The sequence below is a fragment of the Desulfosalsimonas sp. genome (genome assembly GCF_055149105.1).
In genome coordinates this window covers 1-57,671 of the sequence record NZ_JBSRLA010000019.1, presented here as the reverse complement: position 1 = coordinate 57,671, position 57,671 = coordinate 1, and the positions used below count along the sequence as shown (strand labels likewise).

General features: G+C 55.7%; 52 protein-coding genes and 1 tRNA gene (1 of these 53 running past the window's edge). 25 read left to right on the top strand and 28 right to left on the bottom strand.

The annotated features are described in order from the left end of the window. Both ACTCIA_RS06675 and ACTCIA_RS06670 read left to right on the top strand, forming a co-directional pair. Nucleotides 1-35 carry the 3' portion of a LysE family translocator gene (locus tag ACTCIA_RS06675; protein WP_463001025.1) on the top strand. The gene continues 595 nt to the left of window position 1, outside the view, so only the last 35 of its 630 coding nucleotides appear in the window; its start codon lies beyond the left edge, outside the window; its stop codon occupies nt 33-35. A 43-nt stretch (nt 36-78) separates the two neighbouring features. Further along, on the top strand, nt 79-237 hold the full coding sequence (locus ACTCIA_RS06670; protein ID WP_410268500.1) for a rubredoxin: 159 nt from the start codon (nt 79-81) through the stop codon (nt 235-237). A 15-nt stretch (nt 238-252) separates the two neighbouring features. On the opposite strand, the gene typA is transcribed toward ACTCIA_RS06670, so the two are convergent. Beyond that, entirely contained in the window at nt 253-2,082 is a 1,830-nt protein-coding gene (typA, locus tag ACTCIA_RS06665) for a translational GTPase TypA (protein WP_463001024.1), read from the bottom strand. Nucleotides 2,083-2,836: 754 nt separating this feature from the next. Between typA and dapF the strand changes: the two genes are divergently transcribed. The 17 genes from dapF to ACTCIA_RS06580 all read left to right on the top strand — a co-directional run bounded on the left by dapF (nt 2,837) and on the right by ACTCIA_RS06580 (nt 21,136). Continuing rightward, nucleotides 2,837-3,697, top strand: coding sequence for a diaminopimelate epimerase (gene dapF / locus ACTCIA_RS06660; RefSeq protein WP_463001023.1), 861 nt, complete (start codon nt 2,837-2,839; stop codon nt 3,695-3,697). A 159-nt stretch (nt 3,698-3,856) separates the two neighbouring features. Then, the gene (locus tag ACTCIA_RS06655) at nt 3,857-5,092 is read left to right on the top strand and encodes a molybdopterin molybdotransferase MoeA (protein WP_463001022.1); all 1,236 of its coding nucleotides are present in this window, start codon (nt 3,857-3,859) and stop codon (nt 5,090-5,092) included. A gap of 38 nt (nt 5,093-5,130) precedes the next feature. Next, nucleotides 5,131-7,071, top strand: coding sequence for a molybdopterin biosynthesis protein (locus tag ACTCIA_RS06650; protein WP_463001021.1), 1,941 nt, complete (start codon nt 5,131-5,133; stop codon nt 7,069-7,071). Nucleotides 7,072-7,087: 16 nt separating this feature from the next. Then, the gene (locus ACTCIA_RS06645) at nt 7,088-7,501 is read left to right on the top strand and encodes an archease (protein ID WP_463001020.1); all 414 of its coding nucleotides are present in this window, start codon (nt 7,088-7,090) and stop codon (nt 7,499-7,501) included. A gap of 12 nt (nt 7,502-7,513) precedes the next feature. Then, nucleotides 7,514-8,947, top strand: a complete 1,434-nt coding sequence (locus ACTCIA_RS06640) for an RtcB family protein (RefSeq protein ID WP_463001019.1) — start codon at nt 7,514-7,516, stop codon at nt 8,945-8,947. A gap of 198 nt (nt 8,948-9,145) precedes the next feature. Beyond that, a complete protein-coding gene (locus tag ACTCIA_RS06635; RefSeq protein WP_463001018.1) occupies nt 9,146-10,504 on the top strand; it encodes a phosphomannomutase/phosphoglucomutase in 1,359 nt (452 codons plus the stop codon). A gap of 169 nt (nt 10,505-10,673) precedes the next feature. Continuing rightward, entirely contained in the window at nt 10,674-12,254 is a 1,581-nt protein-coding gene (serA, locus tag ACTCIA_RS06630; protein ID WP_463001017.1) for a phosphoglycerate dehydrogenase, read from the top strand. Nucleotides 12,255-12,277: 23 nt separating this feature from the next. Further along, nucleotides 12,278-12,580 (top strand): DUF1844 domain-containing protein, encoded by a 303-nt coding sequence (locus ACTCIA_RS06625; RefSeq protein ID WP_463001016.1) that lies wholly within the window; start codon nt 12,278-12,280, stop codon nt 12,578-12,580. 57 nt (nt 12,581-12,637) lie between these two features. After that, on the top strand, nt 12,638-14,107 hold the full coding sequence (locus ACTCIA_RS06620; RefSeq protein ID WP_463001015.1) for a Do family serine endopeptidase: 1,470 nt from the start codon (nt 12,638-12,640) through the stop codon (nt 14,105-14,107). Between the two features lie 9 nt (nt 14,108-14,116). After that, entirely contained in the window at nt 14,117-14,974 is an 858-nt protein-coding gene (locus ACTCIA_RS06615; protein ID WP_463001014.1) for a 4-(cytidine 5'-diphospho)-2-C-methyl-D-erythritol kinase, read from the top strand. 40 nt (nt 14,975-15,014) lie between these two features. Further along, nucleotides 15,015-15,089 (top strand) — tRNA-Gln (locus ACTCIA_RS06610). Between the two features lie 53 nt (nt 15,090-15,142). Next, nucleotides 15,143-16,087 (top strand): ribose-phosphate diphosphokinase, encoded by a 945-nt coding sequence (locus tag ACTCIA_RS06605; protein WP_463001013.1) that lies wholly within the window; start codon nt 15,143-15,145, stop codon nt 16,085-16,087. Nucleotides 16,088-16,127: 40 nt separating this feature from the next. Then, nucleotides 16,128-16,799: a 50S ribosomal protein L25/general stress protein Ctc gene (locus ACTCIA_RS06600; protein WP_463001012.1), complete on the top strand. Its 672-nt coding sequence runs from the start codon at nt 16,128-16,130 to the stop codon at nt 16,797-16,799. A gap of 2 nt (nt 16,800-16,801) precedes the next feature. Next, complete coding sequence (gene pth, locus ACTCIA_RS06595; RefSeq protein WP_463001011.1) at nt 16,802-17,386, top strand: aminoacyl-tRNA hydrolase; 585 nt, start codon at nt 16,802-16,804, stop codon at nt 17,384-17,386. Nucleotides 17,387-17,426: 40 nt separating this feature from the next. Continuing rightward, nucleotides 17,427-19,448 carry a sodium-translocating pyrophosphatase gene (locus ACTCIA_RS06590; protein ID WP_463001010.1) on the top strand — a complete coding sequence of 674 codons (2,022 nt, stop codon included), beginning with the start codon at nt 17,427-17,429 and terminating at the stop codon, nt 19,446-19,448. A gap of 135 nt (nt 19,449-19,583) precedes the next feature. Beyond that, nucleotides 19,584-20,135 carry a CarD family transcriptional regulator gene (locus tag ACTCIA_RS06585; protein WP_463001009.1) on the top strand — a complete coding sequence of 184 codons (552 nt, stop codon included), beginning with the start codon at nt 19,584-19,586 and terminating at the stop codon, nt 20,133-20,135. Then, a complete protein-coding gene (locus ACTCIA_RS06580; protein WP_463001008.1) occupies nt 20,132-21,136 on the top strand; it encodes an RluA family pseudouridine synthase in 1,005 nt (334 codons plus the stop codon). Before ACTCIA_RS06585 ends, ACTCIA_RS06580 begins: the two co-directional genes overlap by 4 nt. A gap of 14 nt (nt 21,137-21,150) precedes the next feature. Here ACTCIA_RS06580 and ACTCIA_RS06575 read toward each other — a convergent pair whose 3' ends face one another. The 23 genes from ACTCIA_RS06575 to mraZ form a co-directional block, all read right to left on the bottom strand. Beyond that, nucleotides 21,151-21,750 (bottom strand): hypothetical protein, encoded by a 600-nt coding sequence (locus tag ACTCIA_RS06575; protein ID WP_463001007.1) that lies wholly within the window; start codon nt 21,748-21,750, stop codon nt 21,151-21,153. 205 nt (nt 21,751-21,955) lie between these two features. Further along, a complete protein-coding gene (locus tag ACTCIA_RS06570) occupies nt 21,956-24,037 on the bottom strand; it encodes an FAD-dependent oxidoreductase (RefSeq protein ID WP_463001006.1) in 2,082 nt (693 codons plus the stop codon). A 65-nt stretch (nt 24,038-24,102) separates the two neighbouring features. Next, complete coding sequence (rsxA, locus tag ACTCIA_RS06565) at nt 24,103-24,678, bottom strand: electron transport complex subunit RsxA (RefSeq protein WP_463001005.1); 576 nt, start codon at nt 24,676-24,678, stop codon at nt 24,103-24,105. Between the two features lie 109 nt (nt 24,679-24,787). Continuing rightward, nucleotides 24,788-25,381 (bottom strand): electron transport complex subunit RsxE, encoded by a 594-nt coding sequence (gene rsxE, locus ACTCIA_RS06560; RefSeq protein ID WP_463001004.1) that lies wholly within the window; start codon nt 25,379-25,381, stop codon nt 24,788-24,790. Between the two features lie 13 nt (nt 25,382-25,394). After that, nucleotides 25,395-25,988 (bottom strand): RnfABCDGE type electron transport complex subunit G, encoded by a 594-nt coding sequence (gene rnfG, locus ACTCIA_RS06555; protein ID WP_463001003.1) that lies wholly within the window; start codon nt 25,986-25,988, stop codon nt 25,395-25,397. Then, the gene (locus ACTCIA_RS06550; RefSeq protein ID WP_463001002.1) at nt 25,981-26,949 is read right to left on the bottom strand and encodes an RnfABCDGE type electron transport complex subunit D; all 969 of its coding nucleotides are present in this window, start codon (nt 26,947-26,949) and stop codon (nt 25,981-25,983) included. The genes rnfG and ACTCIA_RS06550 overlap by 8 nt, the downstream gene beginning before the upstream one ends. Beyond that, nucleotides 26,942-28,216: a 4Fe-4S dicluster domain-containing protein gene (locus ACTCIA_RS06545; RefSeq protein WP_463001001.1), complete on the bottom strand. Its 1,275-nt coding sequence runs from the start codon at nt 28,214-28,216 to the stop codon at nt 26,942-26,944. Before ACTCIA_RS06545 ends, ACTCIA_RS06550 begins: the two co-directional genes overlap by 8 nt. A gap of 66 nt (nt 28,217-28,282) precedes the next feature. Next, nucleotides 28,283-28,915 (bottom strand): cytochrome c3 family protein, encoded by a 633-nt coding sequence (locus ACTCIA_RS06540; protein ID WP_463001000.1) that lies wholly within the window; start codon nt 28,913-28,915, stop codon nt 28,283-28,285. A gap of 203 nt (nt 28,916-29,118) precedes the next feature. Then, a complete protein-coding gene (gene ftsZ, locus ACTCIA_RS06535; protein ID WP_463000999.1) occupies nt 29,119-30,345 on the bottom strand; it encodes a cell division protein FtsZ in 1,227 nt (408 codons plus the stop codon). Nucleotides 30,346-30,424: 79 nt separating this feature from the next. After that, nucleotides 30,425-31,651, bottom strand: coding sequence for a cell division protein FtsA (gene ftsA / locus ACTCIA_RS06530; protein WP_463000998.1), 1,227 nt, complete (start codon nt 31,649-31,651; stop codon nt 30,425-30,427). Between the two features lies 1 nt (nt 31,652). Beyond that, nucleotides 31,653-32,528: a cell division protein FtsQ/DivIB gene (locus ACTCIA_RS06525; protein WP_463000997.1), complete on the bottom strand. Its 876-nt coding sequence runs from the start codon at nt 32,526-32,528 to the stop codon at nt 31,653-31,655. 6 nt (nt 32,529-32,534) lie between these two features. Beyond that, the gene (gene murB, locus ACTCIA_RS06520) at nt 32,535-33,482 is read right to left on the bottom strand and encodes a UDP-N-acetylmuramate dehydrogenase (RefSeq protein ID WP_463000996.1); all 948 of its coding nucleotides are present in this window, start codon (nt 33,480-33,482) and stop codon (nt 32,535-32,537) included. Nucleotides 33,483-33,491: 9 nt separating this feature from the next. Further along, nucleotides 33,492-34,880 (bottom strand): UDP-N-acetylmuramate--L-alanine ligase, encoded by a 1,389-nt coding sequence (gene murC / locus ACTCIA_RS06515; RefSeq protein ID WP_463000995.1) that lies wholly within the window; start codon nt 34,878-34,880, stop codon nt 33,492-33,494. Continuing rightward, complete coding sequence (gene murG / locus ACTCIA_RS06510; RefSeq protein ID WP_463000994.1) at nt 34,880-36,079, bottom strand: undecaprenyldiphospho-muramoylpentapeptide beta-N-acetylglucosaminyltransferase; 1,200 nt, start codon at nt 36,077-36,079, stop codon at nt 34,880-34,882. Before murG ends, murC begins: the two co-directional genes overlap by 1 nt. Continuing rightward, entirely contained in the window at nt 36,076-37,200 is a 1,125-nt protein-coding gene (gene ftsW / locus ACTCIA_RS06505; RefSeq protein ID WP_463000993.1) for a putative lipid II flippase FtsW, read from the bottom strand. Before ftsW ends, murG begins: the two co-directional genes overlap by 4 nt. Next, nucleotides 37,175-38,560, bottom strand: a complete 1,386-nt coding sequence (murD, locus tag ACTCIA_RS06500; protein WP_463000992.1) for a UDP-N-acetylmuramoyl-L-alanine--D-glutamate ligase — start codon at nt 38,558-38,560, stop codon at nt 37,175-37,177. The genes ftsW and murD overlap by 26 nt, the downstream gene beginning before the upstream one ends. A 21-nt stretch (nt 38,561-38,581) precedes the next feature. Next, the gene (gene mraY, locus ACTCIA_RS06495) at nt 38,582-39,661 is read right to left on the bottom strand and encodes a phospho-N-acetylmuramoyl-pentapeptide-transferase (RefSeq protein ID WP_463000991.1); all 1,080 of its coding nucleotides are present in this window, start codon (nt 39,659-39,661) and stop codon (nt 38,582-38,584) included. A 5-nt stretch (nt 39,662-39,666) separates the two neighbouring features. Then, nucleotides 39,667-41,100 carry a UDP-N-acetylmuramoyl-tripeptide--D-alanyl-D-alanine ligase gene (locus tag ACTCIA_RS06490; RefSeq protein WP_463000990.1) on the bottom strand — a complete coding sequence of 478 codons (1,434 nt, stop codon included), beginning with the start codon at nt 41,098-41,100 and terminating at the stop codon, nt 39,667-39,669. After that, complete coding sequence (locus ACTCIA_RS06485) at nt 41,072-42,613, bottom strand: UDP-N-acetylmuramoyl-L-alanyl-D-glutamate--2,6-diaminopimelate ligase (RefSeq protein WP_463000989.1); 1,542 nt, start codon at nt 42,611-42,613, stop codon at nt 41,072-41,074. Before ACTCIA_RS06485 ends, ACTCIA_RS06490 begins: the two co-directional genes overlap by 29 nt. After that, nucleotides 42,610-44,364: a peptidoglycan D,D-transpeptidase FtsI family protein gene (locus tag ACTCIA_RS06480; RefSeq protein ID WP_463000988.1), complete on the bottom strand. Its 1,755-nt coding sequence runs from the start codon at nt 44,362-44,364 to the stop codon at nt 42,610-42,612. Before ACTCIA_RS06480 ends, ACTCIA_RS06485 begins: the two co-directional genes overlap by 4 nt. Further along, complete coding sequence (locus ACTCIA_RS06475) at nt 44,361-44,663, bottom strand: hypothetical protein (RefSeq protein ID WP_463000987.1); 303 nt, start codon at nt 44,661-44,663, stop codon at nt 44,361-44,363. The genes ACTCIA_RS06480 and ACTCIA_RS06475 overlap by 4 nt, the downstream gene beginning before the upstream one ends. A gap of 34 nt (nt 44,664-44,697) precedes the next feature. Then, nucleotides 44,698-45,639, bottom strand: a complete 942-nt coding sequence (gene rsmH, locus ACTCIA_RS06470; RefSeq protein WP_463000986.1) for a 16S rRNA (cytosine(1402)-N(4))-methyltransferase RsmH — start codon at nt 45,637-45,639, stop codon at nt 44,698-44,700. A 3-nt stretch (nt 45,640-45,642) separates the two neighbouring features. After that, on the bottom strand, nt 45,643-46,101 hold the full coding sequence (gene mraZ, locus ACTCIA_RS06465; RefSeq protein ID WP_463000985.1) for a division/cell wall cluster transcriptional repressor MraZ: 459 nt from the start codon (nt 46,099-46,101) through the stop codon (nt 45,643-45,645). 299 nt (nt 46,102-46,400) lie between these two features. Here mraZ and ACTCIA_RS06460 point away from each other — a divergent pair, with 299 nt between their 5' ends. Beyond that, nucleotides 46,401-47,030, top strand: coding sequence for a cytidylate kinase-like family protein (locus ACTCIA_RS06460; RefSeq protein ID WP_463000984.1), 630 nt, complete (start codon nt 46,401-46,403; stop codon nt 47,028-47,030). Nucleotides 47,031-47,039: 9 nt separating this feature from the next. Next, complete coding sequence (locus ACTCIA_RS06455) at nt 47,040-48,458, top strand: NAD(P)/FAD-dependent oxidoreductase (RefSeq protein WP_463000983.1); 1,419 nt, start codon at nt 47,040-47,042, stop codon at nt 48,456-48,458. Nucleotides 48,459-48,676: 218 nt separating this feature from the next. On the opposite strand, the gene ACTCIA_RS06450 is transcribed toward ACTCIA_RS06455, so the two are convergent. Beyond that, entirely contained in the window at nt 48,677-50,230 is a 1,554-nt protein-coding gene (locus ACTCIA_RS06450) for an MBL fold metallo-hydrolase RNA specificity domain-containing protein (RefSeq protein ID WP_463000982.1), read from the bottom strand. A gap of 278 nt (nt 50,231-50,508) precedes the next feature. On the opposite strand from ACTCIA_RS06450, the gene ACTCIA_RS06445 reads away from it, so the two are divergent. The 4 genes from ACTCIA_RS06445 (at nt 50,509) to ACTCIA_RS06430 (ending at nt 55,525) form a co-directional block, all read left to right on the top strand. After that, nucleotides 50,509-51,447, top strand: coding sequence for a hypothetical protein (locus tag ACTCIA_RS06445; protein WP_463000981.1), 939 nt, complete (start codon nt 50,509-50,511; stop codon nt 51,445-51,447). A 775-nt stretch (nt 51,448-52,222) separates the two neighbouring features. Beyond that, nucleotides 52,223-53,863, top strand: coding sequence for a BCCT family transporter (locus ACTCIA_RS06440; protein WP_463000980.1), 1,641 nt, complete (start codon nt 52,223-52,225; stop codon nt 53,861-53,863). A 29-nt stretch (nt 53,864-53,892) separates the two neighbouring features. Continuing rightward, nucleotides 53,893-54,840, top strand: coding sequence for a glycine betaine ABC transporter substrate-binding protein (locus ACTCIA_RS06435; RefSeq protein ID WP_463000979.1), 948 nt, complete (start codon nt 53,893-53,895; stop codon nt 54,838-54,840). 7 nt (nt 54,841-54,847) lie between these two features. Further along, the gene (locus ACTCIA_RS06430; protein WP_463000978.1) at nt 54,848-55,525 is read left to right on the top strand and encodes a S1 family peptidase; all 678 of its coding nucleotides are present in this window, start codon (nt 54,848-54,850) and stop codon (nt 55,523-55,525) included. On the opposite strand, the gene ACTCIA_RS06425 is transcribed toward ACTCIA_RS06430, so the two are convergent. The 3 genes from ACTCIA_RS06425 to ACTCIA_RS06415 form a co-directional block, all read right to left on the bottom strand. After that, nucleotides 55,518-56,543: a J domain-containing protein gene (locus ACTCIA_RS06425; RefSeq protein ID WP_463000977.1), complete on the bottom strand. Its 1,026-nt coding sequence runs from the start codon at nt 56,541-56,543 to the stop codon at nt 55,518-55,520. The genes ACTCIA_RS06430 and ACTCIA_RS06425 overlap by 8 nt on opposite strands. A 51-nt stretch (nt 56,544-56,594) precedes the next feature. Continuing rightward, nucleotides 56,595-57,185, bottom strand: a complete 591-nt coding sequence (locus ACTCIA_RS06420; protein ID WP_463000976.1) for a hypothetical protein — start codon at nt 57,183-57,185, stop codon at nt 56,595-56,597. 253 nt (nt 57,186-57,438) lie between these two features. Further along, nucleotides 57,439-57,671: hypothetical protein (locus tag ACTCIA_RS06415; RefSeq protein ID WP_463000975.1), on the bottom strand; the 233-nt coding region annotated here is incomplete at its 5' end.

The window sequence follows — 57,671 nt, the reverse complement described above, 5'->3', positions numbered from 1 at the left end:
CCCTTGCCTTGAAACTGATCACCACCCACCGGTAAGCATTTGCGCAAGCCGGCACATGACCATCAGGAGAATCAAACAATGGATAAATATGAATGCCCGTGCGGATATGTCTATGACCCGGCAGAGGGGGATCCTGAAAACGGTGTTTTGGCGGGAACAGCTTTTGACGATCTGCCGGATCAATGGGTATGTCCCAAGTGCGGGGCGGAAAAAGAGTTTTTCGAAAAACTTGATTAACTTCCCCCGGCCCTGTCAGGCGCTTCTGCAAAGGCGCTGGCGCCGTTTGTGCGCAGCAAGGACATCCTTTCGGATCCGTATTGACTTGGGCGTGATTTCAACGAGTTCATCGGCGCGGATAAAATCGATGGCCCGCTCCACGGTCATGGGCTTGACCGGGGCGAGCACCAGAGACTCGTCCTTTCCGGAAGCGCGCATGTTGGTGAGCTTTTTTTCCTTGCACGGATTGACGTTGACATCCATTTCCCGGCTGTGTTCGCCGATCACCATACCTTCGTAGAACGCATCTCCGGGACGGATAAACAACTCGCCCCTGGGCTCCAGGTGAAACAGGGCATAAGTGACCGCAGTGCCCGGCCGGTCGGCCACAAGAGAGCCGGTCAGACGGGTGGGGAAATCGCCCCGGAAAGCTTCCCATCCGGCAAAATTGGCATTCATGATCCCGGTGCCCCGGGTGTCTGTGAGAAAGGTGTCCCTGTAACCGATCAGCGCCCTTGCCGGCACTGAAAACGCCATTCGTACCTGCCCGGAACCGGTGTGTTCCAGGTGCACCATTTTGCCCTTGCGCGCGGATAGTTTTTCCGTGACCACGCCCAGATAGGCTTCACTGCAGTCCACATAAAGATGCTCAACAGGTTCGAGCTTCTGGCCGTTTTCATGTTTGGTGATGACCTCGGGCCGGCCCACGCAGAACTCAAAACCCTCGCGCCGCATGGTTTCAATCAAAATGGCCAGCTGAAACTCCCCGCGGCCCATGACCACGAACCGGTCCCGCTCCCCGGTGTCTTTCAAATCAATGGCCACGTTTAAAAGCGTTTCCTTTACAAGCCGCTGGCGGATTTTGGCAGACTGCACATATTTGCCCTCCCGGCCGGAAAAGGGTGAGTCGCTGGGCATAAACACCATGGAAATGGTGGGTTCGTCCACGTGCACCCGGGGCAGGGCCTCGGGCTGGTCGCCGGCACAGAGGGTATCGCCGATGGCCACGTCCTCGATTCCCGACAAAATCACAATATCGCCCGCCCGGGCCGAATCCACCGGGCACAGGGCAGCGCCTTTATACACCTGCAGCCGGGAGACCTTCAGGGGCACCCGCGTGGCGGAATTTTTGACACACACCAGATGATCGCCGGCCCTTACCTCGCCGTTTGTCACCCGGCCCACGGCCAGCCGGCCCAGGTAATCGCTGTAGCCCAGGTCGGCCACAAGCATCTGGAAGGGTTTTTCCCGGTCGCAGGCCGGAGGCGGCACATGGCTGACAATGGTATCAAACAGGACATGCAGGTTATCGGCATCTTCATCCAGGCGCTGTTTGACAATCCCGTCTCTTCCCACAGCATAAAAATAAGGAAAATCAAGCTGCCGGTCATCAGCCCCCAGGTCAATGAAAAGATCATAGATTTCATTTAGCACTGCATCGGGCCGGGCATCCTTGCGATCAATCTTGTTGATCAGGACAATGACGGAAAGGCCGGCCTCAAGGGTTTTTCTCAAAACAAACCGGGTCTGGGGCAAGGGCCCCTCTGAGGCGTCCACGAGCAGGAGCGCAGCATCTGCCATAATCAGGGCCCGTTCCACCTCCCCGCCGAAATCCGCATGCCCCGGGGTGTCGATCATGTTGATGCGCACGCCCTGCCACATCACCGAACAGTTCTTGGCGGCAATGGTAATGCCCCGCTCCCGCTCCAGGTCCATGTTGTCCATGATGCGCTCATCGGTCTCCTGGCCGTCGCGAAACAATCCGCTTTGCCGGAACATGGCATCCACAAGGGTTGTCTTGCCATGATCCACGTGTGCAATAATGGCAATGTTTCTGATTTGATTTTCAGTGTTGGTATCTGACAATTGGGGCCTTTCTTCGAATTTTATGCAAAATTGACCGCCCGGCCGGCAATTATGCGCCGGGCAAGGGGCAATATAGACATCTTTTGGATAAACACAAGGATTTTCTCTGTGACAGAAAAAACCCGGTGCTCAAAAACTCGACAGAAACCCGAAAAGCCTCGAAGTAACTTCAAAAAACTGGCTGTTCGTGCTTGATGCTACAATTTTCGCATGATGCCGGCCCGGTGGCGGTTTGCTCCCTGACCGCTTGCGCGCTCAATGCGACTCGCAAACCACCCCCGGGCCGGCATCATGGCCGACTGTGTGCAAAGTTTCACACCAAGGGAGTCGGAAGCAACACCAACAAGTCTTAAAAAGCGTTGTTTTCATGCCCGGTCCCGTGGGCTGGCCCGACAAGAACCCTTCCAGGGAAGCCCAAGGGCGGGGTCGGCTTTTGAAGCGACATTGAGCGTTTTTGCATAAAGATTTCAAACTGTTTGAGCAAGGCAGGGCGCGTTTGTAAATTTTAGGCAAAGGCATTTGATCAATCCGCAAAAACGGTCAGGAGCGAAAAAGCCGACGCCGACCGCAGGGCTTCCTTCCTGACAAACAGCGGACGCGGTAAAAAGCTTTTTACGAAACCATCAATTTCTGAAACACTTTTATCTGGTGTCAATTTTCTTGTTTGCCGGAGCAGGGGCTGATAAGATATATAGGTTTAAATAGTTTTCAGGCAATTTTGTGGCGTGCAACAAACTGTCAGGGAAATAAAGCTATGGAATTTTACAAATATCACGGACTGGGAAACGACTATATTGTCATTGAACCCGGACAGGCCGAAAACGATCTTGAGGCCGGGGCCATCCGCCGCATCTGCCACCGCCAGTGCGGGCTCGGGGCTGACGGAATTCTGCTGGGCCCGTTTTTTGAGGATAACGGGGCCTTCGGGGTCCGCATTTTCAACCCGGACGGCAGTGAGGCGGAAAAAAGCGGAAACGGCCTGCGCATTTTCGCCCGATATCTTTATGACCGGGATCGGGTGGCGGACAAGCCCTTTGCCATCAACACCTTGGGCGGACCGGTCACAGCGCAGGTCAGTGACGCCGGACACATGATTTCAGTGGAAATGGGACAGGTGAGCTTTACCAGCACCCAGATCCCGGTCACCGGGGATCAGCGGGAAGTCATCAATGAATCCATGGTCATCGCCGGCCAGACCCTCAAATTTTGCGCCGCCACCATCGGAAACCCCCATTGCGTAATTGTCAGCGACGAAATTTCCGTGGAACAAACCCGCCGGCTGGGACCGGTGATCGAAACCCATGAGATGTTTCCCAACCGCACAAATGTCCAGTTTGCAAAAATCCTGGACCGCGCCAACCTGGCCATTGAAATCTGGGAGCGGGGCGCGGGCTACACCCTTGCCTCGGGCTCCAGTGCTTCAGCGGCCGCGGCCGTGGCCCGCCGGCTGGGATTGTGTGATGCTGAAATCACCGTTCACATGCCCGGCGGACAACTACAGATCCGCATGGATGACCATTATCATGTCCATATGAGCGGCCCTGTGGTCCGGGTCGCCCGGGGAGAAATCCACCGGGAAGTCCTGGACCAGCCGGCCATTTCCGATCTTTTTTAATCATTTGTCATCTTTGATGGAATCGTAAAAAGTCTCAAATCGGAGATAACCGCCAACCAATAAACAAATAACTTATTGATTTTACTTAACACTTAAAACTTAACGCTGCCTGTAAAAAAGACTTTTTACAGGCTCATCATCTTTGCCGGACCCGATACCATGACCAAGGAATTTTTTACCGCCACACCGGTTCAACAGGTTTTTGACCGCATTTTTGAATTTGCCCCTGTGGGCACGGAAAAACTGCCCACAGCCGAGGCCTGCGGCCGGATCCTGGCCCGGGAAATTGTTGCCCAAACCCATCTGCCCGGCTTTGCCAGATCCACAATGGACGGATTTGCCGTACGGGCCGCAGCCACTTTTGGCGCGTCTGAATCCAGCCCGGCGTACCTGGAGATCATCGACACCGTGCACATGGGAATGGCCGCGCAAACCCCCGTGGGCCAAGGCCAGGCCGCGGCCATTGCCACAGGCGGCATGCTGCCCCAGGGCGCAGATGCCGTGGTCATGGTCGAACATGCGGCCAAACTCGATGAAACCGCCCTGGAAATCTATAAAAGCGTGGCCCCGGGCACCAATGTCGTGGCCGCAGACGAGGACGTGGCCTCCGGCCAGAAAATGCTTGCCGCCGGCAGCCGTATCCGTCCCCAGGAAATGGGCCTGATGGCCGCCCTGGGAATGGAAACCATCCGGGTTTTCAAAAAACCCGTGATCGGCATTATCTCCACGGGCGACGAGCTCGTGGAAATCGGCCAAACCCCGGGACCCGGTCAAATCCGGGATGTCAACACTTACTGCCTTGCCGGATGCGTGGCCCAGGCCGGCGGCATTGCCCGGACATACGGCATTGTTGCAGACCGGTTTGAGGCACTGCACAACACCTGCACCCGGGCCCTTGCGGAAACCGACATGGTTTTGATATCCGGCGGCAGTTCCGTGGGAACCCGGGACCTGACTCTGGAAGTGATTGAATCGCTACCTGATTCCCAAATCCTGTTCCATGGCATTCCCATCCGTCCGGGAAAACCCACAATCCTGGCAAAAACCGGTCAAAAGGCCCTTTGGGGACTGCCCGGACAGATTGCTTCGGCCATGGTGGTCTTTGACCGAATCGTGGCCCGGTTTGTTGGACACATCAGCGGCAATGCATTATCTTATCGCCAGTACGACCGGATCACGGCCGAACTCACGCGCAACCTGGCATCCGTTCAGGGCCGCACCGATTACATAAGAGTCCGGATCGAGGAAGACCAGGGCCGGTTTTACGCCGAACCCATTCTTGGACCTTCAGGCCTGATCCGCACCCTGGTGGAGGCAGACGGGCTCATTGAAATTGATATGAACACCGAGGGGCTGGAAAAAGGCGAAACCGTTTTTGTGACACTTCTCCGGTAAATCCGCCGTTTTTTGAGCCGGCATCCAAAAGGAAAAAAATGAGCAGCAGCCGCAATATCTACCTTAAAATGAAAACCCTCCGGGAAGCACGGGATCTGCTGTCTGACCGGTTTGATCTCCGGCCGGCCGACCGTGGCCAGACCGTTGCCGTCACCAAGGCCGCAGGGCGCATCCTGGCCCAACCGGTCTATGCCCGGCTTTCGTCTCCGGGTTTTCATGCAGCGGCCATGGACGGCGCGGCCGTAAACGCGGAGGCCACCTTCGGTGCAACAGAGGCCAATCCCAAAATTCTTGAAACCGGCACCCGGGCCGTATTTGTCAACACCGGCCACATCATGCCCGCAGACACAAACGCGGTGATCATAATCGAAGACATCCAGATCATTGACGAACACCACATCCAAATCGAGGCCCCGGCCTTTCCCTGGCAGCACGTGCGCCGCATGGGAGAAGACATCGTGGCCACAGAGCTTTTGTTTGCCCGCCACCACCGCATCACCTCCTATTGCATCGGCGCCCTGCTGGCCGGCGGCATCACGGAGGTTTCGGTTCTGGCCAAACCGTGCCTGTTTTTGCTGCCCACCGGCCCGGAACTGGTGAATCACCGGCAGATGCCGGAAACGCTTGCCCCGGGCCGGGTAATCGAATCCAACTCCCATGTACTGGGGCAAATGGCAAAGGAGCTGGGGGCGCAATACATCCGTCACGACATTGTGACCGACGATTTCGAACTGATCTCCAAAACGGTTTCTGAGGCGGCCCAGGACCCGGATATGGACATGATCCTGATTATGGGGGGGTCTTCTTCGGGCAGCGAGGATTTTGCCAGACAGGTGATTGAATCGCTGGGAGAAGTCTATGTCCACGGCGTGGCCATGATGCCCGGAAAACCCGTTGTGATCGGTGAAATCAACAACAAGCCCGCCTTTGGCATTCCCGGATACCCGGTGTCTGCCATCATGGCCTTTGAACAATTTGTTACCCCCCTGATCTGCGCCATGCTGGGCCGGGCCGAACCCGAGCCTGAAACCATTCATGTACGGCCCACCCGAAAAATTGCCGGCAGGCTCGGCATGGAACAATTTGTTCGGGTCAAGCTCGGAAAAGTGGGCGCCAGCATCGTGGCCACTCCCCTGCCCCGGGGCGCCGGCACCATCACCAGCATTACCGAAGCCCACGGCATCATCCGCATTGACGCGGACAAGGAGGGCATCCGGGAGGATGATACCGTTTCGGCCAGGCTTTTAAAGGACCGCAGATCCATTGAGGACACCATCGTGGCCGTGGGCAGCCATGACAATGCCATAGACGTGCTGGCCGATCTGCTCCGGGCCGAAACCAGCCGCTACAGCCTGTCATCGAGCCATGTGGGCTCCATGGGCGGGCTCATGGCGGTGAAAAAGGGCTTGTGCCATTTTGCCGGCACCCACCTGCTCGATACCCATGACGGCTCCTACAATATTTCCTATATACAGAAGTTTCTGCCGGATGTGCCCGTGCGCCTGGTGCGCCTGGCAGAGCGGGAACAGGGTCTGATCGTGGCGCCCGGCAATCCCAAAAAACTGTCGGCAATCACCGATCTGGCAAGAGATGACGTGGTGTTTATCAACCGCCAGTCCGGCTCCGGGACCCGGGTGCTGCTCGATTTTCATCTCAGGGGCGCAGGCGTTGATCCGGCCGTGATCACCGGATATGAAAACGAGGAATTCACACATATGGCCGTGGCCGTGGCCGTGCTCGGCCAGGCCGCGGACGCGGGCCTGGGTATTCGCGCCGCAGCCAGGGCCCTGGACCTGGATTTTATCCCGGTTGCCACGGAATCCTATGAACTGGTAATCCCGGAAACCTTTGCCGAATCCGGAAGAATCCGGCTGCTTACGGAAATGATCGGCTCGGCACAGTTTATTGAACGGCTCCATGACATGGGCGGCTATCACACGCAAAACACCGGCCGGGTGGTGTGGAAAAGTCACCAATAGCAATTGCAGGCCGCTTATGCCCTACGAAGTCATCGATCATACAGCCGATACCGGCATCCGGGTGTGGGCTCCCACCCTGGCGGATCTGTTTGCCGAGGCCTGCCGGGCTTTGTTTGAACAGATCACGGACTTAAGGCAGATAACCGATACGCATGCGCAAACCATTTGCGTTGAGGGCATTGACCAAACCGATCTGCTCATCAACTGGCTTCGGGCCTGCCTGCTGGAGTGGGCCGCAAACCAGCGCCTGATCCGGTCCGCAAAGATTGTCGAAATCCGGGACACATGGCTGGAGGCCCGGGTTTTCGTCCGGGCCTTTGATCCGCAAAAGCATCCGGTGTTTGCAGACATCAAAGCAGTGACCTATCACAGCGCAAACCTGTCACCAACATCTGACGGCTGGCAGGTTCAAATAATTTTCGATGTATAGGAAAACAGGGCAATGGAGCTGATACAAACAGACGCCTACACATGGGAGATTCCCAGGACCGGGGACATGAACGTACCCGCCCGGATCTATGCCAGTGACGCGATCATGGAGGCGATCAAAAAGGACGAAACCTTCCGGCAGCTTGTCAACGTGGCCAGTCTTCCGGGCATTGTGGGCCGGGCCATGGCCATGCCCGACATCCACTGGGGATACGGGTTTCCCATCGGCGGAGTGGCGGCCTTTGACTTGGACTCCGGGGTGATTTCCCCGGGCGGGGTGGGCTATGACATCAACTGCGGGGTGCGGCTTGCCGCCCTGGGCCTTGAGGAAAAGGAAATCCGGCCGCATCTGGAAGACCTTGTTGCTGCCCTGCAAAAACACATCCCCTCCGGGGTGGGTTCCACAGGCATGGTCAAGCTGTCTTTGGCGGATCTCAAAAAGGTCATGAAAAAAGGCAGTCCGTGGGCCGTTTCCCACGGCTACGGCCGTGATACGGACACCGGGCGCACCGAGGAAGGCGGGTGCATGGAAAACGCCGATCCCGCAGATGTCAGCGACCGGGCCATGGACCGGGGCAAAAACCAGCTTGGCACCCTGGGTTCGGGCAACCACTTCATGGAAATCGGGGTGGTGGACACCATTTATGATCCAACAGCCGCCCGGGTGTTCGGCCTGGCCGAAAATCAGGTGACCCTGCTGATCCACACGGGCTCCCGGGGCCTGGGTCATCAGATCTGCGATGACTTTCTTGCGCTGATGACCAAAAAAGTGCACAAATCCGGCATCTCCCTGCCCGACCGGCAGCTGGCCTGTATGCCGGTGCGATCTGCGGAAGGACAGGCTTATTACCGGGCAATGGCGTGCGCGGCCAACTTTGCCTGGGCCAACCGCCAGGTCCTGCTGCACATGGCAGAAACGGTGTTGATGCACACCCTGGGCATAAGCCCCCGGGATCTGGGAATGCGGATGATTTATGACGTGTGCCACAATATCGCCAAAACCGAAACCCATGTTATCGAAGGGGAAAAACGGAAGGTCTGTGTTCACCGCAAAGGCGCCACCCGGGCCTTTGGGCCGGGCCATGCGGGCCTGGACCCGGCTTTCCGGGATACGGGCCAGCCCATTTTGATCCCCGGGGACATGGGCACGGCTTCTTATGTGCTGGCCGGCACGCAAAAGGCAATGGAAGAAACATTTGGCTCCACCTGCCACGGCGCAGGCCGGGTCATGAGCCGAAAGGCAGCCAAAAAAGCCGCAAAGGGCCGGTTTTTGCAACAGGAAATGGAAAAAAGGGGCATTTATGTCCGGGCCGCGGGCCGGGGCACCATGGCAGAGGAAATGCCCGAAGCCTACAAGGACGTCACCGAGGTGGTCAACGTGGTGCACGGCTCCGGCATATCCAAAAAAGTGGCCCGGCTCCGGCCCATTGCCGTTGTCAAGGGGTGATGAGCCTGTAAAAAGCTTTGATTTTATTTTTTTGAACTTTGAACCTTGAACTTTGAACCTTGAACTTTGAACCTTGAACTTTGAACCTTGAACTTTGAACCTTGAACTTTGAACCTTGAACGAAGTTATTGAGAAGTCTTTTTTACAGGCAGTGTTAAGCAATTAAATATTAAGTAAAATCAAGGAGGAAAAACGGCTGTGAATCCGGCTATTTTCAGGGAATACGACATCCGGGCGATCGCGGACAAGGATATAACCGACCATGAGGTTTACCTGCTGGGCCGGGCCATGGGCACTTACATGGCCGGATACGGATGCACCACATTGAGCGTGGGCCGGGACTGCCGGCTGACCTCTGAGCGCTGGGCCGGCAACCTGACCCAGGGTTTGACCGAATCGGGCTGCGATGTCATCGACATCGGGGTCTGCCCCACGCCGGTGCTTTATTTTTCCATCTGGCACCTGCAGACCCACGGCGGCATCATGGTGACAGCCAGTCACAACCCGCCGGAATACAACGGATTTAAGATCTGCAAGGGCACGGACTCAGTCCACGGTGAACAGATTGCCGAAATTGCGCAAATCGCGGAAAAAGGCCATTTCCAAACCGGACAGGGACGGGTGAGCAAAGCCGATGCCATCACTCCTTACCAGGACTACATCCGGGACAATGTCAGCATCAGGCGACAGCTGCAGGTGGGCATTGACGCCGGCAACGGCACTGCCGGCGTTGTTGCCGTGCCCCTGCTCAAGTCCCTGGGGTGCAAGGTTTATGATCTTTATTGCGACATGGATGGCCGGTTTCCCAATCACGAGGCCGATCCCACTGTAATGGAAAACCAGGCCGATCTCATCGCCCTGGTGCGGGCCAAAAGCCTGGATCTGGGCATCGGCTATGACGGAGACGGCGACCGCATCGGCGTGGTGGACCAAAACGGCCGGGTGATTTACGGAGATCAGCTCATGATCATTTTTGCAAGGGAGATTTTGTCCCGAAAGCCAGGGGCTGCGTTCATATCCGAGGTCAAGTGCTCCAAGACCATGTATGACGATATTGAACGCCACGGGGGCCGGGCCGTGATGTGGAAAACCGGCCATTCCCTGATCAAGGAAAAGATGAAGACGGAAAAAGCTGAGCTGGCCGGGGAAATGAGCGGTCATATGTTTTTTGCCGACCGGTATTTCGGCTTTGACGACGCGATTTATGCCTCGTGCCGGTTAATTGAAATTCTTTCAGAAACCGGCGGCACCATTGACGATCTGTTAAAAGATGTCCCGGAAACCGTGAGCACCCCGGAAATCCGGGTGGACTGCGACGATGAGGTAAAATTTGACGTGGTGGAGCGGGCCCGGCAGCTTCTGGCGGATCAGTATCAGGTCATTGACATTGACGGAGTAAGAATTGTATTTGACGACGGATGGGGGCTTGTGCGCGCATCCAACACCCAGCCGGCCCTGGTCATGCGCTTTGAGGCCCTTTCGCAAAACCGCCTGGATGCAATCCGAAACACCGTGGAAAACACCATTTCCCGGGTACAGAATGAAATCCGGGCATAACCGCAGCTGTGGCCCGGCATGGTAAGGCTTAACCCGGTTTCGGTCAAAAGTTCTTTGGATATCCGGAAATGCGCTGGATTTCCGCTGCATTTTCAGATAACCAGAGAAAAAAACCGCATTCGATCGGCAACAGAATCAAAACATAACAGGAGACTGTGGAGGTTTGTGAATGAAGGTACTTGTCAGCGACAATCTGGGTGAAGCCGGAATTGAAATATTTAAGGCAGCCGGGCTGGATGTGGATGTGAAAACCGGGCTTTCGCCCGAAGAACTCAAGGCAGAGATCGGGCCTTATCATGCCCTGGTCATCCGCAGCGCCACCCGGGTGACCGATGAACTGCTGGAAGCTGCGGAAAACCTGAAAGTGGTTGGCCGGGCCGGTATCGGCCTGGATAACGTGGACATCCCGGCGGCCACCCGCAGGGGCGTGGTGGTCATGAACACCCCGGGCGGCAACGTGGTGACAACAGCCGAGCACGCCATTTCCATGATGCTTTCTTTGAGCCGCAATATCGCCCAGGGAACCGCCTCGCTAAAAACGGGCCGGTGGGACAAGAAAAAACTCATGGGCCGGGAAATCTACAACAAGACACTGGGTGTGATCGGTTTTGGCAAGATCGGTTCCGTGGTCGCAGACCGGGCCCGGGGCCTGAAAATGAAAGTTTTGGTCTATGATCCGGTGGTCCAGGACGAGACAATAGAAAAACAGGGATTCGAATCCGTCCGCATTGATGAGCTTTACGCCCGGGCCGATTACATCACCATTCATGTGCCCAAAAACAAGGGCACGGCCAATATGATCAATGCAGAGGCCCTGGCAAAAATGAAGGACGGGGTCATGCTTATTAACTGCGCCCGCGGCGGAATTGTGGATGAAGAAGCCCTGTATGACGCGCTTGAATCCGGCAAGGTGGCCGGCGCGGCCCTGGACGTTTTTGCCCAGGAACCCCCGCCGGCAGACCTTCGGCTGCTGCAGTCCGAAAAAGTGATCCTGACGCCGCACCTGGGCGCATCCACATTTGAGGCCCAGACCAATGTGGCCGTGGCCGTGGCCAACCAGATCGTGGAATATTTAAAGCACAACAACGTGGTCAATGCTGTCAATGTGCCCTCCATTTCCGGCCAGGCCCTGGAGCAGCTCGGACCGTTTATCCGCCTGGCAGAAAAAATGGGCATGCTCCATGCCCAGTTCATGACCGAACAGTTAAAGGAAATCAACATTCTCTACAACGGCGATTTTTTCGGATATGACCTGATGCCGGTGACCTCCGCCTTTATCCAGGGGCTGCTGAGCTACCGGCTGGGTGCCGAGGTCAATGCCGTCAATGCCCACTACATTGCCAAGGAGCACGGCATTAAAATCACCGAATCCAGTTCCCCGGAAACCACCGATTTTCTGCACATGATCACCACCAAAATCACGGGGCCGGAAAAAACCCTGACTGTGGCGGGAACGGTTTTCGGCAAAAGCGATCCCCGTATTGTCCGCATTGATGATTTCCGCATTGAAATCATCCCCAAAGGCCACCTCGCCCTGATCCACAATCTGGACGAACCCGGGGCCATCGGCAGTATCGGAACCACCCTGGGTGATCACGGCATCAATATCTCCAGGATGCAGGTGGGGCTGGAAGAAGGCGGCGAGCACAATATTATTCTGCTGCGAACCGACACGCCCATTTCGCAAAACGTGGTTGACGCGCTCATGGCCCTGCCCAAGGTCATATCGGTCAGAACAATGGAACTATAACTTCAAAAGGGAGAAAACCGGAGATGGTACAACAAGACAAAGGAAACGATCCCAATTTGCATTCCGGATCTGTCATGCCGGAGATCAACTTCATTACCTTTCTTTTGTCGTTAAATTCCTCGGCCCTGGTTCATCTGGGTCAGCACGCGGATCCCACCAGCTTGGCCACGGCCAAAAACCTGCCCGTGGCCAAGCAGACCATTGACGTGATTGCCATGCTGGAGGAAAAAACCCGGGGCAACCTCACAGACGAGGAAAAGCGGTTATTGACAAACGTCTTGTATGAATTACGTTTGTTGTATGTAAAAGAAACCGGGGGTGAATAGCGGGTTTCCGGAAATCCCGACAACCCGCAAGCACTTTGACAAGGAGGCAAAGCGAGTATGGGACTGCAAGTAAAACCGACCGGATGGGTCACTGTAATCATAACCGTGACCGCTTTGACGGCTGCCGGATTTTTTCTGACGCCCCTGCCTTACGCCACATCTGCTGCCGGCAACCAGCCTGAGCAGCAAACCAAGGTTCCTGCCAATTTTACCCAGCTGGCAGAAGAGGCGGGCCCGTCGGTGGTCAACATTCGTACCGTGAAAACCGTTGATAACGGCGGCCAGGTGTTCAAGCATTTCTTCGGGCCCCAGGGGCCCCCGCAGGGCGGTCCGTTTGATGAATTTTTCGATCGTTTCTTTGACCAGCAGTATCCTCGCGAATTCAAGCAAAGAAGCCTGGGCTCCGGCTTTATCCTGGACCGGCAGGGCCATATTGTCACCAACAACCATGTGATCGAAAATGCCGATCAGATCCAGGTAAAGCTTAAAAACGGAAATGAGTATGACGCTGAAATCATCGGCACTGACCCCAATACGGATCTGGCCCTGATCAAAATCGAGGCGGATGAAAAACTGCCCTCCCTGGAGCTGGGCGATTCCAGCGACATGAAAATCGGCCAGTGGGTGGTGGCCATCGGCAATCCTTTCGGCCTGGAGCACACGGTAACAGCCGGTATTGTCAGCGCCAAGGGAAGGGTCATCGGAGCCGGCCCATATGACGATTTCATTCAGACAGACGCCTCCATTAACCCGGGAAACAGCGGCGGGCCGCTGCTGAACATGAACGGTGAGGTCATCGGCATTAACACCGCCATTGTTGCCGGGGGCAAGGGAATCGGATTTGCCATTCCCTCGGACCTTGCCAAAAATATCATCACCGAGCTCAAAGAAAGCGGTGAAGTGACCCGGGGATGGCTTGGCGTGGCCATCCAGGAACTCAATGACGAGTTAAAGCAATATTATGATGTCGACCAGGGCGTTATGATCACCCAGGTTTTCAAAGGCGATCCCGCGGACAAAGCCGGTATCAGACCAAATGATATCATCACTGAAGTCAACGGCAAGGACGTTGACTCGCCCAGGGAACTCTCCCGGCGCATTGCCGCGATCAAACCCGGGCAAAAGGCAGAAATCAAATTAATCCGTGAAGGCAAAACCCGGACATTTAATGTTGAAGTGGCCAAGCGGGAAGAAGAAAAACTCGCTGACCGCAGCCGGGGCCAGACGCCCGGAAGCAATCAGGAAGCGGAACTGGGCCTTGATGTCACGGATTTGAGCCGGGAAATGGCCAGGCAATTAAACCTTGAAGAAGTCCGGGGTGTTATCGTTACCCAGGTGGCCCGGGACAGCAAGGCGGCCGAAGCCGGATTTCAAAAAGGCGATATCATCCGTGAAATCAATCATGAAAAAATCGGTTCAGTCACGGATTTTAGAAAAATAATTCAGGATGCGGAATCCGGGCAAACCCTGTCATTTTACGTGCTGCGGCCCAGACAGGGCATTACCATTATCAAGCTGACCAAATAATTTTGTCCCGTGGAAATCCAGGCTCCGGCAAAAATCAATTTGTTCCTGGATGTCCTTGGCAAACGAACGGACGGCTATCATGAACTCCGATCCCTGATGTGCCCCATCGGGATTCATGATACCGTCCGTTTGTCATGTGATCTTGCAGCCACTTCCGGCGACATTACGGTTACATGCCCCCATCGGCTTGTGCCTTCGGGCCGGGCCAACCTGGCATGGGCCGCGGCAGCAGCCTTTTTTGCAGAAACCGGCTTTTCTGCCGAAACAATGATTTCCATTGACAAACACATCCCCGTGGGTGCCGGCCTGGGCGGTGGCAGCAGCGATGCGGCAGCCGTTCTCACCGGGCTCAACCGCTTGTTTGAAAATCCCCTCCCCGCCGACAGGCTCATGAAGCTTGGGCTTAGACTCGGAGCGGATGTACCGTTTTTCATATACGGCCGGCCGGCCATTGCCGTCGGTATTGGCGAAAAGCTTTCCCCCTTTTCCGGCCTGCCCCGATTCAACCTGGTGCTGATCTATCCCGGATGCCCCGTATCCACTGCCGAAGTCTATAAAAAATTGAATTTGGCATTGACAAAAAACAAAAAAATACATACAAAATTTACTTTCGAATCAGGCTGGAAAGCCGATTTCGCAAGGCAGCTTTACAATGCGCTTGAACCGCCGGCCATGAAACTGTGTCCGGAAATCAGTAAGGCCAAACTGGCGCTTATGGATTGCGGGGCGGTAAAGGCGTTGATGAGCGGCAGCGGATCTTCGGTTTTCGGCCTTTTTTCAGATGACCGGCAGGCCCGGCAGGCTTTTGATCGGTTATCTGCCCTGCGGGGCACATGGCAGGTGTTTGAAACCAGCCTGATTTGCTGACACTGATTCTGCGGGGCGAAAAAAACAAACCACCGGTTGCTGGGGCGTAGTCAAGCGGTAAGACACAGGATTTTGGTTCCTGCATTCGGAGGTTCGAATCCTCCCGCCCCAGCCATTTCACAATCGGTTTCACCAGTAAAGTTCAACCCCGGGAAAGGGGAAGGGAAAGTGGAAAACAACGGATATATCATTTTTTCCGGCCTATCCAATCCGCAATTGGCAGAGTCTGTCTGCAGCTATTTGAACCAGCCCCTGGGCAATGCCAAAGTAAAGCGCTTCAGCGACGGTGAAGTACAGATCGAAATCGATGACAATGTCCGGGCAAAGGACGTGTTTGTAATGCAGTCCACCTGTTATCCGGTCAATGATCATCTGGTGGAACTTTTGCTGATGATCGACGCGTTCAAGCGCTCATCAGCCAGGCGAATCACTGCGGTGATCCCCTATTTCGGCTATGCCCGCCAGGACAAAAAAGTGGCCCCCAGGGTGCCCATCAGCGCCAAACTGGTGGCCGACCTGCTGACCCGGGCCGGCGCCAACCGGGTGATCACCATGGATCTCCATGCCGGCCAGATCCAGGGTTTTTTTGACATTCCCGTGGACAATTTGTTTGCCGCCCCTGTGCTGATCAACCATATGCGCAGGCAATTTTCCGAAGACCTGGTGATCGTCTCACCGGATGCCGGCGGCGTGGAAAGGGCAAGGGCATTTGCCAAACGATTAAATGCGGGCCTGGCCATCATTGACAAGCGACGTTCCGCCCCCAACCAGGCCAAGGCCATGGCGGTCATCGGAAACGTGGAAGGCAAAAAGGCCCTTATTCTCGACGACATGGCCGATACTGCCGGCACCCTGACCGAGGCGGCCAATGCAATTTCGGCCAACGGTGCCAAAGAAGTTCATGCCTGCTGTACGCATGCGGTTCTCTCCGGGCCGGCGATCGACCGGATCAACGCCTCAAGTTTAAAATCCATGGTGGTCACAGACACAATCCCGTTGTCGGGAAAACCCAAAACATGCGACAAGATCACCGTGCTCAGCATTGCCGAATTGTTTGGCGAGGCCATTTACCGAAGCCACACCGGCGATTCCGTGACATCTTTGTTCGTTTGATCAAATATGCTGCATAAGACATTTATTTGGAGGATACATTTTGGATATCATCAAGCTAAACGCGCAACCCCGCCAGGAAACCGGCAAAGGCGCAGCCCGCACCCTGCGGCGCGCAGGCCGTATTCCGGCGGTGCTCTACGGGGCCAACATTGAAAGCCAGCCCCTGTCGGTGAGCATCCGTGAACTTGAACGGATGTTTAACAACCCCCAGTTTACCCGGGGTCTGATCAATCTGGCTGTTGAAAACGGCGGAAACCGTCGTCAGACTGTCATGATCAAGGAATTCCAGCGCGATCCTGTCAAGGATCATTACCTTCACATTGATTTTTATGAAATCAAGATGGACCAGAAAATTTCCGTGATGGTACCTGTGACCACCACGGGCACATCCAACGGTGTGGAGGAAGGCGGCATTCTGCAGATCATCCGCAGAGAACTGGAAGTCTACTGTCTGCCGGCCAATATTCCGGAACAGATTGAAATTGATATTACCCCGCTTGAAATGGGAGACTCGGTTCATGTCAGCGAGGTACCGCTTCCGGAAAACGTGGAAATTCCCTATGAAGTCGATTTCACGATCCTGACCGTGGTCAGCCCGAAGATGGAGGAACCCGAGGAAGAGGCTCTGGAAGAAGAAGGTGCTGAGGAAGGCGAAGAGGCTGCCGAGGGTGAAGCCGAAGAAGCCGGTTCCGGAGAAGAGGCCGAAGAATAACTGTGCAGACCGGAGCATGGCTGATTGCCGGATTGGGCAACCCGGGCCGCGGCTATGCCCTTACCCGCCACAATGTGGGATTCCGGGTTGCTGAGGATGCGGCCGCACGCTGCGGCGTGACCCTGGATCAAAACAAATTCAAAGCACGCTTCGGGACCGGCCGGCGCGGCGGGCGGCGGATCATCATCGCGCAGCCAATGGACTACATGAACCGGAGCGGACCGCCTCTTCGGCAGCTGGCGGATTACTACAACATTGAAATTTCGCAGATACTGGTCATACATGATGATCTGGATATAGAAAAAGGACAAATAAAATTCAAAGAGAAAGGAGGTCACGGAGGGCACAACGGCATTAAATCGATCATGGAAGCCTTTTCGTCAGGAGGTTTTCCAAGGCTTCGAATCGGCATCGGACGACCTGCTGCGCCGATGGATGTCACGGGCTGGGTGCTGGGCAAATTCACTGCCGAAGAGCAGCGCTTTTTCGGTCCTGTGATTGAAAGCGCAGGTCTTTCCGTGCTAACAATGATCGATGAGGGATTGCCGGTTGCAATGAATCGTTTCAATCAAAAGCAGGTTCTCTAGGTGTCTGATTTTTTTAACCTAAACTTTTAGGGAGGTAGGCATGGAAGTTATTATGGAAAACATTCCGCTAACTTGTACCTTAATCGGTGCACTCGGGATTATTTATTCCCTGATTGTGGCCGGCATGATCAAAACCGCCCCCACCGGCACGGAAAAAATGGTGGAAATCGCAAATGCCATTCAGGAAGGCGCAATCGCCTACCTGAACCGCCAGCTCAAGACCATTGTGATCGTTGGCGTGGCGATTTTTATCATTATCTTTTTCAGCCTCGGCACCACCACTGCAGTGGGTTTTGCCGTGGGCGCAGTGGCCTCTTACCTGGCCGGCTACATCGGCATGCGGGTATCGGTTCTGGCCAACATCCGAACGGCAGAAGCCGCCAAGGGCGGTCTGTCCGCAGGTCTGAAAATGGCCTTCCGCGGCGGTTCCGTGACAGGTATGCTGGTTGCCGGTCTAGCCCTGACCGCCATTGCCGGTTTTTACACAGTTGTCGAAGACGTGGTGCCCCTGGTGGCACTGGGTTTTGGCGGCAGCCTGATTTCCATCTTTGCCCGTCTCGGCGGCGGCATCTTTACCAAGGGTGCTGACGTGGGTGCGGACCTGGTGGGCAAGGTCGAAGCCGGCATTCCCGAAGACGACCCGAGAAACCCGGCCACCATTGCCGATAATGTCGGAGACAACGTCGGCGACTGCGCCGGTATGGCCGCAGACCTTTTTGAAACCTATGCGGTGACCGTTGTGGCAGCCATGCTGCTGGGCCACCTGTTTTTCCCCGAAGAGCCCATGGCTGTTCATTATCCCATGGTTCTTGGCGCGATTTCCATTATCGCCTCCATTATTGCCACTCTTTTTGTGCGTCTGGGCAAAAATGAATACATCATGGGCGCCCTGTACAAAGGAATGTTTGGCGCAGCCATCCTGGCCGCTCTGGCCTTTTACGTTTTCACCGTCAACATGGTGGACACAATCGGCGGCATTCCGGGGATCAACCTGTTTTACGCATCCCTGGTGGGTCTTGTGCTCACAGTGGTCATCGTCATTATCACTGAGTATTATACCGGCATTTACGGCCCGGTCAAAGCCATTGCCGAAGCCTCCACCACCGGCCATGCCACCAACATCATCGCCGGCCTGGCCATCAGCATGCAGGCCACTGCAGCTCCCGTGCTTGCCATCTGTGTGGGCATCGGCGTAGCTTACGGCTTTGCTGATCTTTATGGCATTGCCATTGCCGCAGTTGCCATGCTGTCGATGACCGGTATGGTCATTGCCATTGACGCTTACGGCCCCATCACTGACAATGCCGGCGGCATCGCCGAAATGGCGGACCTCGATGAAAGTGTCCGTGCTGTCACCGATCCCCTGGATGCGGTTGGCAACACAACAAAAGCCGTGACCAAAGGCTATGCCATTGGTTCTGCCGGTCTGGCCGCACTGGTGCTGTTTTCCTGCTACACCCAGGAATTCGTTCTCCAGGCCGGAACCGAGGAAGCCGCTGCAGCCCTGAACTTCGGCCTCAGCGACGTTAACGTGATCATCGGTCTGTTTATCGGCGGTCTGCTGCCCTTCCTGTTTGCCTCCATTGCCATGAACGCAGTGGGTCGGGCAGGCAGTGCGGTTGTGGATGAAGTTCGCCGGCAGTTCCGTGAAATCCCGGGCATCATGGAAGGAACCGCCAAACCCGACTATGGTGCATGCGTGGATATCGTCACCAAGTTCGCGCTCAAGGAAATGCTGATTCCGGCCCTGCTGCCTGTGGTGGCTCCCTTGCTGGTCGGCCTGTTTCTCGGCAAAATCGCCCTTGGCGGACTGCTGATCGGCAGTATCGTGACCGGTCTGTTTGTGGCCATCTCCATGACCACCGGTGGCGCGGCCTGGGACAATGCCAAAAAATACATTGAAGACGGTTATTTCGGCGGCAAGGGCAGCGATGCCCACAAAGCCGCGGTCACCGGCGACACCGTCGGCGACCCGTACAAGGATACGGCCGGCCCTGCGGTCAACCCGATGATCAAGATTCTCAACGTGGTTGCCCTGCTCATGGTGCCGTTCCTGCTGTAAGCAACGCATCAGTTACATAACCAAGCCAAAAAGGGCCGGTGAAATTCACCGGCCCTTTTTTTGTTGATTCACCTTCCAAAAAATGATATATATCATTTTTTAGGAATAAACTTTGCATAACCTTTGGTGAAAACTATGGCTGAAAAAGCACAACCCCAAAAAGACCTGAGCAAGCATTTTGAAGTCGGTGACCTGGCCGTCTATCCGGCCCACGGCGTCGGCCGCATCGAATCCATTGAAAGCCGGGTGATTAACGGTGACACGCACGATTTCTACATCATGAAAATCATTGACAACGGAATGGTCATCATGATTCCCACCAGCAACGTGGATTCGGTGGGCCTGCGTACGGTTGTGGACAAAACGCAGATTCCTGATATTTACGCCGTACTTACTGAGAAAAAAGACGATTTGCAGGACAACCAGACATGGAACCGCCGGTACAAGGAATACATGGATAAGCTGAAAACCGGATCGCCTTTTGATGTGGCCGCCGTGTTCCGGGACCTTTACATGCTCAAGCTTTCCAAGGATTTATCATTCGGGGAGCGCAAACTGCTGGATACGGCCAGAACCCTTTTGATGCGGGAAATCTGCACAGCCAAAAACCAGGAGGAAAGCCAGGTCTGGACTGAGATCGAATCGCTTTTTGACAACAACGGTAACGGCAGCAAACAGGCTGAATGACCCGTTCTGATGGGCACATCACCCTTGTTGTTGACGCTGATCAGGCCGGATTGCGCCTGGATCAATTCGTGGCATCACTGGTTCCCGAATGCTCCAGAAACACTGCTGCAAACTGGATCAAAAAGCAACAGGTCCTTGTCGGGAGCGGTTTCAAAAAGCCCGGGTACCGGGTGAATGCCGGGGACATTGTTTCCGTGCCGCCCCGGGTACCGGAGCCGATTTCCGCCATTGCCTGCCGCCCCCTCATCGCCGAACCCCTTGACCTGGATCTGCTCTATATTGATGCGCATATCATTGTGATCAATAAACCGCCCGGAATGGTCGTGCACCCGGCCGCCGGCAACCTCACCGGCACCATTGCCCAGGGGCTGGCATTTCATTTCCCGGAAATTCAAAACATCGGCTCTGAACCTTCCCGGCCCGGCATTGTCCACAGGCTGGACAAAGACACATCGGGTGTCTTGATTGCTGCCCGCACCCAGGGGGCGTGGACGTCATTGACCCGCCAGTTTCAACATCGGACAGTAGAGAAAACCTATGATGCGTTTGTGCTCGGAAACCCTGAAGGGGACTGGGGACGGATCACCCTTCCGATTTTCCGGCATCCCGTAGACCGGAAAAAAATGGCTGCTGCCGAAGATCCGGATTTGCCCTCAAGACACGCTGAAACAACCTGGCGGGTTGTTCAGCGGTTTGCCCGGGCGGCCAGACTTGAATGCCAAATCCGCACCGGCCGCACCCACCAGATCCGGGTGCACCTTGCAGCCATCGGCCATCCGGTGATTGGCGATGCCGTATACGGCTGCCGGCGCGCCGGAAAGGCCTGCCGGAGTTTTCCGGACCTGAAAAGAATCTATCATCAAAGCTTTCGCCAGATGCTTCATGCCAGACACATTGTTTTAAGCCACCCTCAAAGCGGCCGGATTTTGCGAATGACCGCCCCCCGCCCCGATGACATGCTCCGACTGCAGAAAGCCATGGAAAAAGACCTCAGTGGCTGAAAAGGGCAAATGCATCATCCATTGGAACCCTTTGAATGCTTTTTAACAGCCAGGGTACAGCGCCGGCTTTGCCTGTCAAAAGTCATCACGATCTCTTCATCAGGTTTCTTCTCCGAAGCCAGTTGCCCATAGCGCTGCTTGATGCGCTGCACAAAGGCATCACGATCCTCCGACTCCGGATTTTCTCCCAAACTCTCAAGCTTTTCCTGCTGAACCGCCCAGAGCCGGTCCAAAGAATAGACACGTCTTTTGTCATTAGCGGTCCGGTCGGGACGATTGTTTTCAGACCCTTTCCCTTCTGCGGTCCGAAAATGTCCGGACCGGCGTTTGCGCGCGGCCTCGGCATTGTCCCATAACTGCCCCCAGGCACGGCTTAAATGGTACACCTTCCATTGCAGATTATCCAAAAGGATTTCCAGATATCGATTGGAAATTTCCGGATCAAGGCGCATATTTTGTATTCTTTCAATAAATTCATGATGGCGGGGATGCGGCTTGTTGTCCCTGTCAGCAAGATAGGCCCGAATTTTGGCATCCATTTCCTCGGCTTCGCGGACAAGGGCACGCAGGCGGGCTTCCATGTCCCTTCTTTGCTGGGCAACATCGACTGCCATATCTCCTCCTTTTCTCAAGGCCGGTAACAAAGTATGCGTAGCTATTCAGCCCCCTCATCGGATAAGGCTGTATTATTTCATTAACAAGGTTTCAGTGTTTTGTATACCGGTTCAGACAGCGCCCGGAGAACGCAAAAAAGCCGCTGCGGAAACAATCATCCAGCCAACGGCTTTTGTTTAATGCAAGATTTGAATAACAGTCAGATCAGGCTGCATTTCTTGGGTTGTCGGGATTATAACACAAACGGCAGCAGTTTAAACACCGGCCGGCTTCTTCCAGGGCATCCGGTTCAGCCAGGACAAGATCTGCCTCAATAAAGCTGTGAATGCGTTCCTGGACCGGCAGCTCCGGCATGGGTTTTCTCTTGGTTTTGCCCACCCCCGGCACGGATGTAAAGATTGATTCCGGAATGTGCCGCTGGGACAGAAGAGCACGATTCTGGGCGGTTACCGGCTTTCCCTTTAAAAACAGATCTATGCCTCTGGCCGCCCTTCGGCCGCCGCCAATGGCGTCCACCACGAGCGCCGGGCCCGTGGCCCCGTCGCCTGCGGCAAAAATATAGGGCACATTGGACTGGCAGGTATAGGGATTGACATCTATGGTATCCCACCGTGTGAGGTTGAGCTCCTCCATGCGCGTGCCGGGCGTGCGGAATGCCGTATCCGGGGACTGGCCGATGGCGGTGATAATGGTATCCACATCAAGCACGGTCTCAGAGCCTTCAACCGGCACCGGGCGCCTGCGGCCGCTTGCATCCGGTTCGCCAAGTTCCATCTGAAGGTATTCCAGGCCTGCAACACTGCCGTTTTCATCCTCGATCACCTTATTGGGCGCAGCCAGGAAAACAAATTCCACTCCCTCGTGTTCCGCGGCCACGATTTCAACGTCATTGGCCGGCATTTCCTTCCGGGTCCGGCGGTAGACCAGATAGACCTTTTCAACACCCATACGGATCAGGGTCCGCACACAGTCAATGGCCGTATTGCCGCCGCCGATGACTGCGGCGCGTTTTCCGATATCCACTTTTTCCTGGTTGCCGATGGCAGACAAAAAATTAATGCCCGTAAAACAACCGGTTAGATTTTCACCGGGTATTTTGAGCTTGTAGTCCTTCCATGCGCCCACACCCATGAAAATGGCGTCAAAACCGCCGCCAACAAGGGAACCCAGGTCAAAATCCAGGCCCATTTTCACATTTGTATGATGATCAATGCCAAGATTTAAAATCCCCTCGATCTCCCAGTCCAGGACCGCCTTGGGGAGGCGGTATTCCGGGATGCCATAGCGAAGCATACCGCCGAGTTTGGGCATGGCTTCAAATACGGTCACACTGTGCCCCACCCGGCGGAGAAAATAGGCACAGCTCAAGCCCGCAGGCCCGCCGCCCACAACAGCCACCCGCTTACCGGTATCCGGGGCCTTGGATATTGGAAGACGTTTGCCGGAATTCATTTCCATGTCCGCGGCAAAGCGCTTGAGCTGGTTGATGGACACGGCTTCTTCGTCTTCGATGGAACGTCTGCAGTATTCCTCACAGGGATGCGGGCAAACCCGGCCGCAGGCAAGCAGCAAAGGATTGCGCTCACGGATGGTATCCACTGCAGAGTCATATTCACCTTCCCGGATATGCGTGACATATCTGGGAATGTCAATTTCTGCCGGGCAGGTCTGCTGGCAGGGGGCCAGCGCATCATCCTCGGTGTTGAGATGAAGCAGCCGCTGGGACATGGTCCGCACTTCAATAATGGACTTGGGGCAGACCCGCTCGCATGCCCCGCATCCCACGCACTTGTCCTTATCCACGATGGGATAACCGTTGGGACCGATGCAGAGCGCGTCAAATTTGCAGGCATTGACGCAATCACCAAAACCCAGGCAACCGATCTGGCAGTCTCTCTTGCCGCCGTAAAGGGCGCTCACGGCACTGCATTGGTTCAGCCCCTGGTAAACGAAACGGTCCGTTGCCCGGTGTCCCCCCTGACAGTTGTTATAGGATTTCAAGGGTTCGGCCGTGCCCGCTTCTGATCCCATGATGGCGGCAATGGCGGAAACATTTTCCGGCCCGACCAGGATACAGACGTTTGGCGGGGCATCTCCGTTGACAACGGCCACGGCTGCAGACGAACAGCCAGCATATCCGCATCCACCACAGTTGGCGCCGGCAAGAAGACCCTCCACTTTGGCGATCCGCGGATCCTCATACACATAAAACACCTTGGAGGCCACACTCAGGGCCACCCCGCAAACGCCGCCAAGGCCCAATGTAAAAAGTATTGCTTCTATCACTGCGATCCCCTTTGATTGACTTCAGGAATAAAGATTTATCAATGCCGGAAACAAACGTCTCCCGCCTATACCAGGCCCCGGAAACCGATAAAAGCAAGCGCCAGCATACCCGCGGTCACAAGCCCGATGGACGTGTCCTGCAGGGGCCGGGGAACCCGGCCGAGAATCACCCGCTCACGCACACCGGCAAACAGGACAAGTGCAAGGCCGAAACCAATGGCATAGGCGATCGACGAGGTCAGCGCCTGAAGAAAATTGTATTCTTCCTTGATATTGATCAGACACACACCCATTACCGCGCAGTTGGTGGTGATTAATGGCAGAAAGATCCCCAGGCCGGCATAAAGGGCGGGAATGCTTTTTTTGAGAAACATCTCAACAAACTGGACCAGGGACGCGATCACCAGGATAAAGGCAATGGTGCGCAGAAATTCAATTCCCAGGGTTTTGAGAAAGTACGTGTCAATGGTCCAGGTAATAATGGCGGCCAGGGTCATGACAAAAACCACTGCGCCGGCCATGCCCGTGGCGGTTTCCATTTTCTTGGAAGTGCCGATAAAAGGGCAGATGCCCAGATATTGCGCCAAAACGATGTTGTTGATAAGAATACTGCTGATAATCAGGACTGTATAATCGCCCATAATGCTTCTCCCGTGCCCGGCTGCCGCCCGGCTTTTTGAACCCCGGCCGGCAAAACTATGTTCAATCGATCTTCAGCATGACCCGCATCCGGATAAACCCGGGCGGCCGCTATTTCTTGCCTATGATATTCATAATACACAACAACAAGCCCAGGCAGATAAATGCGCCCGGCGCCTCCACCATAAAGGCAAAGGGTTCAAAGGACGACGGAAACACCTGAGCGCCCATCAGCTGGCCGGTACCCAGACTTTCGCGGACTGCACTGATCACGGTCAGCGAAAGGGTATATCCGAGTCCGATGCCCAGGCCATCGGCAAGAGATGGCACCAGCTTGTTTTTGGAGGCAAAGGCCTCAGACCGCCCGAGAACGATACAATTGACCACAATGAGGGGGATAAAAATCCCGAGGTTTAAAAACAGCTGATACGCATAGGCCTGCATCATCAATTCCACCACGGTCACAAACGTGGCAATGATAATGATAAAACAGGCAATCCGAATCTTTGAGGGAATCACGCCGCTTAAGATGGAGACCAGCATGTTGGCACATACCAGCACGAACGTGGTTGCCACTCCCATCCCGATTCCGTTTTCAACCGATTTGGTCACCGCCAGTGTGGGACACAGACCGAGCACCAGTCGAAACGGCGGGATTTCCTCCCACAAGCCCTTTACAAATTCCTGCCCGATGGTTTTCGCCATGATCTATTCGCTCCTAGCCGGTAAAGTTTTTCACCTGGTCTCTGATTTGGGATTTGACCTGCTCGTATATGTCACCGGCCCTGGTCACCGCCTTGCAGGCCGCCCGAGAGGTAACCGTTGCACCGGACATGGCCGTAATATCGCCACCGTCGTCTTTAACATTGTGGCCGCCTGTTACGGGTTTGCCGTTAAACTGTTTTTTGAAATCCTCGTTTGTCTCGATGGTCGCCCCGATGCCGGGGGTTTCATTGTGAGTTGTGACGCTGATACCAATAATCTCATCGGTTTCCACGTCAACGGCAATCATCACCCCCATATCCCCGCCAAACCCGCTGGCAAAAGTCTCAAAGGCAACGGCTTTGGGATTGCCATCGTAGACGGCCACAAAGAAATTTTTCTCTTCTTCTCCCACAGTGAGCGAGAACCGGTCGGCCACCGGATCATTATCCGCTTCCTTGAAGATGTTTTCAATGGCCGGGCCTTTGACGAATTTCAACACCTGATTGTCGATGCGCTCCTCGGTCGCATTTTTCAAAGCCCCGAGCACTCCTCCTGAAAGGCTGCTTAGCACAACCAGGACAACGACCATTTTAATCATTTCACGCATGATGCATAACCCTTCCCGTGGCTTTGGGTCTGATTTTATCAATAAGCGGATGAACCAGATTGATGATCAGGATGGCGTATATCACCCCGTCAACATGGGCACCCTGGTTTCGGATCAGCACGGTGAGCACCCCGCCAAGGGCCCCGTAAATGAGCATGGGAATAAAATGAACCGGTGAGGAGGAATCCTCTGTGGCCAGAAAAAAGGCGCCCATCAGGGTAAACCCGGTGAGCAGGTGAACCCCGGGTCCGGCATAAACCTCAGGGTTGTAAAGATTAAAGCATAGAGCGGAAACCAAAACACCCGCAAGGAAAGAAACAGCTATTTCCCAGCGGATAAAGCCCCGGATCATCAGGTAGACGCCCCCGATGAGCAGACCGAGGCCGAAAGTGGCACCAATTCCTCCTGTTTGCCGGCCAAGAAGCAGGTCGACCAGGGAAAATGACTCAATCCCGGCAGAACCGTAGGCTTTCATGAGCACAAGCGGATAGGCGGCGGTAAATTCAAACGGATAATCCACCAGGGCGGCATTGAAATCAAAATAAATGGGCCAGGAAATCATCAGGATGGCATAAGCCACGGCCACGGGATTAAAGGGATTGCCGCCGATGCCGCCATAAATCTGTTTGCCGATGACCACGCCCACAAAGGTACCGGTAATCACAACCCACCATGGAATCACGGCCGGAAGCAGCATCCCGAAAAGCAGGCCGATCAGGGCTGCGTTTCCGTCCCCGATGGAAACAGGCCTGCGGGTGACCCGGTTCATGAGGTATTCCCAGGCCATTGCCGATCCCACCGACAGGGCCAGAACCCCAAGGGCAGGCATCCCGTAACGAAGCAAACCGGCGATCACGGCCAGCAGGGTGGCGGCCATGATATGATAGTGCTTGGTGCTTATTCTGCTGCCGTCATGCCAGAACGGGGCATAGGAAACAGTCAGCTTCTTTCGATCAGGCATTCTCTTCCTCCGCTGCTTTCAGGCGTTGCACCGCATGCTTGGCCAGTGCGATAAACTGTAGTATAGGTATCCGGGATTCGCACACATAAGCGCATAAACCGCATTCTATACAGGCAAACAGGCTTGCGTTTTCCGCGGCCTGCTCATATTCACCGGCATCCAGATACCGGACCAGTTCGTTGACCGGAATGCTGACCGGACATACCCTGACACAGCTGCCGCAGTTGGTGCAGGGAATATCGGAAAATTCCGGAAGCTCAGAATGATCCTGAATCATGAGGATGTCAGTGTCCGGCGTAATGGGCTGCTCCAGGGAAAAAACCGCATGCCCGGTCATGGGACCGCCGAGAATCACCCGGTCCCCGGCCTCCACGCTCTGGCGGACGGCCTCAAGAATGTCGGAAACATGGGTCCCGACCGGGGCCTTGATCAACTGGCGTGTACCGTCCTTTCTTACAACGGTGAGCAGTTTGTCCACCGGCAGCTCCCCGGTCTGAAGGGCCGCACCAACCGCAACCGCAGCCTCTGCCGTAAAAAAGGCCACCTCGGTATTCCTCTCCTGCTTTGCTTCCAGGGCCATGCGGATCATGTCCGTGCTGCCGGCCGGATACTGCAAATCCACGGTTTTGATTCCGGCGCCGGAGGAACCTGCCACCTGCACCATGTGCGGGTAGACCACAAGCTGGATATTCTGGATGCCGGCAATCTTTCTCAATGCATCGATTCCGCTTTTAACCCCGGCAATGTTGGTTCCGATCACATATTGCTGGGTAACTGCCGTCAGGTCCTGCTCTGTACCCATAACCGCAATGGTTTTAACCGGTCTGTCAGGCCGGTTGAAAACAGAGAAATCCGGACGGCCGGGCAAATCCCTGAGAAACCGGTCTGCCTCGGAAAGGCCTGCGGATTTGAAAACATTTTTGAACCCGGTATCCCGGCTCTGATCCCCCGAACCCTCCAGAGCAATGACCACTGCGGTCATCTGTCTTTCCATAATCCCCAAAAACGGCTCCACGGATTCGATTTTGCCGGCCACGGGGCTAATGGCGCAGGGTACGGGATTGTTTTCAAACAATTGCAGCCGCTGGCCCTGCTGTACGGCATCACCGGATTTGAGCAAAACGCCGCCGGTTTTTTCCATGGGCGCATCCATCAAAAGGGTGATCCGCTTTGCGGGCCTGACAGTCATGGGCTCGGCAGGCGCCTCTTCGATAACCTCGTAGGTCAGCCGGGGTGCTGTAATTCCGATAAATGAGCGCTTGATCATGGATCTACCTTTGCTTGCTTGGACTTATTGTAATGAGCCTATCATTTTTGCCGTGCCCGCTTTGTCCTAGTAGGCATGACAGCCCGTGCAGTCGTCTCTGAGGGGCCCCTGACCCGCCTGCTCGTGGCAGCCGGTGCACTGATCGTGAAAAGCATCCGCGCGCTTGCGGGGTCCGTGACAGTCATTGCAGTTTTCCGTGGTGGGTCCCACGCCGAAATCCTGATGGCATCCAATGCACTGCTGGTGGTAGGAATCGCTGAGGCTCGGCATATACTCATCACCGGTTTCCATGTGGCAGGCATTGCAGTTCTGAGGCTGAGATCCGCTGTCGGGATCATACATGTGATGACAATCCGTGCACGACAGGCCATAGTACTGGCTGTGGGTCTCATGGTCAAACAGGCCCTCTTGCCCGAACGCCGGAACCCGGGTGCTTTCGGCATCATGGCAGGATCCGCAGGAAGCATGCCCTTTGCTTTCATCGTAGGCAATCTCGTGATGGCAGGCAAAACAATCCTGCCCGTAATCCTCGGTGTGCTCCAAATGCGAAAACAATACATTGTCACCGGTACTTTCATACATCACGCGCACCGGTTGTTCCAAGGATTTCGACGGCAGTGCGGCATAAACGACAATGCCGGCAACAAGGCAGACCAGCGCAATGACATAGGCAATTTTGCGTTCATTATTCTCAAACATAACCTGCTGTTTCCTTTCACGGGGCACGCTTTGCAAGTCAAACCCGGCACATCCAGTCACCTGATGCAAAAGGTTCGGCCTTGCCTTATGGATCGCCGAATAAATTCCAAGTTTCAAGTTACTGCCTCTATTACGTGACGATCCATTTGTCAAGAATTTTAAATCTTGGACATCCGGAAAACGCAGTGCACAGGCTGTTGTGGTTAATCGGCCTTTCGCCTCAGAAACGTGGGTACGTCAAGCATGTCCATGTCAAAATAGTCATCCATGCTGTTGACCGCCTTTTTTTTCTGGTTGTCCCGGCCGGCCTGCTTTTCTTCGGCCTTCTGCTGCTTGACCCGCCAGAAGGTGGGCTGGTTGAGATTTTTTTCGTATTCCCGGTCTTCGGAGGTATAATCCCGGACCACTCCCCGTTTGACATCTTTTAGCTGGCGCACGGACTTTTTGGGCAGATGCATCTCCGTTTCATCCATGCTTCCGATTCCTGTGGCAATAACGGTAATGCGCATCTCATCTTCCAGACTGTCGTCCATGGCCGTACCCCAGATGATTTCCACGTCATCATCGCCGATTTCATTGTAAATCCGCTCCGAGGCCTCGATGGCCTCTTCCATGGTCAGCTCGGAGTTGCAGGTGATGTTCATGAGCACACCCTTGGCCCCGGAAATGGAGTTGTCCTCCAGAAGCGGATGGGAAATGGCCTTTTCCGCGGCTTCAATGGCCCGGTTATCGCCTGTGGAAATCCCGATGCCCATGATGGCCATGCCGGACTTGGACATGATGGTCTTGACATCGGCAAAATCGAGGTTGATCAGGCCGGGATGCATGATCAGATCCGTGATGCCCTTAACCGAATGATGAAGAATTTCGTCGGCCATCCGGAACATGTCAATGAGTGTGGCGTTTTTCTTTGCCAGGCCCCGCAGCCGGTCATTGGGAATGGTGATGACAGTGTCGGCCACTTCCTTGAGCTGTGCAATTCCTTCCTCTGCCTGCTTGCTGCGCTTTCTGGCCTCGAACTTAAACGGCTTGGTGACCACCGCCACGGTCAGAGCCCCGAGTTCCTTGCAGATCTCTGCGATCACAGGGGCCGCTCCCGTTCCGGTTCCCCCGCCAAGACCGGCGGCAATAAAAACCATGTGGCTGTCGCTTAAGGCCTCACGCAGCAGATCTGCAGACTCCAGTGCCGCATTGCGGCCCACCGACGGATCGGCCCCGGCGCCGAGTCCCTCGGTGAGCGCCTCGCCGAGCTGAATCTTGGTGTTGGCCTTGGCATGGGCCAGTGCCTGGGCATCTGTGTTGGCCACGATGAATTTGACCCCGTTTAGCTGGGAGTCGATCATGTTGTTGACAGCGTTGCCCCCGCCGCCGCCGACGCCGATGACCTTGATTTTTGCGGAATTTTCATTGTCGAGATAGGTAAAATCCATTGTCGACCTCCTGTATTCGTCGTCTGTTGATCGTCTGTTGTTTATTTATTGATTTCAAATCCCGGCAATTCCGGATTTTTTACAACACCTCTTTGAACCACCGCTTCATCCGGTTCATGATCCGGTGGAAAATATTGGTATCCCGGATGCGGAATTTTTTTCGTTCCTCGTCCTTGGCCCCGTAAAGCACCAGCCCCACACCAGTGGCATACATGGGATTGTTGACCACATCCACAAGCCCGCTGATGCCATGCGGGGCACCCAGGCGCACCGGGACTTCAAAAACCGACTCGGCAATTTCACCAATGCCGTCGAGAAGCGATGCACCTCCGGTAAGCACGATGCCCGAGGCGATTTCCTCCTTCATGTTTGCCCGGTGGATTTCCCTTCGGATCAGGGCAAAAATTTCCTCCACCCGGGGCTCCAGAATCTCGGCCAGGATCTGCCTGGGCAGTTTCCGTCCCTGCCGGCCGCCGACATTGGGCAGATCAATGGTTTCGTCGCTTTTAATCTTGTCGGCCACACAGGTGCCATGCTCCTTTTTGACGCGCTCGGCTTCGGCCATGGGTACCCGAAGTCCCACGGAAATATCATTGGTCATGTTGTTTCCGCCAAGGGACAGGACAAAAGTATGCCGGATGGTATTTCCGGAAAAAACCGCCAGATCGGTTGTGCCCCCGCCCAGATCGATCAGCCCGGTGCCCACCTCCCTTTCTTCCGGAGTGAGCACGGACTCGCAGGAGGCAATGGGTTCGAGAATGATGTCACAGACGTCGAGACCCGCCTGATTGGCGCATTTGACAATGTTCTGGGCCGAAGTCACGGCGCCGGTGACAATGTGGATCCGGGCCTCCAGGCGCACACCGGCCATGCCGACAGGGTTCTGGATTCCGGCTTCGCCGTCGATGATAAACTCCTGGGGAAGCACGTGAATGACCTCCCGGTCCATGGGAATGGCCACGGCACGGGCCGCCTCGATCACCCGGTTGACATCGGCCTGGGTGATCTCGTTGCCCTTGATGGCAATGACCCCGTGGCTGTTAAAGCCCGTGATATGACCGCCGGCAATGCCGGCATAAACCGATGAAATCTCGCAGCCCGCCATAAGTTCGGCATCCTGGACCGCCTTTTTAATCGAGTCCACCGTGGAATCGATATTGACAACCACGCCTTTGCGCAGGCCGATGGACGGATGGGTGCCGATACCGATAATGTTGACCTTGCCGCCGGAAACCTCGGCCACCACCGCACAAATCTTGGTCGTGCCGATGTCCAGCCCCACGACGAGCTCTTCTTGTTCCTTCAATTTATGCCTCCTCCTTCTGGCCTATGGTTTGGCTTTGTTTGTCCGCAGCGGGCCTGGCCACAATCCGGTCCGGGTTGCGCAGGTCCATTTTTTCAAATTCAACAGACGGCTCCTTGTTTTCCAGGTAAACAAGCACCTTTCCCAGCCGTCTGAGCTTGTGTCCGTAATTGCCGTAACCCAGCCGGACCTGCTTTATTGGCAGATCCCGGATCTGCAGGACCAGGCCCAGATCCCGGTCCACCTGGATTTGCTCTATGCTTCGGGTGTTAAAAACGCTGTGGCCTTTCCTGTCCAGCCCCAATACGGCCATTACCGAGGACACAACCGGCGCCCGGCCAACCTCAAGGCTCTGCCAATCCGCGTAATTAAGACCCTTAATTATCGGGAGATCCGAAAATGCCCCTTTGGCGGCCTCCCTGAAAATTTCGCCTTTTGGGTTGATCATAAATATCCTGCCCAGGTCAATGCGCGCCACCGGCTCGTGCTCCCGAATCCGGATGATGATGGATTCCGGAATCTGCCTTCTGACCTCGGCCCCGGAAACCCAGTCCAGGGCCATGAGCCTGCGGCGCGCGGTGCTCAGGTTCACGGAAAAAATATTAACCCCGTTTTCAATTCCGGCGGCCTCCTTTACAAGTTGCTCAGAAAGACGCCGGATGCCGTGCACCTCGACGGTTTCAGCACGAAAATAATCGCTCTGGGTGGCCCAGTCATAACCAAAGACAAAAACCAGGCTCATGGCAATAATGGCAACCGCCCCGGCCAAAACCCGAAACAGGGTCCAAAGCCAGTTGCTGCCCCTGGGTGCTGAACGCGCCCGGACTTTTTTGTATCGGTTTTCCCGGATGTTGGGCTGAACGGTCTTTTTACCGGCCACGATCTTTTATTCCCCCACAATCCGAATTTCCGGCTCCAGGCAAACCCGGAACCGATCCGCAACACCTTTTTGAACCAGCCGGATGAGCTCCAGAATATCTGCCGCAGAGGCATTGTTTTCATTTATGATGAAATTGGCGTGCACCGTCGATATCCGGGCGCCGCCAACGGCCACTCCCTTGAGCCCGGTCTGGTCAATGAGCCGGCCGGCGGCCATGTCCGCGGACGGATTTTTAAACACGCATCCGGCCGAAAACCCTTTTGGCTGGGTTTCCCAGCGGCGGTTGAGCATGGTTTCAAATTCAGCCGCCGGATCGGTTTCATCTGCCGGGGCCAGTGCAAAACGGCCGGAAAGCACGATAAATATCTGCTCACCGCCGTCCCCGGCCGGCTGCCATGACAGGCGCCGGTATTTGAAAATCAACCGATCCCTGTCCAGGGTGCGCACGCGGTCGGGCGGTTCAAGGACCTCAATGCCCTCCAACACAGACTCCACAGCCCCCTGACGGGTCCCGGCATTCATTAAAATGGCGCCGCCCACGCTGCCCGGAATGCCGGCGGCAAAATGCAGTCCCGTATAATTGTTATCAATTGCATACCGGCAAAGAGCACTTAAACGGACTGCGGCACCGGCTTCCACCACCGTCTTTTCCGGGCCTTTGTGCAGAATTTGAATTTGATCAAAACCCCTGCCCGGACAAATCACCACCCCCCGGATTCCGCGGTCTGTGACCAGCAGGTTGGTGCCGCCGCCCAGAACCATCCACGGGATCCCGGCCGCCCGGACAACGGCCAGCAGATCCATAAGCTCCGCCCGATCCTTCGGGGTCACCAGGGCATCGGCCGGTCCTCCCACACGAAACGAGGTATGCCGGTCCATGGGTGCGTCAAATTGCACCCTTGATCCGAACCTGTCGGTGAGCTTTTTTTTCAGATCCGGGGTCATAAGGTTCATAAAATCTTCCTAGGTTTTCTCTTTGCCGGCCTGAAGCCGTGCAGCCAGGGCTTCGCCCGCCTGCCAGACATTTCCGGCGCCCAGGGTCAAAACGATATCGCCGGGTTCAAGCATTTTTTCCAGCATTTCCACGGCTTCTTCCAGGCCCGTCGCCGCCCTGGCCCGTTTATGTCCGTGCGCGCTGATGGCCTCGCAGAGCAAATTGTGATCCACCCCCTCGATGGGCGTCTCTCCGGCGGCATATACGGGCATGACCAGCAGCACGTCTGACTGGTAAAACGCCCTGGCAAAGTCGTCAAACAATGCCCGGGTCCGGGTGTATCGATGGGGCTGGAACACCACCACCAGGCGGCGCTCAGGCCAGCTGGTGCGCACCGCATCCAGGGTGGTTTTAATTTCCGTGGGATGGTGGCCGTAATCGTCGATAATCTTGATGCCGCCGACGTCGGCCTTGATCTCCATGCGCCGCTGCACCCCTTCCAGCTTTTCCAGGGCCGAGCGGATGGTCTCAAATGGTATTTCAAGTTCCCGGCCAACGGCAATCGCGGCCAGGGCGTTGGCAATATTGTGCCGGCCGGGCAGGTTCAGGGCCATATCGCCCAGGTGGCGGCTTTCGTGAAATACTGAAAAGCGGGTTTTGGCCCCGTCAAAAACGATGTTTGCCGCCTGGAAATCCGCCTGGGCCGAAAGCCCGTAGGTGATACAGCGCTTCTTGATCTGCGGCATCAGGTCCTGAACATGCTCATTGTCCAGACAAAGCACGGCCACCCCGTAGAACGGAATCCGGTCAATGAACTGGAGAAAGACCTGCTTAATTTGATCCAGATCTTTATAAAAATCAAGATGTTCTAAATCAATATTGGTTACAACCGAAATGGCCGGGGAAAACTTGAGAAACGATCCGTCGCTTTCATCCGCCTCGGCCACGATAAAATCCCCCGCTCCCAGCACGGCATTGCTGCCGATGCTTTTGAGCTTGCCGCCGATGACCACCGTGGGATCCAGACCGCCGGCGTCGAGAACTGCGGCCAGCATGGAGGTGGTTGAGGTCTTGCCGTGGGCCCCTGCAACCGCCACGCTGTATTTCAGGCGCATGAGCTCGGCAAGCATCTCTGCCCGCGGAATCACGGGCACGGATGCGGCCATGGCCGCCTGCACTTCGGGATTGTCCGTCCGGATGGCAGAAGAAGTCACCACCACGTCGGCTTTTGCAATATTTTCAGGGCCATGCCCCACCTGCACATTCCCCCCCAGACGCTGGAGGCGGCGGGTGGTATCGGATTCGGCAATATCTGATCCGGATACGCGGTAGCCCAGGTTCAGCAGCAGTTCGGCGATCCCGCTCATGCCGATGCCGCCGATGCCCACAAAATGAATATGGTATTTTTTCCGATACATCAGTATTCCTGTGAGTTGGATGAATCCAAAAACCGTTTTCGTCCCGCGGCTTCCAGAATCTCATTGATCACGGCCGCAGCCGCCCGGGGCCGGCCCAGGTTTCGGGCGGCAAGGCAGGCCTTTTCAAACCGGCCGCCGGCATTATCCGCGCAGGCCTGGAGATATTCGGCCAGCCAGGACGGGGTTAAATCTTTTTCAGCAATCATTTCCGCAGCCCCGGCCTTGACCAGTACTTCCGCGTTATGCACCTGGTGATTGTCGGCTGCATACGGATAGGGAACCAGCAGGGCCGGCAGACCCACGGCGGCGATTTCCGCCAGAGTGGCCGCCCCTGCCCGGCACACCGCAAGATCGGTCTGCTCATAGACTGAGGCCATATCCCTGAAAAAGGCGGAAACCGCCGAATCCACGCCCATGCGCACATAGGCCCGGCGCACGGACTCTTCGTCATGGGGCCCGGTCTGGTGAATCACAAAAAATCGCCCGGGTTCCTTTATCTGTGAAAACGCTTCAACCACGGCCGTATTCATGCGCCGGGCGCCCTGACTGCCGCCGAGCACGGCCACGGTAAAAGGCTTTTGCCCGCCTTCGTGGATGCGCATGCCGCGATTTTCAGAAACCTCCCGGATCTGCCGCCGCACGGGGTGGCCCGTGAAACGAATTTTACCGGGCCGGCATGAAATCCGGGTATCTTCAAATGAGACCAGCACGCGGCGGGCCAGCCGGCTCAGCCATTGATTGGTCATGCCGGCAATGCGGTTCTGCTCATGGATCAGCCTGGGAACCCGCCGCAAGAATGCCGCCAGGATTACGGGGGCGGCCGAATACCCGCCCATTCCCAGCACCGCGTCCGGGGCAAAGCCGCGGATCAGGCCCAGAGATTTCCAGAAGCCCCGGGGCAGCAGCATCAGGGACCGGCCTTTTTGCAGCAGGCCCATGCCCTTAAGCCCGCCTGCGGAAATCTGCGCGATCTCAAAAGAGCGGCCGGCCAGCACGGTCTGTTCAATGGGCCTTCCGGTTGTCACAAACATCACCCGCGAGCCCGGAAACATGCGCATGATCTCTTCGGCCACGGCAATGGCCGGAAACAAATGTCCGCCTGTTCCCGCACCGGCAATCATCAGCCGCAGGGGCCGGGGCCTGGCCGGGAGGGGTTGCTCCCCGGAAAGTCCGGATTGGTTATTTGCTTCCTGATTCATACTTTTTCCGACATTCCGATGTTTAACAAAATGCCCACGCAAGCCAGCTGAAACACCATGGACGAGCCGCCATAGCTCATCAGGGGCAGGCTCAGCCCTTTGGTCGGCAGCAGGCTCAGGTTAACGCCCATGTTTACGATGGCCTGCAGGCTAAGCGAGGCGGTAATGCCGAAGGCCAGCAGAGACCCGAAACAATCCCGCGCATGGGCGGCAATTCTCAACCCCCTCCAGAGAATCAGCATGTACAATGCCACCACGAACAAAACCCATACCAATCCGCCTTCCTCGCCGATCACCGAAAAAATGAAATCCGTGTGCGGCGCAGGCAGGTAAAACAGCTTCTGATAGCCCTCCCCGAATCCTTTTCCGAAAATACCGCCGGAGCCGAAGGCCATCAGGGAATGAATGATCTGGTAGCCCTCGTCCAGGGGATATTTCCACGGATCCAGAAACGTCATGTACCGCTTGAGCCGGTACTCCGAGGAAATCAGCAGCCAGACAGCCGCAGGCATCACCAGGAGCATGGCCGATGCCAGGTGCCGGAGCGGAACCCGGCCGGCAAACATGATCATCCAGGCCAGCACCCAGAAGATGGCAATGGTCCCGAAATCCGGCTGCATTAGAATCAGCACCGAAAAAACCCCCAGCACCAGCAGATGCGGCAAAAACCCGATAGTCGGATCCGCCACCTTTACCTGTTTTTTGGTCAGGGAATAGGCCATAAACACGATCAATGCCAGCCTCGCCAGCTCCGAGGGCTGAAACGACACCCCCATCACCCGCAGCCATCTGGTGGCCCCGCCCGCGGAATGCCCCGCGCCGGTGACCAGCACAATTGCCAGCAGAATCGTGGCCCCAAGCAGCAGCACATAGCTCAAGGGTTTAAAAACACGATACGGCAGCACCATGCAGACCAGCATGGCGGAAAGGCCAAGCATTGCGTTGATCAGCTGCCGGGTGAAAAAATAGTACTCTTGCGCGTAATAGCGCAGGGCAATTTCACTGCTGGCGCTGTAGACCATGGCAATGCCGATGCCCACCAGCATGATGACCGGAAAGATCAGCATCAGATCCGGGGTTGCGCTGTTTCCGGATTTATGTGTTGTCGGCCTTGCTGCCATCTGCCCTTTTTCCTGTCTGTTTCACGGCCCGCTGGAAATCTTCTCCCCTTTGGGCATAATTGTCATACAAGTCAAAACTGGCACATGCAGGCGAAAGCAGGACCGTATCCCCGGCCTCTGCCAGATCCGCGGCAGCGGCCACGGCCGCGTCCATGGAATCCGTGCGGACCGATTGCACAATCCCGCCCAGTTCCCGCTCTATGGCCGCAGATGCTTCGCCCAGCAGCACAAGAGCCCTGACCCGGTCTTTTACAACAGGGACCAGACCTTCGTATCCCCCGCCCTTGTCCCGTCCGCCAAGAATAAGAACCACCGGAAAGGACACCGCAGCCACGGCGCGGACCACGGCGTCAACGTTGGTGGCCTTGGAATCATCGTAATAATCCACCCCATGGAACCGCCCCACATACTGAAGTCTATGGGGATCCGGGACAAATTCGCGCAGACCGCGCAAGACCCCTTCACGGCTTGCGCCCGCAGCCAGAGCGGCCAGGGCCGCGGCAGCCGCGTTTTCCATGTTGTGGCGGCCCGGAAGGGGCACATCGGTTGCCGATATGGTCATCTCCCCGTGTTCCGGGGTCTTGACCCGCATTTGCGCATTTTCGATCCAGGCTCCGCAGTCCGCATCTTCCTCCTGATTAAACAGGCATTTTCCGGCGCTGATGTCCCGGGTCAGTTCCATGATCAAATCATCGGCACGGTTTAACACGGCAATGTCGGCCTGGGTCTGCCGGTCAAACAGCCTTGTCTTGGATCGGCCGTAGGCCCGCAGGTTCGGATACCGGTCCAGGTGATCAGCGGTAATGTTTAACAAAACGCCCACCCGGGGATGGAACGTATCCGCGGTATCGAGCTGAAATGAGCTGATTTCCGCCACCACCACATCCGCATCCATGGGCCCGTGGGCATAAGAAATCAGCGGCGTGCCCAGATTGCCGCCCACAAAGGCATTCAAACCCGAGGCCTTGAGCATTTCCCCGATCAGGCGCGTCACCGTGGTTTTGCCGTTGGTCCCGGTCACGGCCACAATGGGCGTGTGGATAAACCAGGAGGCCAGCTCGATTTCACCGGTAACCGGCACTCCGGCATTTTCCGCACGCACCACGGATTCCAGGGTATGGGGCACACCCGGGCTGAGCGCGATCAGATCCGAGTTCTCAAAGGCGGCCGCATCATGCTCACCAAGGATCACATCCATCCCCGCCCTGCGCAGTCGGGCCGGTATATCGCCCAGGGCCGATTCCGGCGAGCGGTCCACGGCTGTCACCTTTGCCCCCCGGGCGTTTAAAAACCCGGCCAGGGCCTGGCCGGTTTTTCCCAGACCCACCACCGTGATATGTTTGTCCTTGATCGGTTTCACTGCCTGATTTCCACCCGTGCGTTACCGCAGTTTCAATGTTGAAATGGCCACCAGGGCCAGCATGATGGCCAGAATCCAGAAGCGCACAATCACCTTGGACTCGGCCCACCCCTTGAGCTCGAAATGATGGTGCAGGGGCGCCATGCGAAAAATGCGTTTTCCGTTGGTGAGCTTGAAAAACCCCACCTGCAGGATCACCGACACAGCCTCGATGACAAACACCCCGCCCACAATGATCATCAAAATCTCCTGCTTGGTAATAATGGCCACGGTCCCCAGGGCCGCGCCCAAAGGCAGAGAGCCCACATCGCCCATAAAGATCTGGGCCGGATAGGCGTTAAACCACAAAAAGCCGAGGCCGGCCCCGGCCAGGGCCCCGCAAAAAATCGTAATTTCCCCGCACCCGGCCACATAATTGATCTGCAGGTATTCGGCGATGCGGATGTGGCCGGCAACATAGGCAAAGAGCATGTAAGTGCCCGCTGCAATAATCACCGGCCCGATGGCCAGGCCGTCGAGGCCGTCTGTGAGGTTGACCGCATTGGAGGTGCCGACGATGACAAGCACAGCAAACAAAACATAAAACAGCCCCAGATCCGGGGAAACGCCCTTGAAAAACGGAATCGTGATCTGGCTTGAAAACCCCGGGTGACTGTAAAGCAGCCAGCCGGCGGCCGCAGCCACGGCGATCTGGAATGAAAATTTCTGCCATGCCCGAAGTCCGCGGTTTCTTTTCTGGATCTGCTTGAGATAGTCATCCGTAAAACCGATCAGAAAATAGGCTGTGGTGACCATGAGCACCACCCATATATAATCATTTCGCCAGTCCACCCACAGAAGGGTGGAAAGCAGGGCCGCCGGCAGCACCAGCACCCCGCCCATGGTGGGGGTGCCGGCCTTGTCCTGGTGAGAGGCCGGGCCGAGCCGGCGGATGTACTGGCCGATCTGTTTTTCCTGCAGCAACCGGATCATCCAGGGACCGAACACAAAGCAGATTAAAAACGCTGTCAAACCGGCGTAAATGGTTCGGAACGTGATGTAACGAAACACGTTAAACGCCGAAACCTCGGTCTGAAGCGCATAAAAGAAATGATAAAGCATTGCGTTTACTCCCCTGTATCCGGTCCGGGCACCGGCTGCCGTGTAAGGTCACAGACGATTTCATCCATGCCGGTGCTCCGGGAGCCCTTTACCAGCACCCAGTCGCCTTCATTGAGATCCCGGGCCAGATCCCGGACAATGTCGTGCTTGGTGCCCACGAAAATGTCCCCGCCTTTCATTCCTCCCTGCCGGGCGCCGTGTGCCACCCGGGCGGCAAAATCACCAGAAAGATAAAGCCGGCTGATCCCGGCATCAGCAGCCATGCGGCCAATCTCTTCATGGTGCCGGGCTGCGTCATCACCCAGTTCCAGCATGTCCCCGGCCACCAGGATTGCCTGCTTGCCGCTGCCAAGCGCTGCAAGCGACCGGATGGCGTTTTCCATGGAACCCGGATTGGCGTTATAGGTATCGTCAATAATATTGGCTCCGGCCGGGGTGCGATGCACGACCATTCTTCCGGCAACCGGCCTGAATTCGGCCAGGCCCGCTGCAATCTGTTCGGCGTCAATGCCCAGTATCCAGCCCGCGACAGCAGCGGCCAGGGCATTTTTTACCATAAACCGCCAGGGAGCCGGCAGCTTGACCCAAGCCCGTTGCTCCGGAAATATGAGCTCAAAAGTCACGGCATCATCGGAGACCGCCACCTGTCGGGCCCTGACCCCGGCAAAGTCGGTGCAGCCGAAAAAAACCACCCGGCTCTGTGCCCGGGAGGCCAGCCATGCGCCATAGGCATCGTCGCTGTTTAGCACGGCAGTGCCCCCGGATCGGATATGGACGAGCAATTCCGCCTTGGCGGCGGCCACCCCTTCCACGCTTCCCAGCCCTTCCAGGTGAGCCGGTGCAATATTGGTGATCACCCCCACGTCCGGACGGCAAATCGCAGCCAGACGGTCGATTTCTCCGGGATGATTCATGCCCAGCTCCAGCACTGCCGCCTGGTGCTCTCTTTCGAGCCTGAGCAGGGTCAGGGGCATGCCGATTTCATTGTTGAGATTGCCGGCCGTGGAAAGCACTTTGTATTTCCTTGCCAGCACCGCAGCGATCAGTTCCTTTGTGGAGGTCTTTCCGTTGGAGCCGGTAACCGCAACCACGGATATCTGAGCCCTTTGTCGCTGGTATGCGGCCATGTCACCAAGTGCCCGGATGGTATCGTCCACGGCAATACAGGCCACCCCCTGCCTCTGCCAGTCCACCACAGGCAGGCTTTCCAGCCGGTCCCGACAGCAAATTATGCAGGACACCCCCGCATCCAAAACCTGTTGGAGAAAATCATGGCCGTCATGGCGCGGCCCCACAATGGCTGCAAAGATGTCATTGCCGGCAATATCGCGCGAATCAATGCTCACGCCGGAAAAATCAGTCCGATTGCCCGCACTTACAGCGTCTCCGGCAGTGGCGGCCGTTATGTCCTCAATGGTCCAGGGTATCAGCGACATCATCCATTTCCCATGCCAGCACCTGTTGGGCTTCCAGCCGGTCATCAAAAGCCACGGTCTGGTGCCCGATGATTTGATAGGTTTCATGTCCCTTGCCGGCGATCAGCACCGCATCTCCGGGATGCGAGGCCCGAATCCCCATCCGGATGGCTTTTTTCCGGTCCGGCTCGACTGTAAAACTGCCCGGCTCAAACTCCGGTCCCACCTGCAGGGGCGACAACTGCCTGGCGTCATGAATGCCCTTTACAATATCGGCAATAATGTCACCGGGCTCTTCTGTGCGCGGATTGTCGGATGTCACCACCGCCAGGTCGGCGTATCTGGCGGCGATTTCACCCATTTGGGGGCGCTTGCCCCGGTCCCGGTCTCCGCCGCATCCAAAAACGCAGATGATCCGGCCCGGAATGATTTCCCTTAAGGTCAGCAGAACATTTTTCAGCGCCGCCGGGGTGTGGGAGAAATCCACGAACACATACCGGTCCAGGGTATTGGGTATCCGTTCAAGTCGGCCGGGCACCATGGTGGATGTCTCAATTGCCTCGCAGATCGCCCGTGGAGCGATCCCCATGACTTCTGCGGCTGCAGCCGCACAAAGAATGTTTTCCAGGTTGAACTGACCGGCCAGGGGTGAGTGAAAGGGAAACGAGGCGCTTTGCAGATGCAGGCGGCCGTAGATGCCGTGCTGATCGAAACTCAACCCGGACGGATAAACCCGGCTGCCGTTTCCCAGCCCGGTCCGGATGCACCGCTTCTGGCCCAGGATATCGGCCAGTTCCCGGCCCTTTTTGTCATCCGTATTAATCACTGCCACGGATCCCGGCTCCAGGAGATAATGGGTAAAAAACGCCTTCTTGGCTTCCCAGTACGCTTCCATGCTTCCATGAAAATCCAGGTGATCCTGGGACAGGTTGGTGAAAATGCCCAGGGAAAACCGGCAACCGGCAACCCGCTGAAGAGCCACCCCGTGAGAGGAGACTTCCATGACCACGTGGGAAACCCCGGCAGCGGCCATGTTTGCCAGAATATGCTGCAGATCCGATGCCTCCGGCGTGGTCAGGCTGCTTTTAAAGCTCTTTCCTTCGTAATGATAGTTGATCGTCCCGATCATACCGGTGGGCAGGCCGCTTCGCCTGAGCATGTGCTCCAGGATCATCGCAGTGGTGGTCTTCCCGTTGGTTCCCGTTATGCCGATAAGGGTAAGCTTTTCAGACGGATGGTCGTAAAACCGGGCCGCAGCCTTTGCCAGGGCATTGCGGGCATCCTTGACCACAATCACGGGAATATCCAAATTCATGGATTTTCGGGCCATCACGGCGGCGGCCCCCCTGGCTGCCGCATCCGCGGCAAAATCATGCCCGTCACGGCTTTGGCCGGGCAAGGCAACAAAGAGATCACCCGGACTTACCCGGTCGGAACGATACTGAATGCCTGTTATTTCAACTTCCTGAATCTTTTGCCGCCGGTTATTGGCACCCTGCCCGGCATTGATGGCCGCCATGAGCGTTGAAAGCTTCATGCCCCCTCCTTTTCCGCCCTGGTATCATCCAATAATTCCCGGGCCGGGGCAATGTTCATGTAATTAAACGATTCCCGCACAATCTCGGCAAAGGCCGGGGCCGCCACCACACCGCCGTAATGACTCACCTTGGGGCCTTTGACCATCACCAGCACAGCCAGCTCCGGAGACCCGGCCGGGGCGAAACCCACAAAAATGGCGTTGTAATCGCAGTCTTCATACGTGCCGTCTGAATTTAAAATCTGGGCGGTTCCGGTCTTGCCGCATACCCGAAACCCCCGGGGAGAAGCCTGAGATCCGGTGCCGTCGGTTTCAGTAACCGATTGCATCATGTCTTTCACCTCACGGGCCGTGGTTTCCGTGACCACCCTGCGTCTGACCTCGGGCTCGAAACTTTTCACAACCCGGCCGTTGGCATCAGTGATGGCCTTGACCATGCGCGGTTTCATCAACACCCCTTGGTTGGCAATGGCTGATACGGCTGAAAGCAGCTGAACAGCAGACACGGAAAGGCCCTGGCCAAATGCGATGGTGGCATGATCCACGGGACGCCAGTTCCGGTAATGCCGGAGCCGGCCTTCTGTCTCCCCGGGGCAGTCAATGCCGGTTTTTTCACCAAACCCAAAATCAGAAAGCGTGTTATAAAGGTTTTCCGCCCCGATGCGCTCGGCGATTTTCACGGCCCCGATATTGCTGGAATATTTGATCACCTCCGCCAGGGTCAGGTCCCCGCTGGGATGGAGATCGTGAAAGGTATGCCCCCCTACGGCATAACTGCCGTCCTCGCAGTCCACCCGGGTCCCGGGGGAGCACCGGCCGGATTCAAGGGCGGCTGCGGCCAGAAATACCTTCAGGGTGGAGCCGGGCTCGAATGCATCGGTTATGGCGCGGTTGCGCCAGGTTTGTCTGGGGAACCGGGTAAAGGCATTGGGGTTAAAAACCGGGTAATGGGCCATGGCACGCACCGCTCCTGTCCGGGGATCCATAACCATGGCCATGCCGGAATCGCCGTTGAACTTGAGAACGGTTTTTTTCAGGGCCTCTTCTGTGATGTACTGGATATTGCGGTCAATGGTGAGCACAAGGTTATTGCCGGGCCCCTGCCCGGATTTTGCCTCGGATTGCTGGAAAATCCGTCCCAGTGCATCCCGGATAAAAGTCGACTCCCGCACAGCACCGCTTAGCTGCCGGTCATAGTAGTATTCCAGGCCTTCGAGCCCGTTGCCGTCCACACCGACAAACCCGAGGATTTGCGCCCCAAGGGTCTTGTTGGGATAAACACGGGAATAATTGTCAAACAAGGCCAGGCTGTTGCTGAACTGATTTTTGAGATCTCGTGCCCGCTCGGGTGCCGCATCCCGCCGGATCCATACAAAGGGCCGGTCCGTGTTTAGCCGGCCGGCCACTTTCGCGGCATCCATACCCAGGTGCCGGGCGATTTCAGAGGCGGCTTTTTTCGGGTTTCCGATCCTGGCCGGATGTGCGCCGATGGATACCACGCGGGTACTGGCCGCCAGTTCCCGCATGTTGACGTCATAAATGGTGCCCCGCTTTTCCCGAAATTCGGCGGAACTGCTATACTCCCCGGAAGCCCGGCTTTTTAACCGGCTGTCTTCAATTACCTGCAGATAAACCGCCTTGCCGGCAATGGTCAGGTAACAGGCCGCAAGCACCAGGCCCGCCATCATGATGCGGCGGTTTCTGCCGGGTGGCTGGTTTGATTTTTTTTCTTTTTGGCGGCTTTTTTTCATGGCACCCTGACAATCTGTTCCGGTTTGGGGGTGATCATTCCCAACTCTGTCCTTGCCCTGGCCCCAAGGACCTGGGGGGACTTCAAGTGAACCAGCTCGATTTGCAGTTTCCTGCGGGTTTCCATTAATTCTTCCTGCTGCCGGCCGGCTTCCACGATTTCATAACCGGTTCGCCGGCACTGCACCGCGCACCAGGTATCAAAAAAAACTTCAGCCAACAGCACCAGCATCAGCAAAATGCCGGCAAGAAGCGTGCGGCCGGTGAGCAGCGGTGATTTGACTTTTCGGTTTCCGGACATCGCCTGCCCCGTGCCTAAAAGATTTTCCCCAGGGTTATGGCAGCTTTTCCGCCGCCCGCAGCCGGGCGGAACGCGCCATTGGGTTTTCTTTGATTTCGCTTTCTCCGGGTTTCCCCACTTTCCTTGTCAAAACCCGCAAAACCGGTTTTTCTTCGCATACACAAACCGGAAAATCCCGGGGACATGTGCATCCCCGGCTGTATTTGGCAAACCGCTGCTTGACCATCCGGTCCTCCAGGGAATGAAAGGCGATCACGCATATGCGCCCCCCGGGTTTTAAGCACTCCACAGCACGGTCAAGAAAGGTATCAAGGACTTCAAGCTCCCGGTTAACGGCGATGCGAAGGGCCATAAACACCTTGGTGGCCGGATCAATTTTTCTGCGGGCGGCATCTTTTTGCGGAATCGCCCCGCGCACGATATCGGCAAGCTGCCCGGTGGTTTCAATTGCCCTGCTTCTGCGGTTTTCAACGACTCTGCGCGCAATGCGACCCGCCCATTTCTCTTCTCCCAGATCCTTGAAAATCCGGGCCAGCTCCCCGGAATCCAGGGTATTGACCATGTCGGCCGCGCTTTGCCCGGTCTGTGGATTCATCCGCATATCCAGGGCCTCGTCCCTGCGAAAGGAAAAACCCCTGCCCGGAGCCTCGATCTGATCAAAAGACAGGCCCAGGTCCACGAGAATCGCATCCACTGCTTCGATTTCGAGATCAAAGAGGATATGAGGCAGGTTGACAAAATTGTCATGAATCAGATGAACATTTGCCGCCCAGGGAGCCAGCATCTGTTCTGCACGGTCAACCGCACCGGCATCCTGATCGATGCCGATGAGCAGACCATCCGGAAGGATTCTTTCCACAATGGCCATGGCATGCCCGGCACCGCCCAGCGTGCAGTCGACAACGCATTTGCCCGGTTCACAATTGAGATACCCGAGCGCCTGATCGCGCATAACAGAGACATGTCGAGTGGCCATGGTTTAAAGCCCTAGTCTGGCAATTTCGTTTGAGACCTCCTCATCTTTCATATCCTCTTCGTGAAGTTTGCGTTTCTCATCGTTCCAGTTTTCAAGTGACCAGATTTCAAAATGATCGAGAACGCCGACCAGCACGATATCTTTTTCAAGACTGGCATAATCACGCAATGACTGGGGAATCAGAATCCGGCCCTGCCGGTCCATGGGACATTCGGCCGATTCGCCGATGAAAATCCGCCTGAAACGCCGCATGGCCGGGCTCTTTTCGGCCATCTGCAGAATTTTTTCCTCAACCGTTTCCCAGCTCTGATAGGGGTAGGCCACCAGGCCCTTTTCGTCGAGACCGGGGCCGGATAAAACCAACCCATTGCCGCCATTGTTCCGGACCAGCTCCCGGAAACGCGCCGGAATATTGACCCGGCCCTTGGCATCAATGGTGTGATATGAGCTTCCCCGGAACATAAACCCCCTTTAATCCACTTTGCACCACTTTTAACCAAAATCTACATGAAACTGTGCCTTTGTCAAGGAAAAAAGAAAAATAGTTTGGAAATTTTATTTGTAATTTCAAGTGGTAACACAAATAAAGTTCTGGTGGTGAAAAGTGGGTTTTAGTTCCCTGCCCGGTTTATCGTGGACATCCGGAGGAAAAAATGCAAAAAATTCCATGGGTGGACCCTGACACTTGACGAATCCAACAAGGGCACCTAATATAAAGTTATTATTGTTGACAGCTTTACCCAAAACCCAAGGAGACAAAAATGGCAGTGATCACCATCACCAGCGAATACAATGCCGGCGGGCAGCGTGTGGCCACAGACCTTGCAAAGAAACTCGATTTCCAGTTCGTGGGCGATCAACTGGTGGCCGATGTGGCCAAAGAACTCAACATGTCCAAACACGAGGCTGAAACCTTTCTCAAAGCCGGCGGCTCCTCGATTCTGCGCTACCTGGACCGCTACACCTGCTCCATTGTCCAGAAGGTGGTCGACAGGGAGCACGGCTGCTTGGACGATGCCACCTATTATAACAAGACCCGGGAACTGGTGGAAAACATCTACAAAAATGAAAACGCCGTGATTCTGGGCTGGGGCGCCCAGTGCATCCTCCAGAAAAAGCCGGAAACCTTTCACGTGCTGCTCAAAAAAAATCCTGAGAAAAAAATCGAGGATGTAATGGAAAAGCGCAAATGCAGCCGAAAGGACGCAGAGCGGCTTATTTCAAACGATGAGGAAGAAAAAAAGGCCTATATCAAAAAATACTTCCAGGCAGACTGGCATGATCCTTCCCTTTATAATATGATCATCGACATGGAGAATTACACAGCCGACCAGGCCGTGGACCTTATCGCAGAAAAAGCCGAAGGACAGATCACCCCGGTGCAGAAATAACAGATCGGAATGCCAACGGATACCAACATGTATGATGTGGTCATCGTGGGCGGGGGGCCTGCGGGCCTGTTTGCCGCCCATTACCTGGCCGCCCACACCGATCTCAACGTGCTGCTCATAGAAAAGGGAAAGCCCCCGCAAAGCCGGAAATGCCCTTTAACCGAAACCCGGGTGTGCGCCCAATGCCAGCCGTGTGATGTATTGTGCGGCATCGGCGGGGCCGGCCTGTTTTCAGACGGCAAACTCAACTTTATTCCAAAACTCGGCAAAACCGACCTGACCACTTTCCTGCCCCCGGACCAGGCCCAGGCGTTAATCGATGAAACCGAAGCCATCTTCAACGCCTACGCAATGACCGGGCCGGTGTTTCCCACCAATGCCGCTCAGGCCAAAGACATCCGCAAACAGGCATTAAAACAGGGTATTGACCTTTTGCTCATCCGGCAAAAGCATTTGGGAAGCGACCGGCTGCCCGGGTATATCGGGCAGATCCAGGCGGACCTGGAAAAAAAAATCCGCATCCGCACCCGGGAGCCCGTCATTGACGTAATCCCCGAAACCCCGGGGCGAACCCGTGTGGTCACGGAGAAAGGCAGCTACACGGCCCGGTTTGTGATACTGGCCCCGGGAAGGGCCGGGGCGGACTGGATGGCCGGGCTGGCCGGCAAGTTCGGCCTGCACATGCATCAGCGGGGCATTGAGGTGGGCGTGCGCGTGGAAGTGCACAGGGAGATCATGGCGGATTTGTGCGATGTGATCTATGATCCCACTTTTTTTATCCAGACCGCCAAATACGATGATGAAACCCGGACCTTTTGCACCAACAGCGGCGGCTTTGTCACCCAGGAAACTTACAGGGATTTTGTGTGCGTCAACGGCCATGCCTTCATGGACCGCAAATCCGAAAACACCAATTTCGCGTTTCTCTCCAAGGTGGTGCTGACCGATCCGGTCACAGACAACCAGGCCTACGGCGAATCCATCGGCCGGCTGGCCACCCTGATCGGCGGGGGGCGCCCGCTGCTGCAGCGGATGGGCGATTTAAAGCGGGGCCGGCGCAGCACCTGGGCGCGCATTGAAAAAAGCGGGATCAGGCCCACCCTGAAAACCGTGGTCTGCGGCGACATTGCCATGGCGCTTCCCGAGCGGATACTGGCCAATATCATGGAAGGGCTTGAAAAGCTCAATAGCGTGGTGCCCGGTGTGGCAAATGATGAAACCCTGCTCTACGCCCCGGAAATCAAGTTCTTTGCCACCCAGGTGGCCACCAGCAATGTGCTGGAAACCGCCATTGAGGGACTGTTTGTGGCCGGAGACGGCCCGGGTGTGGCCGGCAATATCGTATCTGCGGCCGCCACCGGCCTGATCCCGGCCAAAGAGATCGTCCGGCGGCAGACCGGGAACGGGCATGAAAACAACGCTTTTTAAGACATAAATGTGTTGCTCCGGATCCCTTGGTGTGAAACTTTGCACACAGTCGGCCATGATGCCGGTCCGGGGGTGGTTTGCGAGTCGCATTGAGCGCGCAAGCGGTCAGCAGGGAGCAAACCGCCACCGGGCCGGCATCATGCGAAAATTATAGAAGCAAGCACGAACAGCAACTTTTTTGAAGTTGGAAGTCAGTTTTCAGAAGGCACCGTAAAAGATTACCGCCTTATGCGCAGGCCTTCGCCGGCCCGGGGCAAAAACACCTTGTAGCCCTCTTTCTTCAGGGTTTGGGCAAATCCGTCCATCTGTTCCGGCTCGCCGTGAACCAGGGCGATGCGCCGGACCCGAAGGTTGGATTCTTTTAAAAACCGCAGCATTTCATTTTTATCCCCATGGGCGGAAAACCCGTCCAGGCTCACCACCCGCGCCCTGAGCGGGTACTCCTTGTTCATAAAGCGCATCACGGGCGCCTCGCCCCTGCGGCCGCTTTGCTCGTATTCCAGCCCCTTTTCCTTCAGCCTTCGGCCCAGGGTGTGGGCGGCCATATAGCCCACGATCAGAATGGTGTTTTTTTCGCTGTGAATCTTGTAGCGCAGATGATGCAGAATCCGGCCGCCTTCACACATGCCCGAGGCTGACAGGACAATATGGGGCCTGTCTTCGCGCATCAGGGCCATGGATTCCTCCACGGATTCGGTAAAATGCAGGTGATCGAACAGGAAAGGGTTTTTCCCTTCGGTTAAAAAATCCGAATGGGTCTGCCTGTCATAGACCTCGGGGTGCTCCCCGTAGACGCGGGTGATGCGTGTGGCAAGGGGAGAGTCCACGTAAATGGGCACCTTTGGCACCTCGTTGTTGTCATAAAGCTCATGGATGGCATAGAGCAGTTCCTGGGTCCGGCCGAAGGCAAAAGCCGGAATCAGCAGCGTTCCCCCGCGCTCCACGGTTTCGGTGATGATCTGCTTTAAATGCGGGGTCATGTCCGCCACCGGCTCATGGCTCCGGTCGCCGTAGGTGCTTTCCATGAGCATCAGGTCAATATCGCGGTCCTGTTCATCAAACTGCAGCTGGGGATCACGGATGATCGGCTTGTCAAACCGCCCGATATCGCCGGTATAGCAGATATTGTAATAACGGCCCCGCTCCTTTGCCCGGATAATGGTCACGGCAGAGCCCAGGATATGACCGGCCTCGTAGAACACGCATTCCATGTCCCTGGCCGCGGTCACGCGGTGGTTGTAAGGCTGGCCGGCAAAATGGGTCAGGGCCTGTTCGGCGTCAGCCGAGGTATAAAGGGGTTCCACCCGGGCCAGCCCGTAGCGGTCCATATAACGGGAGACGGCGTCATCATCTGTGCGGCCGTTTTTCTTGAGCATTTTCTTGATTTCATTCTGATCCCGGTCCGTGAGATCCGTCAGCGCCCCGCGCACCCGCTTGTAGTTGAGATAGGCGGCATCGGATTCCTGTATATGGGCACTGTCGGGCAGCAGGTAGTGGCAGGCGTCCGCCGTGGCGCGGGTGGTCAGCACGTTTCCGGAAAACCCCTTTTTCACCAGCAGGGGAATCCGGCCCGAATGATCAATATGGGCGTGGGACAGCACCACGTTTGCAATGATGGCCGGATCAAAGGGCATCACCCGGTTTTTCTCATCGGCTTCAGCCCGCCTGCCCTGAAACATGCCGCAGTCGAGCAGAATCCGGTCCTTTTCGGTTTCCAGCATGTGCATGGAACCGGTCACCTCGCGCGCCGCACCATAAAATCGAATCTGCATGAAATCTCCTTTCATTGGGTAAAGGTCACTTTTGATTCCTACCAGGAACACCGCACAAATTCAACATACAGGAAGGAAGCCCGAGTTTTTAAAATTCCAGCCAATGCCCCGGTCCGATCGCCGAAAGCACGCCGCAGACAAACAAACCACACCCGCCCCGACACATGCGAAAACCGTTCCGGATTGGGGTTTACCCGGCCGGGCAAAAATGATATTTAATATAGTTTAGAGGAGTTATTCTGGTTTCAAAAAATTGACAAACCCGACAGGTGACGCATATGAGCATGGAATTTGAAGGACCTGAGAAAAAACTGGAAATCATTTTAAAGACCCCGGACCCGGAACTGCGAAACAACGCAGACGGCCGGTGGAACAAGGTGGTGGCCGCCTGCGATGCGGAAATCGTCAGCGTGATTTCCGGGCCGGACATGGACGCCTATCTGCTTTCCGAATCCAGCCTGTTTGTCTGGGCCGACCGGGTGCTGATGATTACCTGCGGCAAAACCACCCTGGTAAAGGCGGTTCCGGAACTGGTACGGGCAATTGACAAAGACCGCATCGCATTTTTCTTCTATGAGCGCAAAAACCTGATGTACCCCCAGTACCAGCCCGCGGACTTTGAATCAGACGTGGCCGTGCTCACCGATTTTTTCAAAGGCAAGAGCTACAGGCTGGGCCCGGCCAACCACGATCACGTGCACATTTTTTACGCCTCCGCCCCGGACCCGGCTGCCGTGGCAGAAGACGACGAGGACGAAACCCTGGAGCTGCTCATGCACGACCTGGACCCGGACGTGCTAAAAGCCTTTATACCGAAGCCCGGGGAAACCGCCGCAGACATCGAGTCGCGCACCGGCATTGACCGGCTCTATCCGGACATGGAAAACGACCACTTCGTATTTGAGCCCTACGGCTATTCCATGAACCGCATTTCCGGCCAGCACTATGCCACCATCCATGTCACGCCCGAAGAATCCGGCTCTTATGCCAGCTTTGAAACCAACGTGGCAGAGGCCGGTTACAGGGAAAAAATCGAGCAGATCATGGCGGTTTTCAAACCCGGCCGATTTACCCTGGTGTTTACCGAAGCCATATCCGACCGGGATCCCGGCGAGGGCAAACTGCCGAAAAAAATCGCCGGCTACCGCCGCTCTGAAAAAAGCCTGTATGAGTTTGACAGCGGATATGCGGTCTTATTTTCCAATTTCCAAAGGTGATGGCGCCGTAAAAAGTCCAATATCTGCGTTATGCGCGATTCCTCAGAATTTCACGTACGGATAAGTACGCTGCATTCTTCGAAATCGCGCAAGCCTTGATCTTGGACTTTTTACGGTGCCATCTAAAAACTTCTAAATAACTTCGTTCAAGGTTCAAGGTTCAAGGTTCAAGGCTCAAAAAAATAAAATCAAAGATTTTAAGCATGCGGTAAAAAGTTATTTGCAGTGTTCGGGCGGCAGCCCGGGTGAAACACTTCTAAATAACTTCGTTCAAGGTTCAAGGTTCAAAAAGATAAAACCAAAGGTTTTAAGCATGGGGCAAAAAGTTATTTGCAGTGTTCGGTCCTGGGCTGCGGCCCTGGGGAAACACTTCCAAGGAAGTCCAAGAGCGGGGTTTCAGTTTTTGAAGCGACATTGAGCGTTTACGGAAAAATTCAGCCAATGCCGGAGCTAAAAAATTTCAAACTGTCTGAGGCCGACAGGCCGAGTTTTTGAAATTTTAAGCGAAGGCATTTGATGAATCCGTAAACGGTCAGGAGCGAAAAAACTAAAACCCCGGCCGCAGGGCTTCCTTCCTGTAAAAACAGCGGACGCGGTAAAAAGCTTTTTACGAAACCACAAAGGTAAAACCAGGCAAATTCGAACGTGGTGAAAACTCAAGGACCGAAGTTTCACCTCGCGCGCATTTGCCATACTTACAAATCCCGGTTATAATATTGCCCATGATTTTCTTTGCCCATATTCCTTTTCACCTCAAACAAACAGAGGACGGGGTATGACAGACAAACCAGAACAAAAGGAAACCCAGACCGACACTGAGACCGAAGAAGGCTGGTTTCATCTGGATATCCATCCCCAGGTTTTTTTAATCTCAGCGGGCCTGGTTATCTTTTTCGTGGTGGCCACCATCGTTTTCCAGCAGTCCCTGGAAAGCGTCTTTGCACAAATGCAGACAAGCATATCCAAGTATGCCGGCTGGTTTTTCATCTGGACGGTGAACATCGTGCTGATTTTCATCCTTGTGCTGCTGGCCGGGCGTTTCGGCGATATCCGGCTGGGCGGTCCGGACGCCAGGCCGGAATTTTCCACCATGGGGTGGTTTGCCATGCTGTTTTCCGCGGGAATGGGCATCGGCCTGCTGTTTTACGGAGTGGCCGAGCCCATGTTCCACTACGCAGCCAACCCCCTGACCGAACCGGGCACCACCGAATCCGTGCGAAAGGCCATGGATATCACGTTTCTGCACTGGGGCCTGCATCCCTGGGCCATCTACTCCCTGGTGGGCCTGTCGCTGGCCTTTTTCTCCTTTAACAAAGGGCTGCCCCTGTCGATCCGCACGGCATTCTATCCGCTTCTGGGAGAACGCATATACGGCTGGCCGGGCAATATCATCGACATTCTGGCCACTGTTGCCACCCTGTTTGGCGTGGCCACATCCCTGGGCCTTGGCGTGCAGCAGGTCAACGCCGGCCTGGACTACCTGCTGGGCATCGGCCAGTCGGCCAACATCCAGGTTATGCTGATTGCCGGCATCACCGGCGTGGCCACATGGTCGGTGGTCAAGGGGCTGGACAAGGGAATCCGCCGGTTAAGCGAGATCAACATTGCCTTTGCAGGCCTGCTGGCCCTGTTTGTGCTCCTTGTGGGCCCCACCCTGTTTATCATGGATGCCCTGCTGGAAAACATCGGTTATTACATCCAGCACCTGCCTCAGCTCAGCACCTGGAACGAAACCTATGAGCAGACCGAGTGGCAGCAGGGCTGGACCATCTTTTACTGGTCCTGGTGGATCGCCTGGTCACCCTTTGTGGGCATGTTTATCGCCCGGGTTTCCCACGGCCGCACCATCCGGCAGTTCATCCTGGGTGTTTTGCTGGTGCCCACTTTCATCACGTTTTTATGGATCACCATTTTCGGCAATACGGCCCTGTTTATTGAAATGTTTGGCGCCGGCGGCATTTCCAAAGTTGTTCAGGACAACATTCCGGTCTCCATGTTTGTGATGCTGGAAAATTTTCCCCTGAGCATCGTCACATCGGCCCTGTCCATTGTCGTGATCATCACTTTTTTTGTCACCTCTTCGGACTCTGGATCCATGGTCATCGACATTATCACTTCCGGGGGCAATCCCAACCCGCCGGTGCTCTCCAGGCTGTTCTGGGCCATTATGGAAGGTGTGGTGGCGTCAGCCCTGCTCCTGGGCGGCGGCCTGGTGGCCCTGCAGACGGCCACCATTACCACGGGCCTGCCCTTTGCCGTAGTGCTCCTGGGAATGTGCGTTGCCCTGTACAAGGGGCTTTCCGATTATACCGCGCCACAGGAATTTGTCCTGGGCAAGCAGGAAGCCGGAAAGGAATTTAAAATCAAAACCCGACCGCCGCTGGACAAAACCTTTGGCAGGCGGCGGCTGTGGTAAATACCGGCTGAAAAAGGGGGGAAACCATCATGAAACAAATTCCGAGCGCCGTCCGGTTAATCCTGTGCCTGGCCGCGGTGGCCATATGCCTGGCTGTCGTTTCCGGCGCACAGGCGCAAACCCAAAACAAAACCCTCCGACTGGCCCATACGGACTGGTCATCATCGGTTGCTTCAGCCAACCTGATCAAAGCCGTGCTCGAGGAAAAACTGGGCATTTCCTGCAAACTCATGCCCATGGATGCAGAAAAAATGTGGCAGTCCGTGGCAGAAGGCCGCGCCGATGCCATGGCTTCGGCCTGGCTGCCCGACACCCATTCCATGTATTACAGCCAGTACAAGGACCAGGTAAAGGATCTGGGACCAAACCTGAAAGGCACCAAAATCGGCCTGGTGATCCCAAACATCACCCTGGGCCGGCTCACCGCCGGCACCGGGATCCGCAACAAGCCCTACATCCCAATTGATTCCATCACCGAACTAAAGCAGCATGCAGATAAGTTCAACCGCCGCATCATCGGAATCGAGCCAGAGGCCGGGATCACGCACAAAGCCCGTGAAGCCATGGAGGTTTACGGACTCAAAGAATTCCGCCTCCAGGAAGGCAGCGAGGTAGCCATGATGGCTGAACTGTCCCATGCGGTTCAGCACCAGAAATGGATTGTATTTACGGGCTGGCTGCCCCACTGGAGCTTTGCGCGGTGGAACCTGAAGTTTCTCGATGACCCGGAAAACGTTTTCGGCGGTGCCGGATCCATCCACACCATGGTGCGAAAAGACCTGAAAAAAGACATGCCCAAAGTGTACCAGGTGCTGGACCGGTTCTTCTGGACCCCTGAACAGGAGGGTCAGCTCATGCTCTGGATCCGGGAAGACAACGGCCTGTTTCCCTTTGAAAAGGCCATGCGCTGGATGCGCACCCATCCCGAAGAAGTCGCTGACTGGATCAAACAGGAAAGAAAGCCCCACAGGAGGTAGACCGGAAATGCTTCAGGATATATATTTTCAGTACAAAAACGCCTGCATGATGCTGTTTCGCAGGGAAGGCGAGCAGGTGGTGTTCCGGGGATCGGCCTTTCTGGTGCACCCGGACGGCTACCTGCTGACTGCAGCCCATTTGATAACCGGCAGATTTGAGCTCATGGTGGTACCCATGCAGGAAGCCACGGGCTTTTCTCAGGCCCATATTGAGACCGTGGTGCCCATGGGCGTGGAAATCCGGCAAATCGACCGGAAAAGGGATCTGGCCCTGCTCAAATTTTCCCAGGAAATCGACATTGCCATGCCCGATCACATCATGGGCACCCCCGAGGAAGTGCCCGTGGGCAACATGGTGGCCAGCATGGGTTTTCCATTTGGCTTTTACGGCATCTACAACCAGGTGATCAAGCAGGCGGTCATCTCGGCCAAAATCCTGTCAGGCAATGAAACCCGGCTTTTTTTGTTTGACTCCCTGGTCCATGACGGCCACCGGGGCGGACCCCTGATCAACCTGTCTGACGGCCGGATCATCGGGGTCATCGGCGGGCGTTTCTCACCCCAGGAACTGATGCCCGATCACCTCAAAAACGCTGAGACCCCTATTAAAAGCGATATTTCCTATGCCGTTTCAACAGATCATGCAACGGCGCTCATGGAGGCTGAATCCATTGAGATTATCTGACGCCGGAGCGCAGCCGGGCCAGCAGGGTTTCAAAGGCGCGGTTTAGCCGGATAAAGCCTTCATGGTCCCCGCCGTGGTCCGGATGATGGCGGCGGGCCATGCGCCTGTACTGGCGGGTGAGGGTTTTGATTGTATAACCGGAAAAATCATGCGCTGAAATGCCCATCACCGCAACCGCTTCATCTTTTTCCATGCGGTTTTTGGCCGGCGGGGGCTGAAATGTCCGGCGCCGGTCCATCCACTCCCGGATCCATTCTTCCAGGTAAGCGCCCTGGGAAAACTCGTTGTCAAAAAACCAGCACACGTACCGGATCAGATACTCGTTTAATCCGTCGCTGCAGGCCAGATCCGCCCAGAAGGCCGCATCCGCGTTCAACCGGCAGACCGCTTCGATAAAGCATGCATCCACCTGCTCCCGGGGAAGGGTTTCGGGATACCTGTGCGGCAGCCGCCCGGGAAAGGCGTCTGCCACATTGAAAATCACGTAAGGATAGATTTTCTTTTCCCGGGCGGTGAGGATGTTTTCTTTTTCCATGAAATACTGCTCGATCTCATCTCTGGACTTGTCCAGCAGATCGCGGTAGATCTTGGCTGGCGCGGCCCGGATATGGGTCTGATCCATTGCGGCAAACCGCAGATAATGCATCCGGCGGCGGTCAAATATGTGAAAATCTCCTTTTTCCGCCTGATTCACGCTTCGGCGCACCTCCTGCCTGGCCCCGGCTGTCAGGTGATCATGGGAGAAGGCCTGGATGACCCGCTGGGTTTCCGGGTCCAGAAACGGGAAAAACACCCGCTCCAGCTCGTTGTTGTCCGGATCCACACCCAGTTCAAGAAGCCGGTCGCACAAATCCTCGTGCACGTAAAAAGCGCACCCGTCATCCGGGTAGACCAGGTAGTCTGCCGGATTGCCGCCCAGGTCAAAAAGATGCCGGCTTTTGAGCGCGCCCCGGCGCCCAACGCTCTGGCGCAGGAAATAACGGGTGCCGCTTCGGGTCCTTTTCTTTGCAATGTACATAACTGTAAAAATGCATCCGGCTGACAGATTTTGCAACGCCCGGAAAGCCGATCAGGCTTCGGCCGGTTTGTTGTAGGCCAGAAGGGTTTTGCCGCTGCTTTCGGTCTCCGTAAACAAGCCGGCCTTGACCAGGGTGTCGACCACCTCGTTTAAAGTGCCCACATCCACGTCTTCGGTGGACATGCCGGAAAGAATGCCGATTACCTCCTGGCGGCTGCGGGCCTTGCCGTCGCCAAACTCCTTGCGGATGGTATCCTGAAGCCGGCCGGCCTCAACGTCCTGCTTATAACCGCCATTTTCAGCATATGGGTATACGATCTGCCTGGCCAGCCTGCGCTGTTCCCGCGCCCTGGACTTTCTGCGGATCTGCATGCCGCGGAACAAAAACGCCGCGAAAAATATCAGAAACATGGCCCCGAACGCCTCGATCATGATGATAAAAGGCTGATGTTCATAGGCCGTTGCCATCAGGGCGGCGGCAGACCCCAGCAGACAGGCGGAAATGGCCAGAAAAAACGCCGCCCAGAAAAAGGCGTGATCCGATTCCCGGATGGCCGATACCGGCAGCAGAATCACGCCCCGTTCCGCGGGTGCCAGCAGGTCCTCGGCCTGACGGATGTCAACAGACTTCTTGTTTGACATTGCTGTCCTCCTTGCAAAAACGCGTTTGTGCTTTTTATATGGATGATTTGAAAAACCATGCTATCTTACAAGAATATCCGTATTCATCCAATGTTATTTTTTTGTTCAATGTTCAAGGTTCAAGGTTCAAGGTTGATGAGCCTGTAAAAAGTCTTTTTTTACAGGCAGTGTTAAGTTTTAAGTGATTAAGTGTTAAGTAAAATCAAGAAGTTATTTTTTTATTGGTTGGCGGTTATATCCGTTTAAGGACTTTTTACGATTCCATCAAGGTTGGAAGTTCAGGGTTCAGGGTTGGATAACCACTGAAACATTTTTTCTTTTTATTTGAACCTTGAACCTTGAACCTTGAACCTTGAACATTGAACCTTGAACCTTGAACCTTGAACATTGAACATTGAACCTTGAACATTGAACCTTGAACATTGAACCTTGAACATTGAACCTTGAACATTGAACCTTGAACATTGAACCTTGAACATTGAACCT

Bases quoted from the DNA above. Each gene is read 5' to 3' on its own strand.
- ACTCIA_RS06485 (WP_463000989.1), bottom strand. From the start codon at position 42,613: ATGAAGCTTTCAACGCTCATGGCGGCCATCAATGCCGGGCAGGGTGCC.
- ACTCIA_RS06640 (WP_463001019.1), top strand. From the start codon at position 7,514: ATGGAGCTGATACAAACAGACGCCTACACATGGGAGATTCCCAGGACC.
- ACTCIA_RS06670 (WP_410268500.1), top strand. From the start codon at position 79: ATGGATAAATATGAATGCCCGTGCGGATATGTCTATGACCCGGCAGAG.
- ACTCIA_RS06480 (WP_463000988.1), bottom strand. From the start codon at position 44,364: ATGAAAAAAAGCCGCCAAAAAGAAAAAAAATCAAACCAGCCACCCGGC.
- ACTCIA_RS06425 (WP_463000977.1), bottom strand. From the start codon at position 56,543: ATGTACATTGCAAAGAAAAGGACCCGAAGCGGCACCCGTTATTTCCTG.
- ACTCIA_RS06455 (WP_463000983.1), top strand. From the start codon at position 47,040: ATGCCAACGGATACCAACATGTATGATGTGGTCATCGTGGGCGGGGGG.
- ACTCIA_RS06650 (WP_463001021.1), top strand. From the start codon at position 5,131: ATGAGCAGCAGCCGCAATATCTACCTTAAAATGAAAACCCTCCGGGAA.
- ACTCIA_RS06450 (WP_463000982.1), bottom strand. From the start codon at position 50,230: ATGCAGATTCGATTTTATGGTGCGGCGCGCGAGGTGACCGGTTCCATG.
- ACTCIA_RS06590 (WP_463001010.1), top strand. From the start codon at position 17,427: ATGGAAGTTATTATGGAAAACATTCCGCTAACTTGTACCTTAATCGGT.
- ACTCIA_RS06580 (WP_463001008.1), top strand. From the start codon at position 20,132: ATGACCCGTTCTGATGGGCACATCACCCTTGTTGTTGACGCTGATCAG.
- ACTCIA_RS06435 (WP_463000979.1), top strand. From the start codon at position 53,893: ATGAAACAAATTCCGAGCGCCGTCCGGTTAATCCTGTGCCTGGCCGCG.
- ACTCIA_RS06545 (WP_463001001.1), bottom strand. From the start codon at position 28,216: ATGATCAAGCGCTCATTTATCGGAATTACAGCACCCCGGCTGACCTAC.
- ACTCIA_RS06445 (WP_463000981.1), top strand. From the start codon at position 50,509: ATGAGCATGGAATTTGAAGGACCTGAGAAAAAACTGGAAATCATTTTA.
- ftsZ (WP_463000999.1), bottom strand. From the start codon at position 30,345: ATGGATTTTACCTATCTCGACAATGAAAATTCCGCAAAAATCAAGGTC.
- murB (WP_463000996.1), bottom strand. From the start codon at position 33,482: ATGAACCTTATGACCCCGGATCTGAAAAAAAAGCTCACCGACAGGTTC.
- dapF (WP_463001023.1), top strand. From the start codon at position 2,837: ATGGAATTTTACAAATATCACGGACTGGGAAACGACTATATTGTCATT.
- ACTCIA_RS06540 (WP_463001000.1), bottom strand. From the start codon at position 28,915: ATGTTTGAGAATAATGAACGCAAAATTGCCTATGTCATTGCGCTGGTC.
- rnfG (WP_463001003.1), bottom strand. From the start codon at position 25,988: ATGCGTGAAATGATTAAAATGGTCGTTGTCCTGGTTGTGCTAAGCAGC.
- ACTCIA_RS06460 (WP_463000984.1), top strand. From the start codon at position 46,401: ATGGCAGTGATCACCATCACCAGCGAATACAATGCCGGCGGGCAGCGT.
- ACTCIA_RS06550 (WP_463001002.1), bottom strand. From the start codon at position 26,949: ATGCCTGATCGAAAGAAGCTGACTGTTTCCTATGCCCCGTTCTGGCAT.
- murC (WP_463000995.1), bottom strand. From the start codon at position 34,880: ATGTATCGGAAAAAATACCATATTCATTTTGTGGGCATCGGCGGCATC.
- murG (WP_463000994.1), bottom strand. From the start codon at position 36,079: ATGAATCAGGAAGCAAATAACCAATCCGGACTTTCCGGGGAGCAACCC.
- ACTCIA_RS06575 (WP_463001007.1), bottom strand. From the start codon at position 21,750: ATGGCAGTCGATGTTGCCCAGCAAAGAAGGGACATGGAAGCCCGCCTG.
- ACTCIA_RS06475 (WP_463000987.1), bottom strand. From the start codon at position 44,663: ATGTCCGGAAACCGAAAAGTCAAATCACCGCTGCTCACCGGCCGCACG.
- serA (WP_463001017.1), top strand. From the start codon at position 10,674: ATGAAGGTACTTGTCAGCGACAATCTGGGTGAAGCCGGAATTGAAATA.
- ACTCIA_RS06585 (WP_463001009.1), top strand. From the start codon at position 19,584: ATGGCTGAAAAAGCACAACCCCAAAAAGACCTGAGCAAGCATTTTGAA.
- ACTCIA_RS06440 (WP_463000980.1), top strand. From the start codon at position 52,223: ATGACAGACAAACCAGAACAAAAGGAAACCCAGACCGACACTGAGACC.
- rsxE (WP_463001004.1), bottom strand. From the start codon at position 25,381: ATGGCGAAAACCATCGGGCAGGAATTTGTAAAGGGCTTGTGGGAGGAA.
- mraZ (WP_463000985.1), bottom strand. From the start codon at position 46,101: ATGTTCCGGGGAAGCTCATATCACACCATTGATGCCAAGGGCCGGGTC.
- ACTCIA_RS06645 (WP_463001020.1), top strand. From the start codon at position 7,088: ATGCCCTACGAAGTCATCGATCATACAGCCGATACCGGCATCCGGGTG.
- ACTCIA_RS06430 (WP_463000978.1), top strand. From the start codon at position 54,848: ATGCTTCAGGATATATATTTTCAGTACAAAAACGCCTGCATGATGCTG.
- rsmH (WP_463000986.1), bottom strand. From the start codon at position 45,639: ATGGCCACTCGACATGTCTCTGTTATGCGCGATCAGGCGCTCGGGTAT.
- mraY (WP_463000991.1), bottom strand. From the start codon at position 39,661: ATGCTTTATCATTTCTTTTATGCGCTTCAGACCGAGGTTTCGGCGTTT.
- ACTCIA_RS06420 (WP_463000976.1), bottom strand. From the start codon at position 57,185: ATGTCAAACAAGAAGTCTGTTGACATCCGTCAGGCCGAGGACCTGCTG.
- ACTCIA_RS06625 (WP_463001016.1), top strand. From the start codon at position 12,278: ATGGTACAACAAGACAAAGGAAACGATCCCAATTTGCATTCCGGATCT.
- ACTCIA_RS06490 (WP_463000990.1), bottom strand. From the start codon at position 41,100: ATGATGTCGCTGATACCCTGGACCATTGAGGACATAACGGCCGCCACT.
- rsxA (WP_463001005.1), bottom strand. From the start codon at position 24,678: ATGGGCGATTATACAGTCCTGATTATCAGCAGTATTCTTATCAACAAC.
- ftsW (WP_463000993.1), bottom strand. From the start codon at position 37,200: ATGGCAGCAAGGCCGACAACACATAAATCCGGAAACAGCGCAACCCCG.
- ACTCIA_RS06655 (WP_463001022.1), top strand. From the start codon at position 3,857: ATGACCAAGGAATTTTTTACCGCCACACCGGTTCAACAGGTTTTTGAC.
- ACTCIA_RS06620 (WP_463001015.1), top strand. From the start codon at position 12,638: ATGGGACTGCAAGTAAAACCGACCGGATGGGTCACTGTAATCATAACC.